Annotated in this window: 53 protein-coding genes (2 of these 53 running past the window's edge); 42 read left to right on the top strand and 11 right to left on the bottom strand. The window is 71.1% G+C overall.

The genetic code is table 11. The features are described 5' to 3' along the window. The 7 genes from BR70_RS0109620 to BR70_RS0109590 form a co-directional block, all read left to right on the top strand. Positions 1-297 carry the final stretch of an ATP-dependent DNA helicase RecG gene (locus BR70_RS0109620; RefSeq protein ID WP_051596764.1) on the top strand. Its footprint begins 1932 nt before the window's first position, so the window shows 297 of its 2229 coding nt (coding positions 1933-2229); its start codon lies beyond the left edge, outside the window; it ends in the stop codon at positions 295-297. 37 nt (positions 298-334) lie between these two features. After that, positions 335-820, top strand: a complete 486-nt coding sequence (gene coaD / locus BR70_RS0109615; protein WP_027465897.1) for a pantetheine-phosphate adenylyltransferase — start codon at positions 335-337, stop codon at positions 818-820. Positions 821-936: 116 nt separating this feature from the next. Beyond that, positions 937-1509: a YceD family protein gene (locus BR70_RS0109610; protein ID WP_027465896.1), complete on the top strand. Its 573-nt coding sequence runs from the start codon at positions 937-939 to the stop codon at positions 1507-1509. A gap of 55 nt (positions 1510-1564) precedes the next feature. Beyond that, the gene (gene rpmF, locus BR70_RS0109605) at positions 1565-1768 is read left to right on the top strand and encodes a 50S ribosomal protein L32 (RefSeq protein WP_017888273.1); all 204 of its coding nucleotides are present in this window, start codon (positions 1565-1567) and stop codon (positions 1766-1768) included. 13 nt (positions 1769-1781) lie between these two features. Continuing rightward, a complete protein-coding gene (gene rnc / locus BR70_RS0109600) occupies positions 1782-2507 on the top strand; it encodes a ribonuclease III (protein ID WP_173034235.1) in 726 nt (241 codons plus the stop codon). 4 nt (positions 2508-2511) lie between these two features. Continuing rightward, positions 2512-3483 carry a bifunctional DNA-formamidopyrimidine glycosylase/DNA-(apurinic or apyrimidinic site) lyase gene (gene mutM, locus BR70_RS0109595; protein WP_027465894.1) on the top strand — a complete coding sequence of 324 codons (972 nt, stop codon included), beginning with the start codon at positions 2512-2514 and terminating at the stop codon, positions 3481-3483. A 31-nt stretch (positions 3484-3514) separates the two neighbouring features. Beyond that, complete coding sequence (locus tag BR70_RS0109590) at positions 3515-7243, top strand: AAA family ATPase (protein WP_027465893.1); 3729 nt, start codon at positions 3515-3517, stop codon at positions 7241-7243. 97 nt (positions 7244-7340) lie between these two features. Here the strand turns inward: BR70_RS0109590 and BR70_RS23605 are convergent, their stop codons facing one another. Both BR70_RS23605 and ftsY read right to left on the bottom strand, forming a co-directional pair. Further along, a complete protein-coding gene (locus BR70_RS23605) occupies positions 7341-7499 on the bottom strand; it encodes a hypothetical protein (RefSeq protein ID WP_171907827.1) in 159 nt (52 codons plus the stop codon). A gap of 83 nt (positions 7500-7582) precedes the next feature. Beyond that, positions 7583-8452: a signal recognition particle-docking protein FtsY gene (gene ftsY, locus BR70_RS0109580; RefSeq protein ID WP_027465892.1), complete on the bottom strand. Its 870-nt coding sequence runs from the start codon at positions 8450-8452 to the stop codon at positions 7583-7585. A 217-nt stretch (positions 8453-8669) separates the two neighbouring features. Here ftsY and BR70_RS0109575 point away from each other — a divergent pair, with 217 nt between their 5' ends. Then, the gene (locus tag BR70_RS0109575; protein WP_027465891.1) at positions 8670-9695 is read left to right on the top strand and encodes a TerC family protein; all 1026 of its coding nucleotides are present in this window, start codon (positions 8670-8672) and stop codon (positions 9693-9695) included. Between the two features lie 184 nt (positions 9696-9879). Here the strand turns inward: BR70_RS0109575 and lipA are convergent, their stop codons facing one another. Further along, entirely contained in the window at positions 9880-10863 is a 984-nt protein-coding gene (gene lipA / locus BR70_RS0109570) for a lipoyl synthase (protein ID WP_027465890.1), read from the bottom strand. Then, on the bottom strand, positions 10860-11639 hold the full coding sequence (lipB, locus tag BR70_RS20325; protein WP_081827311.1) for a lipoyl(octanoyl) transferase LipB: 780 nt from the start codon (positions 11637-11639) through the stop codon (positions 10860-10862). Before lipB ends, lipA begins: the two co-directional genes overlap by 4 nt. Positions 11640-11723: 84 nt before the next feature. On the opposite strand from lipB, the gene BR70_RS22290 reads away from it, so the two are divergent. Continuing rightward, the gene (locus BR70_RS22290) at positions 11724-12407 is read left to right on the top strand and encodes a VOC family protein (protein ID WP_051596763.1); all 684 of its coding nucleotides are present in this window, start codon (positions 11724-11726) and stop codon (positions 12405-12407) included. A 44-nt stretch (positions 12408-12451) separates the two neighbouring features. Then, positions 12452-14002 carry a signal recognition particle protein gene (gene ffh, locus BR70_RS0109555; RefSeq protein ID WP_027465889.1) on the top strand — a complete coding sequence of 517 codons (1551 nt, stop codon included), beginning with the start codon at positions 12452-12454 and terminating at the stop codon, positions 14000-14002. Between the two features lie 84 nt (positions 14003-14086). On the opposite strand, the gene BR70_RS0109550 is transcribed toward ffh, so the two are convergent. Further along, positions 14087-15226 carry a glutamate--cysteine ligase gene (locus tag BR70_RS0109550; RefSeq protein ID WP_027465888.1) on the bottom strand — a complete coding sequence of 380 codons (1140 nt, stop codon included), beginning with the start codon at positions 15224-15226 and terminating at the stop codon, positions 14087-14089. Between the two features lie 119 nt (positions 15227-15345). Between BR70_RS0109550 and aroA the strand changes: the two genes are divergently transcribed. The 8 genes from aroA (at position 15346) to trmD (ending at position 24939) form a co-directional block, all read left to right on the top strand. Then, positions 15346-18591, top strand: coding sequence for a 3-phosphoshikimate 1-carboxyvinyltransferase (gene aroA, locus BR70_RS0109545; protein WP_027465887.1), 3246 nt, complete (start codon positions 15346-15348; stop codon positions 18589-18591). Next, positions 18588-19766 carry an acyl-CoA dehydrogenase family protein gene (locus BR70_RS0109540; RefSeq protein ID WP_051596762.1) on the top strand — a complete coding sequence of 393 codons (1179 nt, stop codon included), beginning with the start codon at positions 18588-18590 and terminating at the stop codon, positions 19764-19766. Before aroA ends, BR70_RS0109540 begins: the two co-directional genes overlap by 4 nt. 88 nt (positions 19767-19854) lie before the next feature. Next, complete coding sequence (locus tag BR70_RS20315) at positions 19855-20718, top strand: SDR family oxidoreductase (RefSeq protein ID WP_081827310.1); 864 nt, start codon at positions 19855-19857, stop codon at positions 20716-20718. 4 nt (positions 20719-20722) lie between these two features. Beyond that, positions 20723-22858: an oxidoreductase gene (locus tag BR70_RS0109530; RefSeq protein ID WP_081827309.1), complete on the top strand. Its 2136-nt coding sequence runs from the start codon at positions 20723-20725 to the stop codon at positions 22856-22858. A 164-nt stretch (positions 22859-23022) separates the two neighbouring features. Continuing rightward, complete coding sequence (rpsP, locus tag BR70_RS0109525; protein WP_027465884.1) at positions 23023-23436, top strand: 30S ribosomal protein S16; 414 nt, start codon at positions 23023-23025, stop codon at positions 23434-23436. Between the two features lie 3 nt (positions 23437-23439). Further along, entirely contained in the window at positions 23440-23676 is a 237-nt protein-coding gene (locus BR70_RS0109520) for an RNA-binding protein (RefSeq protein WP_017888258.1), read from the top strand. Positions 23677-23695: 19 nt separating this feature from the next. Further along, positions 23696-24241, top strand: coding sequence for a ribosome maturation factor RimM (rimM, locus tag BR70_RS0109515; RefSeq protein ID WP_171907871.1), 546 nt, complete (start codon positions 23696-23698; stop codon positions 24239-24241). A gap of 5 nt (positions 24242-24246) precedes the next feature. Then, a complete protein-coding gene (gene trmD / locus BR70_RS0109510; protein WP_027465882.1) occupies positions 24247-24939 on the top strand; it encodes a tRNA (guanosine(37)-N1)-methyltransferase TrmD in 693 nt (230 codons plus the stop codon). Between the two features lie 150 nt (positions 24940-25089). Here the strand turns inward: trmD and map are convergent, their stop codons facing one another. Beyond that, positions 25090-25881, bottom strand: coding sequence for a type I methionyl aminopeptidase (gene map / locus BR70_RS0109505; RefSeq protein ID WP_027465881.1), 792 nt, complete (start codon positions 25879-25881; stop codon positions 25090-25092). Between the two features lie 168 nt (positions 25882-26049). Between map and rplS the strand changes: the two genes are divergently transcribed. The 9 genes from rplS to BR70_RS0109460 all read left to right on the top strand — a co-directional run bounded on the left by rplS (position 26050) and on the right by BR70_RS0109460 (position 33068). Then, positions 26050-26406: a 50S ribosomal protein L19 gene (rplS, locus tag BR70_RS0109500; RefSeq protein ID WP_017888254.1), complete on the top strand. Its 357-nt coding sequence runs from the start codon at positions 26050-26052 to the stop codon at positions 26404-26406. Between the two features lie 122 nt (positions 26407-26528). Continuing rightward, on the top strand, positions 26529-27272 hold the full coding sequence (lepB, locus tag BR70_RS0109495; protein ID WP_027465880.1) for a signal peptidase I: 744 nt from the start codon (positions 26529-26531) through the stop codon (positions 27270-27272). Beyond that, on the top strand, positions 27269-27976 hold the full coding sequence (locus tag BR70_RS0109490; protein WP_027465879.1) for a ribonuclease HII: 708 nt from the start codon (positions 27269-27271) through the stop codon (positions 27974-27976). The genes lepB and BR70_RS0109490 overlap by 4 nt, the downstream gene beginning before the upstream one ends. A 45-nt stretch (positions 27977-28021) precedes the next feature. Beyond that, positions 28022-28345 (top strand): DUF2469 family protein, encoded by a 324-nt coding sequence (locus tag BR70_RS0109485; RefSeq protein ID WP_017888251.1) that lies wholly within the window; start codon positions 28022-28024, stop codon positions 28343-28345. Positions 28346-28462: 117 nt separating this feature from the next. After that, complete coding sequence (locus BR70_RS0109480) at positions 28463-28813, top strand: histone-like nucleoid-structuring protein Lsr2 (RefSeq protein ID WP_017888250.1); 351 nt, start codon at positions 28463-28465, stop codon at positions 28811-28813. 164 nt (positions 28814-28977) lie between these two features. Next, positions 28978-29355 carry a YraN family protein gene (locus BR70_RS0109475; RefSeq protein ID WP_035808666.1) on the top strand — a complete coding sequence of 126 codons (378 nt, stop codon included), beginning with the start codon at positions 28978-28980 and terminating at the stop codon, positions 29353-29355. Continuing rightward, positions 29352-30875 (top strand): YifB family Mg chelatase-like AAA ATPase, encoded by a 1524-nt coding sequence (locus tag BR70_RS0109470; protein WP_027465877.1) that lies wholly within the window; start codon positions 29352-29354, stop codon positions 30873-30875. Before BR70_RS0109475 ends, BR70_RS0109470 begins: the two co-directional genes overlap by 4 nt. Then, the gene (gene dprA, locus BR70_RS20310; protein ID WP_155896837.1) at positions 30872-32110 is read left to right on the top strand and encodes a DNA-processing protein DprA; all 1239 of its coding nucleotides are present in this window, start codon (positions 30872-30874) and stop codon (positions 32108-32110) included. Before BR70_RS0109470 ends, dprA begins: the two co-directional genes overlap by 4 nt. A 25-nt stretch (positions 32111-32135) precedes the next feature. Continuing rightward, positions 32136-33068, top strand: a complete 933-nt coding sequence (locus BR70_RS0109460; protein WP_035808355.1) for a tyrosine recombinase XerC — start codon at positions 32136-32138, stop codon at positions 33066-33068. A gap of 74 nt (positions 33069-33142) precedes the next feature. On the opposite strand, the gene BR70_RS20305 is transcribed toward BR70_RS0109460, so the two are convergent. Beyond that, positions 33143-33751, bottom strand: coding sequence for a murein hydrolase activator EnvC family protein (locus tag BR70_RS20305; RefSeq protein ID WP_051596760.1), 609 nt, complete (start codon positions 33749-33751; stop codon positions 33143-33145). Between the two features lie 318 nt (positions 33752-34069). Between BR70_RS20305 and BR70_RS0109450 the strand changes: the two genes are divergently transcribed. From BR70_RS0109450 to BR70_RS0109405, 10 genes are all read left to right on the top strand, one after another. Beyond that, positions 34070-35512 (top strand): sugar porter family MFS transporter, encoded by a 1443-nt coding sequence (locus tag BR70_RS0109450; RefSeq protein WP_051596806.1) that lies wholly within the window; start codon positions 34070-34072, stop codon positions 35510-35512. A 322-nt stretch (positions 35513-35834) separates the two neighbouring features. Further along, positions 35835-36752, top strand: coding sequence for a 30S ribosomal protein S2 (gene rpsB / locus BR70_RS0109445; RefSeq protein ID WP_027465874.1), 918 nt, complete (start codon positions 35835-35837; stop codon positions 36750-36752). 88 nt (positions 36753-36840) lie between these two features. Continuing rightward, positions 36841-37668, top strand: coding sequence for a translation elongation factor Ts (gene tsf / locus BR70_RS0109440; RefSeq protein ID WP_027465873.1), 828 nt, complete (start codon positions 36841-36843; stop codon positions 37666-37668). A gap of 127 nt (positions 37669-37795) precedes the next feature. Then, on the top strand, positions 37796-38515 hold the full coding sequence (pyrH, locus tag BR70_RS0109435) for a UMP kinase (protein ID WP_027465872.1): 720 nt from the start codon (positions 37796-37798) through the stop codon (positions 38513-38515). A 46-nt stretch (positions 38516-38561) separates the two neighbouring features. After that, positions 38562-39116 carry a ribosome recycling factor gene (gene frr / locus BR70_RS0109430; RefSeq protein WP_027465871.1) on the top strand — a complete coding sequence of 185 codons (555 nt, stop codon included), beginning with the start codon at positions 38562-38564 and terminating at the stop codon, positions 39114-39116. Positions 39117-39181: 65 nt separating this feature from the next. Next, the gene (locus tag BR70_RS0109425; RefSeq protein WP_027465870.1) at positions 39182-40126 is read left to right on the top strand and encodes a phosphatidate cytidylyltransferase; all 945 of its coding nucleotides are present in this window, start codon (positions 39182-39184) and stop codon (positions 40124-40126) included. Positions 40127-40203: 77 nt separating this feature from the next. Next, positions 40204-40752 (top strand): DivIVA domain-containing protein, encoded by a 549-nt coding sequence (locus BR70_RS0109420; protein WP_027465869.1) that lies wholly within the window; start codon positions 40204-40206, stop codon positions 40750-40752. 147 nt (positions 40753-40899) lie between these two features. Further along, the gene (locus tag BR70_RS23725) at positions 40900-41799 is read left to right on the top strand and encodes an aggregation-promoting factor C-terminal-like domain-containing protein (protein WP_231495678.1); all 900 of its coding nucleotides are present in this window, start codon (positions 40900-40902) and stop codon (positions 41797-41799) included. A gap of 12 nt (positions 41800-41811) precedes the next feature. Continuing rightward, positions 41812-42114, top strand: coding sequence for a hypothetical protein (locus tag BR70_RS0109410; protein ID WP_027465868.1), 303 nt, complete (start codon positions 41812-41814; stop codon positions 42112-42114). Next, positions 42111-42848 carry an alpha/beta hydrolase gene (locus tag BR70_RS0109405; protein WP_027465867.1) on the top strand — a complete coding sequence of 246 codons (738 nt, stop codon included), beginning with the start codon at positions 42111-42113 and terminating at the stop codon, positions 42846-42848. Before BR70_RS0109410 ends, BR70_RS0109405 begins: the two co-directional genes overlap by 4 nt. Positions 42849-42935: 87 nt before the next feature. Here the strand turns inward: BR70_RS0109405 and BR70_RS20295 are convergent, their stop codons facing one another. After that, a complete protein-coding gene (locus BR70_RS20295) occupies positions 42936-44777 on the bottom strand; it encodes a coiled-coil domain-containing protein (protein ID WP_051596759.1) in 1842 nt (613 codons plus the stop codon). Between the two features lie 182 nt (positions 44778-44959). On the opposite strand from BR70_RS20295, the gene BR70_RS0109395 reads away from it, so the two are divergent. Then, complete coding sequence (locus BR70_RS0109395) at positions 44960-46702, top strand: DUF8094 domain-containing protein (RefSeq protein ID WP_027465866.1); 1743 nt, start codon at positions 44960-44962, stop codon at positions 46700-46702. Continuing rightward, on the top strand, positions 46699-47709 hold the full coding sequence (locus BR70_RS0109390; RefSeq protein ID WP_027465865.1) for a tetratricopeptide repeat protein: 1011 nt from the start codon (positions 46699-46701) through the stop codon (positions 47707-47709). Before BR70_RS0109395 ends, BR70_RS0109390 begins: the two co-directional genes overlap by 4 nt. Before the next feature lie 268 nt (positions 47710-47977). Here BR70_RS0109390 and glgB read toward each other — a convergent pair whose 3' ends face one another. The 3 genes from glgB to BR70_RS0109375 all read right to left on the bottom strand — a co-directional run bounded on the left by glgB (position 47978) and on the right by BR70_RS0109375 (position 54810). Continuing rightward, positions 47978-50530: a 1,4-alpha-glucan branching protein GlgB gene (glgB, locus tag BR70_RS0109385; RefSeq protein ID WP_027465864.1), complete on the bottom strand. Its 2553-nt coding sequence runs from the start codon at positions 50528-50530 to the stop codon at positions 47978-47980. Continuing rightward, positions 50527-52527, bottom strand: a complete 2001-nt coding sequence (locus BR70_RS0109380) for an alpha-1,4-glucan--maltose-1-phosphate maltosyltransferase (protein WP_027465863.1) — start codon at positions 52525-52527, stop codon at positions 50527-50529. The genes glgB and BR70_RS0109380 overlap by 4 nt, the downstream gene beginning before the upstream one ends. Positions 52528-52701: 174 nt before the next feature. Then, the gene (locus tag BR70_RS0109375; RefSeq protein WP_027465862.1) at positions 52702-54810 is read right to left on the bottom strand and encodes a glycogen debranching protein; all 2109 of its coding nucleotides are present in this window, start codon (positions 54808-54810) and stop codon (positions 52702-52704) included. 59 nt (positions 54811-54869) lie between these two features. Here BR70_RS0109375 and BR70_RS0109370 point away from each other — a divergent pair, with 59 nt between their 5' ends. From BR70_RS0109370 to BR70_RS0109360, 3 genes are all read left to right on the top strand, one after another. After that, a complete protein-coding gene (locus BR70_RS0109370; RefSeq protein ID WP_027465861.1) occupies positions 54870-56051 on the top strand; it encodes a cysteine desulfurase family protein in 1182 nt (393 codons plus the stop codon). Between the two features lie 142 nt (positions 56052-56193). Then, positions 56194-56958, top strand: a complete 765-nt coding sequence (locus tag BR70_RS0109365; RefSeq protein ID WP_027465860.1) for a hypothetical protein — start codon at positions 56194-56196, stop codon at positions 56956-56958. Between the two features lie 261 nt (positions 56959-57219). Further along, positions 57220-57671 carry the 5' portion of a hypothetical protein gene (locus tag BR70_RS0109360; protein WP_155896836.1) on the top strand. The gene runs 46 nt beyond the window's last position, so 452 of the gene's 498 nt are visible here — the first part of the coding sequence; the start codon lies at positions 57220-57222; its stop codon lies off the right edge, out of view.

Below are 57671 nucleotides of genomic sequence, written 5' to 3'. Positions count from 1 at the left end.
ACCACCTCGCGCGAGCGCGTCGACGCGGTGGCCGCCTCGGACGACGGGTTCGAGCTCGCCCGGGTCGACCTCGAGCTCCGACGCGAGGGCGACGTCCTGGGCGAACGGCAGTCCGGTGGGCGGTCCTCGCTCAACCTGCTCCGGGTGGTCGAGCACGCCGACCTCATCGTCGACGCGCGCGAAGAGGCCGAGCGCGTGCTCGAACCCGATCCCGAGCTCGAGGGGTCCCCGGCCCTCCGTGACGCCCTCGCCCGGCGCCTCGACGAGTCCGACGCGGCGTTCCTCGGCAAGAACTGACCCCGGAGCACGACGGCCGCGCGGTATCGTCGCTGCCATGGCGCAGATCGCGGTGGTCCCCGGTTCCTTCGACCCCGTCACCCTCGGGCACCTCGACGTCATCGGCCGCGCGGCCGGGCTCTTCGACGAGGTGCACGTCCTCGTGGTGCACAACCCCGACAAGAAGCCGGCGATGTTCGAGGCGGTCGACCGGGTGCGGCTCATCCGCGACTCGCTGGTCGAGGTCGGAGCGCCGTCCACGGTCACGGTGGGCGAGTGGACGTCCGGCCTGCTGGTGGACTACTGCCGCCAGGTCGGGGCCAAGGTCCTGGTGAAGGGCGTGCGGTCCGGCGAGGACGTCGCCTACGAAACCCCGATGGCCATCATGAACCGCCACCTGGCCGACGTCGAGACGGTGTTCCTGCTGCCCGAGGCGTCGCGGGCGCACGTGTCGAGCTCGCTGATCCGGCAGGTGTCGTCGCTCGGCGGAGACGTCACGCCCTACGTGCCGAAGACGGTCGCCGACGCGCTCGCGGCCCGCTGAGCGCGCCTGCACAGCCCGGCCGGCACGCGCACGGCGCCCACCGCGTCCGGACACGCCTGTCGCCACCTCGACTCTCGGCCCCGATCGCGCTAGGCTTGTCGATCGTGTCTTCCCCCGTGAACAGCCCCTACGCCCTGCGCGTGCGCGACCTCGCGCACCGGCCGGGTGAGATGCGCGAGCACTCGCTCGACATCGAGGTGCCCGACGCGATGGGGGCCGGTCTGATCGGCGTCCGACAGGGATCCGAACTGCACATCGACGTCAAGCTCGAAGGCCTGCACGAGGGCGTCCTCGTGTCCGGACACGCTTCGGCCGACGCCACGGGGGAGTGCTCGCGCTGCCTCATCGACATCAGCGAACCGATCGAGGTCGATTTCGCCGAGCTGTTCGCGTATGATGCCTCGGAGGATTTCGACTTCTTCGTTCGCGATGACCACGTGGACACCGAACAGGTCGTTCGAGATGCGGTGGTGCTGTCGCTGCCGTTCCAGCCGGTCTGCCGACCGGACTGCCCAGGACTCGACCCGGTGACGGGCGAGCGTCTGGCCGACCTCGGCGAGCAGCCCGCTCGTCAGGTGCTGGATCCCCGCTGGGCAGCGCTCAGCGCGATCGAGCTCGACGACAGCACCGACGGTGACACCACCGCACCGAAGACCACCGAGGGCGAGGAGCGGGCCGAGACCGAGTAGGTCCCGACACCGCCAGCCCCCGTACCGACCACCGACCAACCGAAAGAGATTCACCATGGCCGTTCCCAAGCGCAAGCAGTCCCGTGCGAACACGCACGCCCGTCGTTCGCAGTGGAAGGCCACGCCGATCCAGCTCGTGAAGACGATCGAGAACGGTCAGGTCACCTACAGCCTCCCGCACCGCGCGAAGGTCGTCGAGGACTCGGCCGGCACGCCCCTGTACATGGAGTACAAGGGCCGCAAGGTCGCCGACGTCTGATCGGACCGAACGCATGACGACAACGTCCGGCGCTGCGGGGTCTCGCCCCGCGGGGCCGGACGTCGTTCGTCTGCAGGGCATCCTCGGGGCCGACATCGACCTCGAGTTGCTCCAGCTCGCCCTGACGCACCGCTCCTACGCCTACGAGCACGGGGGCATCAAGCACAACGAGCGCCTCGAGTTCCTCGGGGACTCGATCCTCGGCCAGGCCGTGACCGTGAAGCTCTACCGGTCGTTCCCCGACCTCGACGAGGGTGACCTCGCCAAGCGACGGGCGAGCCTGGTGTCGACCGTGGCGCTGGCCGAGATCGCCCGGATGATCGGGCTCGGCCGCTACCTGCGCCTCGGCAAGGGCGAGGAACAGACCGGCGGGCGCGACAAGTCGTCGATCCTGGCCGACACCGTCGAAGCCGTCATCGGCGCGACCTACCTGTCGGCCGGCCCCGACCCGGCCACCGAGCTCGTGCTCCGCCTGGTCGAACCGCTCATGATCGACCCGGACCGCTTCGGCGCCGCGATGGACCCGAAGACGAGCCTGCAGGAGCTCGCCTCGAGTCGTTCCCTCGGCAACCCGGCGTACCGCGTCACCGAGACCGGCCCGGACCACGACAAGACCTTCATGGCGACGGTCGTCCTGCAGGGCGAGGACATCGCCACCGGCACCGGGTCGAGCAAGAAGGCCGCCGAGATGGCCGCCGCGCTCGACGCCTGGACCCGGCTGTCCGGCCGAGCGGCCTGACCGCGTGCCCGAACTCCCCGAGGTCGAGGTCGTCCGCGCCGGCCTCGAACCCGCCGTCAGCGGCGCGCGGGTCCTGCACGTCGACGTGGTCGACGACCGTGCCCTCACCCGGCACGACGGCCCCGCCGAGGACTTCGCCGACCGACTGACCGGTCGCACGATCGCCGCTGCCGTCCGACGGGGCAAGTTCCTCTGGATGCCGCTGCAGCCCGAGCACGACGGGGACCGCCCCGAGGCACTCGTCGCCCACCTCGGCATGAGCGGGCAGATCCTGCTCGGCCGTGGTCGACCGGCGGCCAAGCACCGTCGGATCCTCATCGACGTACAGCCCTCGGGCACCGACCGCGCAGGTGTGGCGGAGCCCCCGGTGGAACTCGAGTTCGTCGACCAGCGCACGTTCGGCTCGATGGCGATCGACGCGATGGTGCCGACGATCGACGGTGCTCCAGCCGGGTTCGGCGGGCAGGTCGACGCGATCGACCCCGATGCCGTGTGGCGTCGGTGGGTGCCCGGGCAGGTGTCGCACATCGCCCGTGACCCGCTCGACCCCGCCTTCGACGACGACCGGTTCACCGCGATGGCACGGAAGCGTTCGAGCGGCATCAAGCGGGTGCTGCTCGACCAGGGCGTCGTGAGCGGCATCGGCAACATCTACGCCGACGAGTCGCTCTGGGCCGCGAAGCTGCACTACGACCGCGCCGCCGACCGCCTCACCCGTGCCGACCTGCGTCGGCTGCTCGACGAGGTCCGCGCCATCCTGCGCCGGGCGCTCGAGGACGGCGGCACGAGCTTCGACGCCCAGTACGTCAACGTCAACGGGCAGTCCGGGTACTTCTCGCAGCGCCTGAACGTCTACGGGCAGCAGGGGAAGCCGTGTCCACGCTGCGGTACGACGATCGTGCGCGAGGCCTTCATGAACCGGTCGAGCCACATCTGCCCCGTGTGCCAACCCCGTCCCCGCGCCCGCACGCGTTAGCCTGACGCCAACCAGAGCATCCGGAGACCGCATGTACTTGAAGAGCCTGACCATCAAGGGGTTCAAGTCCTTCGCGCAGCCGACGACGTTCGCGTTCGAGCCGGGCGTGACGTGCATCGTCGGCCCGAACGGCTCCGGCAAGTCGAACGTGGTGGACGCCCTGGCCTGGGTGATGGGGGAGCAGGGGGCGAAGACCCTGCGCGGCGGCAAGATGGAGGACGTCATCTTCGCCGGCACCTCGACCCGCGGTCCGCTCGGTCGTGCCCAGGTGCTGCTGACCATCGACAACAGCGACGGCCTGCTGCCGATCGAGTACTCCGAGGTGACGATCGCGCGCACGCTGTTCCGCAACGGTGGCAGCGAGTACGCCATCAACGGCGAGAACTGCCGGCTGCTCGACGTGCAGGAGCTGCTGAGCGACACCGGCCTCGGCCGTGAGATGCACGTGATCGTCGGGCAGGGGCAGCTCGACAAGGTGCTGCACGCCACCCCCGAGGACCGCCGCGGCTTCATCGAGGAGGCCGCGGGGATCCTGAAGCACCGTCGCCGCAAGGAGAAGACCCTCCGCAAGCTCGACGCGATGCAGACGAACCTGACCCGCCTGTCCGACCTGGCCGGTGAGATCCGGCGGCAGCTCAAGCCCCTCGGGCGGCAGGCCGAGGTGGCACGCAAGGCCCAGTCGGTGGCCGCGGTCTTCCGCGACGCCAAGGCCCGCATCCTCGCCGACGACGTGGTGCGCCTGCGCCGCGAGCTGCACGACCACCAGGAGGTCGAGGCGGGCCGCAAGTCCGAGCGCATCGTCCTGACCGAGCGGCTCGACCAGACCCGGGCGCGCCAGCAGCACGTCGAGCAGAGCATGGTCGGGGACGACGTCGACCGCGCCCGCACCGTCGTGCACCGGCTCGAGAGCGTGCAGGAGCGCCTCCGCGGCTTGTCGAGCCTGGCGAACCAGCGCCTGATGTTCCTCGCGCAGCAGGCCGACGCACCGCAGCAGGGCCCGACCGTCACCCAGGAGCAGGTCGCCGGGGTCCGAGCCGAGGCCGACCGCCTCGCCGCCCGCGCCGACGAGATGCAGGGCGGTTCGGCGACGACCGCCCGCGCGGTGCAGGACGCCCGCGCCTCGCTGGACGCCCTGGACGAACGCATCGCGGCCCAGGCTGCCCGCGTCTCGCAGCACGACCTCGAGGCGCAGCGGCTCGCCAGCGCCGTCGACGTCGCCCGGTCGAAGCGCGGTTCCGCCGTCGCCGACCGCGAGCGGCGGGAGCGGGCTCTGGCCGAGGCGGGGGAGCGTGCCGAGCGTGCCGCGGCGGCCCTCGCCGAACTCGGTGTCGACCCGTCCGAGGGGGTCGACGAGACCGCGCTCGCGCAGACCCTCGAGCAGGCGCGCGCCGAGCTCGAACGGGCCCAGACCACGCGCGACGAGCAGCGCGACCGGCTCCACGCCCTCGAACGCGAGCGGGACGCCCTCGACGCCCGGGTCACCGCGCTCGGCATGTCGATCGAGGTCCGCGACGGTTCGCAGGCACTGATCGACGCCGGTCGCGCGGGCATCGTCGGTCGCCTGGCCGACAGTCTGACGGTGTCGCCCGGGTTCGAGGCCGCGATCGCCACCGCGCTCGAGGGACTCGCCGACGCCGTCCTCGCCGACGACCGCGGTGCGGCACTCGACGCCGTCGACCACGCCCGCGCTGCCGACCTCGGCCGGATCGACGTCGTCGTCGCGGACGCCGCGTCCGTCCCAGCGGCCCTGCCCGAGACCCTGCCGGTCGGCGTCCGCCGTGCCACGGACCTGGTGCAGGGACCGCCGGCGCTCGCGTCGATCCTGCGGGACAGGCTGGTCGCGGAGACCGACGACCTCGACCTGGAGGCCGTGCTCACGGCCGCCCCGCACGCCACGGTGGTCACGCGGTCCGGCGACCTCGTCCGTGCGGTCCGCGTGACCGGCGGCGGGGAGCGCGTGACCTCGCGCATCGAGCTCGTCGCGGAGCGCGACGACGCCGTGACGCGACGCGACGCGATCGCGACCGACGCCGAGGACGCGGCCACGGGCCTCCAGGCCGCGCGCAGCGCCGTCGAGGACGCACGCCGCCGTGCGGACGAGGCCGACGCAACCTCCCGCGCCTACACGCGGGCGAAGGCCGAGTACGACCGCACGAGTGCGTCGACGCGGGCGAAGGCGGAGAACGCCGCGGCCGAGGTCGAGCGGCTGCGTGCCGCGCTGGCCGAGACCGACGGCGCCGTCGAGACCGCGGATGCGGTGCTGGCCGAGGCCGAGTCGGCGCACCGTGCCTTCACCGACCAGGAGCGCCCCGTGGTCGACGCGTCCGAGCGTCCCGCGCTGCAGGACGCGCTCGAGGCCGCACGTGCCGCCGAGGTCGAGCAGCGGATCCAGGTGGAGACCGTGCGCGAGCGTGTGCGCGCCGAACGCAACCGCGCCGACCAGCTCGACCGCCAGCTCGAGGCCGAGCGCGCCGCCGCCGAGGAGGCCGCGCGGCTCGCCGTCATCCGCCGTGGCCAGATCCGGACCGCCGAAGCCGTCCTCGCCGACCTGCCCGGGGTGCTCGGAGCGGTCGACCGCTCGCTGGCCGAAGCGCGGGTGCAGCTGGCGACGGAGGAAGCCGAGCGGTCGAAGCGCAACACCGAGCTGCAGACGATCCGCAACGAGGAGCGCGAGCTCCGGGACCGCCTGCAGACCATCACCGACGGCGTGCACTCGCTCGAGATGGAGATCTACGAGAAGAAGCTGCACGTGTCCGGCGTCCTCGACCGGGCGCAGAGCGAGCTCGGGCTGTCCGAGGCCGTGCTGGTGGCCGAGTACGGGCCGCACGTGCCGGTGCCCGTCGACGTGCTCGTGGACCCGCGGGTGCGCGCGCGGAAGCACCGCGAGGCGGAGCGCGCGGCTGCGGCCGCCGCCGCCGAGGCCGCGGGCGTGACCGAGCCGGAGGAAGCAGCGGCAGAAGCGGGTCCCGACACCGACGACTTGGCCCTCGTCGACGCGGAGTCCACCCTGCCCGGCGGCCCGGCGCTGCCCGAGTTCGACACGACCGACGAGATCGACCCCGCCGACGTCGAGACCGTGCCCTACGTCCGTGCCGAGCAGGAGCGCCGGCTCAAGGCCGCGGAGCGCGACCTCGGACAGCTCGGCAAGGTGAACCCGCTCGCGCTCGAGGAGTTCCAGGCGCTCGAGCAGCGGCACGCGTTCCTCGCCGAGCAGCTCGAGGACCTGCAGAAGACCCGGACGGACCTGCTGACGATCATCGACGAGCTCGACACGAAGATGCAGACGATCTTCGAGTCCGCGTTCAACGACACCAAGGAAGCGTTCGACGTCATCTTCCCGATCCTGTTCCCGGGCGGCTCGGGGTCCATCAACCTGACCGACCCGACCGACCTGCTCGGCACCGGGATCGACGTGCAGGTGAAGCCCGCCGGCAAGAAGATCGACCGCCTGACCCTGCTGTCCGGCGGCGAGCGGTCCCTGGCGGCGGTGGCGCTCCTCGTCGCGATCTTCACCGCGCGGCCCTCGCCGTTCTACATCATGGACGAGGTCGAGGCGGCACTCGACGACGCCAACCTGGGCCGCCTGCTGACCGTGTTCGAGCGTCTGCGCGAGTCGTCCCAGCTCATCGTCATCACGCACCAGAAGCGGACGATGGAGATCGCCGACGCCCTGTACGGGGTGTCGATGCGGCAGGACGGCGTCTCGGCGGTCGTCGGGCAGCGGGTGCAGAAGCGCGAGCCGGCGGACGCGGTCGCCTAGGCGTCCTGGTCGCGACCGGACGGCAGACAGGAGGCGCGGTGCCAGCTGGCACCGCGCCTCCTGTTTGTCAGGTGCGTCCGGACAGGACGCCGGGTCGCTACGCGCGACCGCGGATCGTCCGGAGCAGCCAGCCGATGACCGCCAGCAGGATGAGCACGATGCCCACCCAGAGCAGGAACTTCAGCGCACCGACGAAGATGCCGCTGAAGAGCAGGACGAGGCCGACGATGATCGCGATGATCAGCAGTGCGGGCATGAGGGTCTCCTATCCCTGGAACGAGACCGAGCAGATGCCCGGACCGTCAGGGACGCTACTCCTCGGCGTGCCGACGCGTTCGCTCAGCCGACGAGGTTCTGCACGAAGACGTGCGGCGTGAAGCCCGTCAGGTCGTTGATGCCCTCGCCCTGCCCGATGAGCTTGATCGGGATGCCGGTCTTCTCCTGCACGCTCAGCACGAAGCCGGCCTTGGCCGAGCCGTCGAGCTTGGTGATGACGAGGCCGGTCACGCCGGCACCCTCGATGAAGGCCTGGGCCTGTGCGAGGCCGTTCTGGCCCGTCGTCGCGTCGAGGACGAGCAGGACCTCGCTGATCTCGGTCTGCTTCTCGACCACGCGCTTGATCTTGGTGAGCTCGTCCATCAGGCCGGCCTTGGTGTGCAGACGCCCGGCGGTGTCGATGACGACGATCTCGGTCTGGTCGCGGATCGCCTTCTCGACGGTCTGGTACGCCACCGACGCCGGGTCCTGCCCGGGCTGCGACGGACGGACGACGTCGACCCCGGCGCGCTGGGCCCAGGTGGCGACCTGCTCGACCGCCGCGGCGCGGAACGTGTCCGCCGCCCCGACGAGCACCGTGCGGTCGTAGGTCTTCAGGAACTTGGCGAACTTGCCGATCGTCGTGGTCTTGCCGACGCCGTTCACCCCGACGACGAGCACCACGGCGGGCCGCGCGCTGAGCTTCAGAGTGGTGTCGAGCTTGGAGAGCCGTTCCTCGAGGACCTCGCGGAGCATGCGCTGCAGGTCGGCGGGGTCGGTCGTGCCGTAGCGGTCGACGCGGGCGTGCAGGTCCTCGATGATCTCCTCGGAGATGTCGGGCCCGAAGTCGGCGCCGATGAGGGCGGTCTCCAGGTCCTCCCACGTGGTCTCGTCGATCGTCTTGCGCTGGAAGAGGCCGCGCAGCCGTGAGGACAGTGACCAGGAACTCGCCATGCTCCCAGCTTAGAGCGCGGCACATGTCCGCTGTGCCCGGTATGATCGGGAACACGAAGGGGAGTATTCCCTCTCGGTGACCCCGTCAGTACGGTCCGGAACGATCCGGCCCCGGGGCGCCGGTCGTGCGACACCGGTTCCGGTGCCGTGCGACGGAAGAGACCTTCAGGCCTCGGCGTACCCGCACATCAGCGGCGCGCCCTACCTGAAGGAAACCGTGGACGTCCCACTCTTCGTCTGGCTCATCACGATCGCCGGCATCCTCGCGCTGCTGGTGTTCGACTTCTACTCGCACGTGCGCACGCCGCACGTGCCCCACATCCGCGAATCCGCGTTCTGGTCCGCCTTCTACATCGGCCTGGCGATCCTGTTCGGCATCGGGATCCTGGTGTTCGGCGGCGGGCAGGCCGGTGGTGAGTACTTCGCCGGCTGGCTGACCGAGAAGGCGTTGTCGGTCGACAACCTCTTCGTCTTCCTCATCATCATGTCGAGCTTCGCCGTGCCGAAGGAGTTCCAGCAGAAGGTCCTGCTGGTCGGCGTCGCGATCGCGCTCGTCGCCCGTGGCGTCTTCATCGCCCTCGGCGTCACGATCATCGAGAACTTCTCGTGGGTCTTCTACCTGTTCGGTGCGCTGCTGTTCTGGCTCGCCTGGTCGCAGGCCCGCAGCGGCAACGACCACGGCAGCGAGGGCGAATCCCGGCTCATCCGGATCCTCAAGCGCATCATCCCGACCTCGGACCACTACGACGGCGACCGCCTGACCACCCGTGTCGACGGCAAGCGGCTGTTCACCCCGATGCTGCTCGTCATGGTCGCCATCGGCCTGACCGACGTGCTCTTCGCGCTCGACTCGATCCCCGCGATCTTCGGGCTGACGCAGGACGCCTTCATCGTGTTCACGGCGAACGCGTTCTCGCTGCTCGGCCTCCGGCAGCTGTACTTCCTGATCGCCGGCCTGCTGGAGCGCCTCATCTACCTGGGCCAGGGCCTGGCCGTCATCCTGGCGTTCATCGGTGTGAAGCTCGTCTTCCACGCCATGCACGTCAACGAGCTGCCCTTCATCAACGGCGGCGAGCACATCGAGTGGGCGCCGGAGATCCCGATCTGGTTCTCGCTGGGCTTCATCGTGCTGACGATCGCGGTCGCCACGACCGCGTCGCTGGTGGTCTCGAAGCGCCGCCAGGAGCGCGGGCTCACCCCGACCGGCCAGCCGAAGGAGTCGGTCGAGGCCGACGCGAAGTAGCCGTCACCACCTGACGGACAGGAGGCGCGGTGCCAGCTGGCACCGCGCCTCCCGTCTGTCCGGGCGTCGTCCGGATGCGCCGAGTTTCGGCCTGAGCGACAGTTCACGTGCTCCGCAGCACGTGACGTGTCGCACAGCGCGAAACGCCGGCCGCGCCGCGTACGCCGCGCGAGCCGCGCGCGCGTCAGACGGCCTGGCGGCCAGGGGCCGCGTCGAGCAGGTGGGCCAGGTGCTCGGGGACCGAGCCGCCGCGGGCCAGCGTCGCCCGCGCCCACAGCCGGCCCGCCCGGTACGACGACCGGACCAGCGGTCCGGCGAGCACCCCGGCGAAGCCCATCTGTTCGGCGATCTCACGGAGCTCGACGAACTCCGCAGGGCTGACCCAGCGCGCGACCGGCAGGTGCCGGGGCGACGGGCGGAGGTACTGCGTCAGCGTGATGATGTCCGTACCCGCGTCGTACAGGCGCTGCAGGGCGTCCTCGATCTCGACGCGCTCCTCGCCCATGCCGAGGATCAGGTTCGACTTCGTGACCAGTCCGGCGTCGCGGCCCTGGGTGATGACGTCGAGGGACCGTTCGAACGTGAACGCCGGCCGGATCCGCTTGAAGATCCGCGGGACGGTCTCGACGTTGTGGGCGAAGACCTCGGGGCGGGCGTCGAACACCCGGCCGAGCTGGTCCGGTCGCCCGTTGAAGTCCGGCACCAGGATCTCGACGCCGGTGCCGGGGGAGTGCTCGTGGATCGCGCGGATGGTCTCGGCGTAGAGCCAGGAACCGCCGTCGGGCAGGTCGTCGCGTGCGACGCCGGTCACGGTCGCGTACCGCAGGCCCATCTCCGCCACGGAGTCCGCGACCCGGCGGGGCTCGTCGCGGTCGAGCGGTTCCGGCTTGCCGGTGTCGATCTGGCAGAAGTCGCAGCGACGGGTGCACTGCGAGCCGCCGATGAGGAAGGTGGCCTCGCGGTCCTCCCAGCACTCGAAGATGTTCGGGCAGCCGGCCTCCTGGCAGACGGTGTGCAGCTGCTTCTCGCGCACCAGGCTCGACAGCTCGCGGAACTCGGGGCCCTGCGTGGCACGGGTCTTGATCCACGCGGGCTTCGTCTCGATCGGGGTCTCGGCGTTCCGGGCCTCGACCCGGAGCATGCGGCGGCCTTCGGGGGCGAGGGTCATACGAGGGTCTCCTGTCGGGCGGGCGCGGTGCTGGTGCTCGTGCTCGTGCTCGTGCTGGTGCTCGTGCCGGTGCCGGTGCCGGTGCCGGTGCTGGTGCTGGGGGCCGTCGTGCTGATCCGGCGGCCGCTGTGCATGCCGTCGACGGCCTGTCGGACGCGGTCCGCGACCAGGGGTGCGAGGTCGTCGACGGTCACGTGGGCACGACCTGCGTGCGCCGCCGCGGCGCTCAGCGTCGTGACCCCGGCGTCCGCGATGCCGCACGGGACGATCGCGGCGTAGGCGTCGAGGGCGTTGTCGCAGTTGATCGCGATGCCGTGACTCGTCACGCCCTCGGCGACGTGCAGGCCGATCGCGCCGACCTTGGCGGCGGGGGAGCCGTCCGTGCCCGGCACCCAGGCGCCGCTGCGACCCGCGACCCGTTCGGCGTGCACGCCGACGGCAGCGGCGGCGTCGATGACGACCTGCTCCAGGTCGCGCACCCAGGCGACGACGTCGAGGGGTTCGGCGAGCCGGACGATCGGGTAGGCGACCAGCTGCCCCGGGCCGTGCCAGGTGATGCGTCCGCCACGGTCGGTGTCGACGACCGGGGCGCCGTTCGTCGGCAGGTCGGACGGTTCGGTGCGGCGTCCGGCGGTGTACACGGACGGGTGCTCGCACAGCACGAGGGCCCCGGGGGAACGGCCGGCGACGACGTCGGCGTGCAGGTCCCGCTGCAGGGCGAGGCCGTCCGAGTAGTCGAGCAGGCCGTGGTGGCGGACGATCTCGAGTTCCGGCATGCGGCGAGCGTACGACAGTTTCTGGACGGCGTCCAACAACCTGGTGCTTGACCTCAACAATGGTTGAGATGGTCCGATGAGGGCATGGACATCCGACAGGTACAGCTCGCCACCCGCTCGCTCGCCGACACCGCCCGGTTCTGGGAACGACTGGGGTGCTCGGTCGAGATCGTCGACGCCACGGTGCGCATCGTGGTGGGGTCGACGCTCCTCGTGTTCCGCGAACTGCCGGAGATGACCGGAGCCCTGCACCTGGCGATCACGATCCCCACGGGGACCTTCGACGCGGCCAAGGCCCGGATCGCCGGACTGACGACGGTGCTCGGTACCGACGACCAGGACGAGTTCGAGGGGCCGCCGAACTGGAACTCGCGGTCGGTCTACTTCGAGGGGCCCGACCAGCAGCTCCTCGAGCTCATCGAGCGGCGGGACCTGGAGTCGGGCGCCCGGGGTAGCGGCGTCGGCGACGGTACCGGCACCGACTCCGACGCCGGCGTCCCGCTCGTCTCCGTCAGCGAGGTCGGCGTCCCCGTCCCCGACGTCCTCGGCGCCGTCGAATCCCTGCGACGCGCCGGTCTCGAGCCGTACGCCAACCCGCCGGGGGAGTCCTTCGCGGCGGTCGGTGACGTGGACGGTCTCGTGATCCTGGTGTCGCCCGACCGGCGCTGGTTCCCGACCGGTGACCGGAGTCCGTCGAGCGCGCCGGTGGTCATCGACGTGGGGCTCGACGCACCGGTCGGACTGACCGAGGGTGTCCTCCTGCGGTGAACGGGCCGGTGCCGTCGGCGGGAGCCTTGTAGAATCGACGGATCATGGCGCAATTCGGTTCACTCTCCGATCGGCTGACCGAGACCTTCCGCAATCTGCGGAGCAAGGGTCGGCTGACTCCGTCCGACGTCGACGGCACCGTCCGCGAGATCCGGCGGGCGCTCCTCGACGCCGACGTCGCGCTCGAGGTCGTCAAGGCGTTCACCGCATCGGTGCGCGAGCGTGCCCTCTCCGACGAGGTCAACCGCGCGCTCAACCCGGCGCAGCAGGTCGTCCAGATCGTCAACGAGGAACTCGTCGGCATCCTGGGTGGGCAGCAGCGACGGCTCGAGTTCGCGAAGAAGCCGCCGACGGTCATCATGCTCGCGGGTCTGCAGGGCGCCGGAAAGACCACCCTCGCGGGCAAGCTCGGCAAGTGGCTCAAGAAGGACGGCCACACCCCGATGCTCGTCGCGGCGGACCTCCAGCGTCCGAACGCCGTGCAGCAGCTGCAGGTCGTCGGCGAGCAGGCCGGCGTGCACGTGTTCGCTCCCGAGCCCGGCAACGGTGTCGGCGACCCGGTCAAGGTCGCCAAGAACGCCATCAAGGCCGCCATCGACCAGCAGTACGACACCGTCATCGTCGACACCGCCGGTCGACTCGGTGTCGATGCCGAGCTGATGAAGCAGGCCGCGAACATCCGCAAGGCCGTCGACCCGGACGAGGTCCTGTTCGTCATCGACGCGATGATCGGTCAGGACGCCGTCAACACGGCCCGTGCGTTCCAGGAAGGCGTCGACTTCACCGGTGTCGTGCTCTCGAAGCTCGACGGTGACGCCCGCGGTGGTGCCGCCCTGTCGGTGGCCAGCGTGACCGGCCGTCCGATCATGTTCGCGTCGACGGGTGAGTCGCTCGACGACTTCGAGCCGTTCCACCCGGACCGCATGGCAAGCCGCATCCTCGACCTCGGCGACATCCTGTCCCTCATCGAGCAGGCGCAGGGCGCCTTCGACGAGGAAGAGGCGCGCAAGGTCGCGGACAAGATCGCGACCGACAACTTCACGCTGAACGACTTCCTGCAGCAGATGCAGCAGCTCCGCAAGGCCGGCTCCATCAAGGGCATGCTCGGCATGCTCCCGGGAGCCAAGGGCATGCGCGAGGCGCTCGACAACTTCGACGAGCGCGAGATCGTCCGCACCGAGGCGATCATCCAGTCGATGACGCCCCAGGAGCGCGAGCTCCCGAAGCTCCTCAACGGTTCGCGTCGTCTGCGCATCGCGCGCGGTGCCGGATCGACCGTCACCGAGGTCAACGCGCTGGTGAACCGCTTCGAGCAGGCCGCCAAGATGATGAAGACCGTCGCCCGCGGTGGCGTGCCGCAGATGCCGGGCATGGGTCCGATCCCGGGCATGCACGGCGGCAAGAAGCAGCAGCAGGGCGGCAAGAAGAAGTCGAAGGTGGGCAACCCTGCCAAGCGCGCGGCCTTGGCTGCCGGCGCGGCGGCTGCGCCGCAGCAGGCCCCGCAGGGGTCCGGCCTCGGCCTCGGGGGCGCCAAGGGCGGCAAGGCACCGACCGAGGAAGAGCTCGCGTCGCTGCAGAAGTTCCTGGGTCGCTGACGCGGGTCGCGATCGCGACTACCTGACGGACGGGAGGCCCGGTGCCAGCTGGCACCGGGCCTCCCGTCCGTCGTCCGGTCGCGGCTAGAGCGCGTCGCGGAACTCGGTGACCAGGTGGCGGACCACGGCGCGCAGGTCGCCGCCGTTCTCCTGCGCGACCTGCAGCTGCCGCTGGTACGAGGCGCCGCGCTCGATCATCGTGTCGAGGTGGTGCAGCTCGTCGAGGCAGCCGAGCCGTTCGGCGATCGGGTCGAGCCGCTGCACCAGGTCGTGCACCTCGTCGGTCACGAGCCGCTCGTCGCCGGCGACGTTCGTGATGATCTCGGCCTCCATGCCGTAGCGGGCCGCGCGCCACTTGTTCTCGCGGATGAACCACGGCTGCATGGTGGGCAGGGTCTCACCGGCGTCGAGCCGGTCCGAGCAGGCGGTGACCAGGCACTGCACGAGCGCGGTGACGGCGCCGACCTCGTGCAGGGTCGAGATGCCGTCGGAGACCCGGTTCTCGAGGGTGCCCCAGCCCGGCGACGGTCGGATGTCCCAGCGCAGGTCCTTCACGCCGTCGATGACGCCGGTGTGGGTGAGGTCGCCGACGACCTCTTCGAAGTTCGCCCAGGCGCCGAGCTGCGGCGGGAGCCCGCCGGTCGGGAGCTGCTGGAACATCAGGGCGCGGTTCGAGGCGTACCCGGTGTCGGTGCCGCCCCAGAACGGGCTCGACGCGGTGAAGGCCTGCAGGTGCGGGACGTAGGCGAGCATCGCGTTCATGATCGGGACCGCCTTGTCGCGGTCGTCGATGCCGACGTGCACGTGCACGCCCCAGATGAGCATCTGGCGTCCCCACCAGCGGGTGCGGTCGATCAGCGTCGTGTAGTGCTCGCTGTCCGGGGTGATCTCCTGCTGGTCCCACACCGCGAACGGGTGCGTGCCCGAGCACATCACCTGGGCGTCGAGCGGTTCGGCGGCGTCGATGACCTCGCCGATGATGCCGGACAGCTCGCTCGTCGCAGCCCCCACGCGGTCGTGGACGCTCGAGACGACCTCGACCGTGTTGGTCAGCAGCTCCTCGGTGACGCGGTCGTGGTCGCCGAGCCGCTCGTGCACGGCGGCGATGACGGCGGGGGCGCGGGGAGCGAGGTCGCCGGTCGCCCGGTCGACCAGGGGGAGTTCCCACTCGACGCCGATGGTCGACGGGCGGGACTCGGTGAAGCGGATGTCCATGCCGTCCATCCTGCCCGGGTCCTTGTCGGACACGCACAACGAAGCGTTGTCCCGATCGTGCGGATCGTCCTGCAACTAGTTCCACTCCGGGCGTACCGTTGAAATGTTCCTACAGGGAAGAGGTACGCATGCAGTTGGTGGTGCGCGGGACGAACGCCCCGCTCGTCGGAGAACTCGACATCCCGGTCTCGAAGTACCACGCGCACCGCGCGCTGGTGCTCGCGTCGCTGGCGAAGGGGACGAGTGTCGTCTCCGGGGTCAGCGCGACGCGACAGGTGGAGTGGACCGTGGGCACGCTCCGCGCGCTCGGCGTCGACGTCAAGCGTCGCGGGAACGCGTACCACGTGACCGGGCTGGGCGGCCGGTACCAGGCGACCGACGTCGTGGACCACGGCTCGCGCGGTGCCGATGGACTGCTCAACATGGGGTCCTCGGGCACCACGCTCTACTTCATGACCGGACTCGCCTCGCTGGCCGACCGTCCGATGACCCTGTCGGGCATGAAGTACTTCCAGCGCCGCCCGATCAAGGCGCTGCTCACCTCGCTGACGCAGATGGGGGTGGAGCTCGAGGCGACGAACGACTGTCCGCCCGTCACCGTGCAGCCGAGGCGTCCGCGCGGCGGCGACGTGACGATCGCCGGCACCCTGTCGCAGTGGGTCTCCGGGCTGCTGCTGGTGGCCCCGTTCGCCGAGCACGAGACCCGGATCCACATCACCGGCGGGCGGCTCAACGAGCAGCCCTACGTCGAGCTCACCGTGCGGATGATGCGGCAGTTCGGCCTGACGGTCGAGGTCTCCGACGACTGGCTCGAGTACCGGATCCCGGCGGGCCAGCAGGCCACCCCGCACGACTACGTCATCCCGCCCGACATCGGCTCCGCAGCGTTCGGCATCGCGGCGGCCGGCACCCGCGAGTCGAACGTGCTGCTGCGCGGCATGACGGCCACGACGACGGCCGAGACGGACCACCCGGAGAGCGAGTTCCTGGACCTCGCGACCGCGATGGGTGTTCCGATGCGGATCGACGAGGAGACCGGCTTCGTCCGGATCGAGCACGACGGGTCCCCGCTCCGCCCGCTGGACGTCGACTGCCGTCCGATCCCGGACCTGCTGCCCGTGCTGTCGACGATGGCCACCTTCGCCGAGGGCACGAGCCGACTGTGGAACGTGGCGCACATCCGGCTGAAGGAGTCCGACCGCGTGGCGGCGATGCTCCAGCTGAACCGGATGGGCGGCCGTGCCGAGCAGGGCGCGGACGAGCTGCGGGTCACCGGCGTCGGCGCGGCCGGGTTGCACGGTGCGCCGATGTCCTCGTTCAACGACCACCGTGTGCTGATGTCCCTCGCGGTCGCGGCGTCGAGTGCCGACGGGGTGTCGGGCCTGACCTACCCGCGTGCCTACCGGATCTCCTACCCGACGTTCCTCGAGGCGATGAACTCCGTCGGGCTCGACATGTCCGTCGGTGACCGGCTCGCAGCCCAGGTGGCGCGGGACGACCGGATCGACGCCGCCGAGGCCGACGGGGTCCGCACGCACCTCGGCACGCCCCTCGAGACGTCTGCGGCGCCCGAGCCGACCGACCAGCCGGTCGCGCAGCCCGCCGCCCCGCAGCCCGCCACCGCACAGCCCACCGCCCCGCAGCCCGCCGTCGCCGTGCCCGAGCTCGCCGGCGTCGACGCCGACCCGCTCGTCCTGAGCGAGCGGGTCCGCGCCCTGTCGCAGACCGACCCCGACGGCCTCGCCGTGATCGAGGTCGGCGGTGCGACCCCAGCGAACACCACGTGGAAGGAGCTGCAGGACGAGGCCGACCGGGTCTCCGCCCTGCTGCTCGAACTCGGCGTGCGCACGGGTGAATCCGTCGCGATGCAGCTGCCCAACTGGCGCGAGTTCGTGTCGATCACCCTCGGTGCGATCCAGATCGGCGCCGTCGCCACCCCGATCATGCCGGTGTTCGGTCCCCGCGAGACCACGATGACGCTGGCGCGATCGAAGGCCCGCGTGGTCTTCCTGCCGAACGTGTTCCGGAAGCGCCGCCCCGCACTCGAACTCCTCGACGTCATCGACGAGGCCACCGCGCAGGACCGTCGCCTGTCGCTCGAGCACGTCATCGTGCTCCGCGCCGAGGCCCGCGGGCAGGGGGACACCCCGACGAACCAGCCGCCGCTGCCCGCTGACGCCCTGGAGCGCGTCGTGGCGAGCGACTGGCACTGGCGCTACTTCGAGAACGCCCTCGCCGCCGTGCACGTCGACGTCGACGAGATCGCGTCGCACGCTCCCGGGCCGGACGACGTCTGCCAGCTGCTCTTCACCTCCGGCACCACGGGGGAGCCGAAGGGCGTGCAGCACCCGCACCGCACGCTCGGACTCGCGACCGCCATGCACGTGGCGCAGTCCGGGCTGACCAGCGCCGACCGCATCTACATCCCGTCGCCGCTCGCTCACCAGACCGGGTTCCTGTACGGCATGCTGCTGGCGTTCCGGCTCGGTGCCCCGCAGGTCATCCAGCCGGTGTGGGACGGCCGGGTCGCGCTCGAGCAGGCGTTCGGCGTCGCCCGGGCGTCCTTCGTGCAGTGCGCGACGCCGTTCCTGACCGACCTCGTCGACCTGGTCGAGGCCGGTGCACCGCAGCCGGAGTCGCTCCGGATCTTCGTGCCGACGGGCGCCGCGGTGCCCCGTGCACTGGCCCAGCGAGCGAGCACGGTGCTCGGCAGCGCCATCCTCGGCGCCTTCGGGACGAGCGAGACGTGTCTCGGGGCCCTGTCCAGCCCCAGCGACGACCCCGCCGACGCCTACGGCCACGACGGCCGGCCGCTGCCGGGCATCTCGATCCGCATCGTCGACGACGCGGGGATCGAGCTGCCCGCCGGGACCGAGGGCAACTTCGAGCTGCACTCGCCGACGATGTTCGCGGGCTACCTCGACCGCCCGGACCTGACCGACGACGTGTTCACGGCGGACGGCTGGTACCGCACGGGTGACCTGGCGAAGGTCGACGAGAAGGGCTTCCTGTCGATCACCGGGCGTGTGAAGGACGTCATCAACCGCGGCGGCGAGAAGATCCCCGTCGTCGAGATCGAGAACCTGCTGTACCAGCACCCCCTGGTCACGGACGTCGCGATCGTGGCGATGCCGGATGAGCGGCTCGGTGAGCGTGCGTGCGCCTGGGTCGTGAACGCCCGCGCGGACGAGCCGCTCGACTTCGCCGGGATGCAGCAGTACCTCGACACGGCCGGCGTGAGCAAGTACTACTGGCCTGAACGACTCGAGTACACCACCGAGCTGCCGCGCAACGCGGTCGGCAAGGTCCAGAAGAACATCCTGCGCGAGCAGGCGGCCGCGCTCGTCGCGACGAAGGAGAACGAGACACGATGACGATCGTCGAGCAGACGAGCACGGGCTTCGACGAAGCCGCCTTCCAGCAGCTCAAGGCCGAGGTCACCGAGTGGGTCCGCGGCCCCGGCGAGGCGTGGGCGGACGAGATCGAGCGCACGGGCCGGGTCGCCCCCGAGCTGTTCCAGGAGCTCAAGGAGAACGGGTGGCTCAGCCTCGCGGCCCCGGCGGAGCTCGGCGGACGGGCGATCCCCTTCTCGCGCTACCTCGAGATCATGGAGGTCGTCTCCCGCTCGCACGCCTCCATCCGCATGCTCGTGCACGTCATCAACGGCACCTGGCGCGCGATGGCCCCCTACGCGACGTCGGAGCAGATCGAGCAGGTCGTCAAGCCGTCCGTCGCGGGCGACACGCTCGTCGCGTTCACCCTGACCGAGGCCACCGCGGGCACCGGAGCGGACATCCGCACGACGGTCCGGCGCGAGGGCGACACCTACGTGATGAACGGCGAGAAGCACCTCATCACCTTCGGGGTCAAGGCCGACCACTGGCTCATCGCCGCTCGGATGGAGGGCACCACCGGCCAGGACGGCACGGTCGCGTTCCTGATGCCGAACAGCGGGCTGCCGGGTGCCGAGGTGATCGACGACTCCGACACCATGGGCATCCGCGGCACCGACCACGCGATCCTGCGGTTCACCGAGACCCCGATCCCGGCCAGCGCCCGCCTGGGCGAGGAAGGCCAGGGCCTCGAGGTCGCGCTCGGCGGCTTCCTGCTGCCGAGCCGGGTGTCCGTCGCGATGAGCGCCGTCGGTCTCGCCGAGCGGGCGAACGAGCTCGCCGTCGAGTACGCCAACAAGCGCGAGACGTTCGGCAAGCGGCTCTCCAGCCGGCAGGCGATCCAGTTCTACCTGGCCGAGAACTACGCCGACATCGCCGCCGCCCGCGCCCTGGTGCTCGAGGCCGCTCGCGCCTACGAAGAGGACCGCCCCGACGCCGGCACACTCTCCAGCGCCTCGAAGATGGTCGCCGTCGACATGCTCGCCCGGGTCACCGACAAGGCCCTGCAGGTGCACGGCGGGCAGGGCTACTGGAAGCGCAACGCCATCGAGCGCGTCTACCGCGACGCACGCGCGCAGCGCTTCGAAGAGGGCACCAACGAGATCCAGAAGCTGATCGTCGGCCGCGCCGTCGTGACCGGCCAGGCCGGGTTCTAGACCGCAACCCAGTACCGGACGGGAGGCGCGGTGCGGGCCCGCCCCGCGCCTCCCGTCCGTCTCCCACCACCGTCAGCAAAGGACTGCAGTGACCGACAGCACCAACGCACCCATCGCGCTCAGCTCGCCCATCGCACTGATCACCGGCGCTTCGCGCGGCATCGGCCGCCTGCTCGCGCAGAAGCTCGGCCAGCGCGGCGTCACCGTCGTGGTGACGTACAAGGGCAACGCCGACCTGGCCGAGGAGTCCCTGGCCGACGTCAGGGCGGCCGGCGGCGACGGCATCACGGCGCAGGTCGACATCGAGCAGCCGGAGTCGATCGACGCCCTGTTCGACCTGGTGCGCGACACCTACGGACGCCTCGACATGTTCGTCGCGAACGCCGCGGCCAGCGCGTTCAAGCCCGTCGCCGACCTCAAGCTGCACCACCTCGACCGCAGCTACGCCACGAACGCCCGCTCGTTCGTGCTCGGCGCCCAGCGCGCGGCGGAACTGATGGACCGGGGTGGCCGCATCGTCGTCGTGACGTCGTACGGATCGCTCCGGGCGTTCCCGACCTACGCCGCACTCGGTGCCGCCAAGGCCATGAGCGAGGCGTACATGAAGTACATGGCGGTGGAGTTCGGTCCGCGCCAGATCACGGTCAACGCGGTGAACGGCGGCCTCATCGACACCGACTCGCTCGAGTACTTCTACACGAAGGTCCCCGGCCAGGCGCCGATGGACACCGTGCTCGAGAAGCTCCCGCTGCAGCGTCCCGGGACGGCCGACGACATGGCCGACGCCGTCGACTTCCTGCTGTCGGACAAGGCCGGGTACATCACCGGGCAGGTGCTCTCGGTGGACGGCGGTCTGACGGTCATCGCCCCGCCCTACTGGTCGGACACGACATCGCCCCTCCGCGACGCGGTGCTGCCGGCCGACGTTCCGGGCGCGGACACCGCAGAATAGGCGCATGAGCAGCGTCGCTTCCGCCCCCGTCGTGCCGGAGTCCCTCCGGACCGTCGCGTCACCCTGGACCCTCGGCCCCCTGCACCTGGCGAACCGGGTGGTGATGGGGTCGATGCACACCGGGCTCGAGGTGCACGACGACGGCGGAGCCGGCATGGCCGCCTTCTACCGCGAACGTGCGGCCGGCGGGGCGGCGTGCATCATCACCGGCGGCATCGCCGTGAACGACGAGGCCCGCGGCGGTCCGGACTTCGCGGTGTTCGGCGTCGGGGGAGCCGACGAGCGGTTCCGGGTGGCGGTCGACGCCGTGCACGACGAGGGCGGGACGATCCTCGCGCAGCTGTTCCACGCCGGGCGGTACGCGCTCGCGTCGGGCATGGTCGACCGGCACGGCGACCCGCAGCGCGTCGTGGCGCCCTCGGCCCTGCCGTGGGCGGCCGCCCGCGGTGTGGTGCCGACCGAGCTGACGTCGGCCGAGGTCGAGCGGACCATCGAGGACTTCGCCACAGCGGCCCGCACCGCCCGCGCGATCGGGTTCGACGGCGTCGAGATCATGGCGTCCGAGGGGTACCTGATCAACCAGTTCCAGTCGCCGCTGACCAACCTGCGCGACGACGAGTGGGGCGGGGATGCGGAACGGCGTCGGCGCTTCGCGGTCGAGGTCGTCCGGGCCGTGCGCGCCGCGGTGCCCGAGCTCGCCGTGACGATCCGGCTGTCCGGCGCGGACCTGATGCCCGGCTCGTCGACCGACGACGAGGTCGACGCGCTCGTGCACGACCTGCTGCCGCTCGGGCTCGACGGCATCTCGGTCGGCATCGGCTGGCACGAGTCCCGCACCCCGACCGTGCAGGCCTCGGTGCCGCACGGGGCCTGGCTGGCGTACGCGGCACGGATCGCCGCGGTGGTGCGCTCGTCCGCCTACCCGGACGTCCGCGTGATCGCCTCGAACCGGATGACGGACCTGCGCGACGGTGAAGCCGTGCTCAGCGACAAACTGATCGACGCCGTCGCCCTCGCCCGGCCGTTCCTCGCCGACCCCGCCATCGTGTCGCGCTCGCTCGCGGGCGGGTTCGCCCTGGTGAACACCTGCATCGGCTGCAACCAGGCGTGCCTCGACCGCTCGATCATCGGCGCACCGGTGTCCTGCCTCGTGAACCCCCGTGCCGCCCGCGAGGTGGCCTTCCCCGCCCGGCCGACCGCGGACCCGAAGCGCGTCGACGTCGTCGGTGGCGGACCGGCCGGGCTCGCCGCCGCGGTGGACGCCGCCCGACGGGGCCACGACGTCACCGTCTGGGAGGCCTCCGACCGCCTCGGCGGCCAGTTCGGCCTCGCCGCACTCGTCCCGGGGAAGGAGGACTACGCCGCCACGGTGCGGTCTGCCCGTGCCGAGCTCGCGGAGCGGGGCGCCACGATCCACCTCGGACGCCCGGCCACGGCTCGGGACCTCGTCGACAGCGACGCCGTCGTGCTCGCGGCCGGGGTGGTCCCCCGGAGCGTCGACGTCCCCGGCCGCGACCTGCCGCACGTGCTGTCCTACGAGCAGGCCCTGCGGAACGGCGTACCCGAGGGCACCGTCGCGATCATCGGCGGCGGTGGCATCGGCGTGGACACCGCGGCGTTCCTGACCGAGTCACCCGACGAGGTCGTCCGGGCCGCCGAGTTCGCGGCCCGCTGGGACCTCGACGTGTCCGAGGAGCTCGTCGGCGACGTGCCGCAGCGGCTCCCCGCGGCACGGCGCACCACCCGACCGGGGTCGCAGGTGACGGTGCTCCGGCGTTCGGGCAAGTTCGGCCAGGGGATCGGCATCACCTCGCGGTGGGTCGCGCTCGGCCGGCTGCGGGACGCCGGGGTGCAGATGGTCGGCGGCGTGCAGGAGTACCTGCGCATCGAACCCGGGGTGCTCTGGATCCGCGACGAGCACGGGGACGAGGTCGGCGTGCCGGCGGACACCGTCGTGGTCTGCGCCGGGCAGGAGCGCGCGACCGACGCCGAGGGCGACGCGCCTGACGGACTCGCCACGGGCCTCCAGGCCGCCGGCGTGCCGTACGCCGTCGTCGGCGGCGCGCGCGACGCACGGAGCGTGGACGCGGTCCGGGCGACGTCCGAGGCCCTCGAAGCGGTGCGACGCCTCGCGCCGTAGCGAGTCGGCTCGCATCACGGCCGGGAATCTGCAAGAATGAACGGTCGAATCGCCGCAGCTCGACCCTCTATCCAGCTGTGAGCGATCTCTCTCGAGCTTTCGCCGTGTGTGCCCCCACGCCCGCGGTTCCAGTTCAACCACAACGAAAGCAAACAGGAGCAATTGTGGCTGTCAAGATCCGTCTGAAGCGTCTCGGTAAGATCCGTGCGCCCTACTACCGCATCGTCGTCGCCGACTCGCGCACCAAGCGCGATGGTCGTGTCCTCGAGGAGATCGGTCAGTACCACCCGACCGAGGAGCCCTCGGTCATCAAGATCGAGTCCGAGCGTGCGCTCTACTGGCTCGGCGTCGGCGCGCAGCCGACCGAGCAGGTCGCGGCCCTCCTCAAGCTGACCGGCGACTGGGCCAAGTTCAAGGGCGAGAAGGACACCGAGTCCAAGGTCAAGGTCGCCGAGCCGAAGCCGGCCTTCCAGGTCGACTCCTCGAAGAAGGCCGTGCTCAAGCCGAAGTCAGAGAAGACGGCTCCCGCCGCCAAGGCCGACGACGCCGAGACCGCCGACGAGACGACCGAGGCGTAGTCCTTGCTCGAATCCGCGCTGACGCACCTCGTCAAGGGGATCGTCGATCACCCTGACGACGTGCGCGTCGCCAGCTCCACCTCCCCACGCGGCGAGGTCCTCGAGGTGCGCGTGCACCCCGAGGACCTCGGCCGCGTGATCGGTCGCGCCGGGCGCACCGCCAAGGCGCTCCGCACCCTCGTCACGGCCCTGGCCGACGGCAAGCGCGTGCGGGTCGACGTGGTGGACACCGATTCCTAGGGAGACGACCCAGCTCCGGGTGGGTCGAATCACGAAGGCGCACGGGCTCAAGGGCGGCATCAAGCTCGAGCTCTACACCGACGACCCGGATCGTCGGTTCACCCCGGGCGCCACCTTCACGCTCCAGGTCCCCGACGACTCACCGTGGTCGGGCAAGACCCTCGAGCTGGACGAACTCCGCTGGTACAACGGTCACCCCGTCGCGTTCTTCGCCGGGATCGACGACCGCACCGCAGCCGAGTCCCTGGCGCGCATCATCCTCTGGGTCGAGCAGGACGCCGACGCCGAGACCGGTGAGGACGACGCCTGGTACGACCACCAGCTCGTCGGGCTCAAGGTCCTGCGTGACGGCGTCGAGGTCGGCACGGTCGCCCGTGTGGACCACATGCCCGCCCAGGACCTGCTCGCGATCGACACGCCGTCCCGCGGCGAGGTCCTCGTGCCGTTCGTCTCGGCCATCGTGCCGGCGGTCGACATCGCGGCCGGCACCGTCACGGTCACGCCGCCGCAGGGGCTGTTCGAGGACCCCGAGGACACCTCGCGCCCCGAGACGGTCACGGACTAGTCCCCGTGCGGATCGACATCGTCACGATCTTCCCGGAGTTCTTCTCCGTGCTCGACGTGTCCCTGCTCGGCAAGGCCCGCTCCGGCGGACTGCTCGACCTGCACGTGCACGACCTGCGGTCGTGGACCACCGACCGGCACCGCACCGTCGACGACACGCCGTACGGCGGTGGCGCCGGCATGGTGATGAAGCCGGAGCCGTGGGCGCAGGCGCTCGAGGCGCTCTTCCGGCCCGACGGTTCGTCGACCCTGGTGGTCCCGACGCCGGCCGGCACGCCCTTCACGCAGTCGATCGCGCGGTCACTCGCGTCGACGTCGGAGCACCTCGTGTTCGCCTGCGGGCGGTACGAGGGCATCGACGCCCGCGTCTTCGAGTGGGCGTCGTCGCGCGCCACCGTCGTCGAGCTCTCGCTCGGCGACTACGTGCTGAACGGCGGCGAGGTCGCCGCGATGGCGATGATCGAGGCCGTCGGCCGACTCGTCCCCGGCGTCGTCGGCAATCCCGAGTCGCTGGTCGAGGAGTCCCACGAGGACGGTCTGCTCGAGTACCCCTCGTACACCAAGCCCGCGTCGTGGCGCGGCCTCGACGTCCCCGACGTCCTGCTCAGCGGGCACCACGCCCGCGTCGGTGCCTGGCGGCACGAGCAGCAGCTGGAGCGGACGCGGCGCGTCCGTCCGGACCTGCTGCCGCCTGCCTGACCGGCTGGCGCGCTTGCCTGCTGGACGATTTTCGGGCTGAGCGACACTCCTCGCGGTTCGTTCGGCGTGGACTGTCGCTGGGCACGAAACCCGGCCCCGCCGGGTCTGCCTGGAGGCACGGGGGCGGGCCCGCACCGTGCCTCCAGTCCGTCAGACGGTCGGGTCGGCGCGCTGGGCGCGACGCAGGGTCAGGACCTCGGGCCCGGCCTCGGTGACCGCGACCGTGTGCTCGACGTGCGCGGCACGTGAGCCGTCGACGCTGCGCAGGGTCCAGCCGTCGTCGTCCTGGTAGAGCTCGTCGGTCGTCTGCATGAGCCACGGCTCGATCGCGACGACCAGTCCCGGCCGGAGCTTCAGGCCGCGACCCGGACGGCCGTCGTTCGGCACGTGCGGGTCCCCGTGCATGGTGCGACCGACGCCGTGCCCGCCGAACTGCAGGTTCACGTCGTGACCGGCCTCGTGTGCGACGTGACCGATGGCGTGCGAGACGTCGCCGAGCTTGTTGCCGGGAGCCGCCTGGGCGATGCCGGCGGCGAGTGCTCGCTCGACCGTGGCGATCAGGGCCTGGTCCTCGTCGCGCGGCGTGCCGACCTGGACGCTGACTGCGGAGTCCGCGACCCAGCCGTCCACGCTCGCGGCGAAGTCCAGGCTCACCAGGTCGCCGTCCTGCAGGGTGCGGTCGTGCGGCAGGCCGTGCAGGGCGGCGTCGTTCACCGAGGTGCAGAGGTTCTTGCCGAACGGCGACATGCCGAACGACGGGTGGTAGTCGACGTAGCAGCTCTCCGCGCCGCGTTCGGCGATCATCCTGGCCGCGACGCGGTCGAGGTCGAGCAGGTTGACGCCGACGTCGACGGTCTCGAGCAGCTCGTCGAGGACGTCGGCCACGAACCGGCCGGCGACGCGCAGTCCGTCCAGCTCGGCGGGGGTGCGGAGTTCGATCATGGGTCCATCCTCGTCGTTTTGTCTCCCGCGCTCTCTGTGGCAGTATTGAACGCTGTGCCCTGGCTGGACTCTGCCACGGGGGAGTCGCCGACACCGGGCACGCACCACCACTTTCCGAACCTTCGATCCGCGGCGACCCGTGCGCGTCCGCAGAGAGTGAAACCCACCATGAGCCAGCTCCTCGACAACGTCGACGCAGCATCGCTGCGTACCGACGTCCCGGACTTCCGTCCCGGCGACACCATCAAGGTGCACGTCAACATCATCGAAGGCACGCGCTCGCGTATCCAGGTCTTCCAGGGAGTCGTCATCGGCCGTCAGGGCCACGGCATCGGCGAGACCTTCAAGGTCCGCAAGGTGAGCTTCCAGGTCGGCGTCGAGCGCTGGTTCCCCGTGCACTCGCCGATCATCGACCACATCGAGATCGTCACCAAGGGTGATGTCCGTCGTGCGAAGCTCTACTACCTGCGCGAGCTCCGCGGCAAGGCGGCCCGCCGCAAGATCAAGGAGAAGCGCGACGCCTGATCGCCTTCACAGTGAACGTCCGCGAGCCGGACGACGCTGCGAGCCCCTCGTCCATGTACGGTTGTGCATCGACGGGGGGCTCTTCCCATTGCGGGGAGTCAGTGGTTCGAACGAGAGCGGAAATGACGGACACGACAGAGGATTCCGGGCGCAGGCCACGTGCCGAGAAGCAACGGAACGGTGTCCTCACATTCCTCCGCGACCTCGTCATCATCTTCATCGCGGCACTGCTCGTGTCGTTCCTGGTCAAGACGTTCCTGATCCGGTCGTTCTACATCCCGTCGGCGTCGATGGAGAACACGCTGCAGATCAACGACCGGGTGATCGTCAACGAGCTCGTCCCCGGCGCCGTGGCGCTGAAGCGGGGAGACGTCGTCGTGTTCAAGGACCCGGGCGGCTGGCTCACCGGATCCGAGGTGCCGAGCGTCACGCCGGACACCCAGCCCGCCAAGGCCATCGACTGGGCCCTGACCCAGGTCGGTCTCGGCACCGGTGACAGCGACGACCACCTGATCAAGCGCGTCATCGGTCTGCCCGGTGACAAGGTGTCCTGCTGCAACGACCTCGGGCAGATGTCGGTGAACGGTGTGCCGATCAAGGAGCCGTACCTGAAGCTCCCCGCCGGCGCCCCGGCCTCGGCGACCGACTTCTCGGTCACCGTGCCGAAGGGCACGATCTGGGTGATGGGCGACAACCGGAACGACTCGAAGGACTCCCGGTACAACGGCGACACCCCGTCGAAGGGCTTCGTCCCGATGTCCGACGTGACGGGCCGCGCGTTCGTCATCTCCTGGCCGGCGAGCCGCTGGACGTGGCTCGACGACCACCCCGAGGTGTTCGCCGGCGTGGAGGAGCGCGACGAGTGACCGCCGTCCGTCCGTCGCTCCGGCTCGAGAAACGTCTGCTCGCCGAGGGCCGCGTGACGGTCATCGGCATGGACGAGGTCGGCCGTGGCGCCATCGCCGGTCCGGTCGGCGTCGGTGTGGCCGCGGTGACGCTCGACATCGGTCGTGTGCCCCAGGGGCTCGCTGATTCCAAACTGCTCTCCGAAGCGCGCCGCACCGACCTGGTGCCCGTCGTGCAGCGTTGGGCACGCACGGCGGTCGGCATGGCATCGGCGGACTTCGTCGACCAGCAGGGCATCGTCCCGGCCCTCGGCGCAGCGGGTGCGCAGGCGCTCGGCTCCCTGGTCGCCGACGGGGTGTCGCTCGACGGCGCGGTGGTGGTGCTCGACGGTTCGTTCGACTGGTTGAGCCGCGCCCTGCCCGCGTCGCTCCGTCCGGCAGCCGATCCGCTCGAGGTCGTCGTCCGGGTCAAGGCCGACCGCGACTGTGCCTCGGTGGCCGCGGCGTCGGTGGTGGCGAAGGTCGCCCGTGACGCGCTCATGATCTCGGCGCACGACGAGGCTCCGCACTACGGGTGGGTGTCGAACAAGGGCTACGGGTCGACGGCGCACTACGACGCGATCCGGACGATCGGGGCGCACACGCTGCACCGGAAGTCCTGGTTGCACCAGGCTTCGAGCGTCGCGCTGGACGGCTTCGACCAACTCGACGCCGTCGCGGGTTGAGCCCGTCGCCCGCTCGGCCCTGGGTCGCCGTAGACTGTGGGCGCAATGGATGAGGACGAATTCGACGACTACGACCGCGAGGTCGAGCTGGCCCTGTACCGCGAGTACCGAGACGTGGTGTCGCAGTTCCGTTACGTGGTCGAGACGGAGCGCCGTTTCTACCTGGCGAACGAGGTCGAACTCGTGCGCCGTGACACGGAGCACGACTTCTACTTCGAACTGACGATGAACGACGTCTGGGTCTGGGACGTCTACCGTTCCGACCGGTTCGTCAAGGGTGTCCGGGTACTCACGTTCAAGGACGTGAATGTCGAGGAACTCACGACGCGGGAACTCGAACTGCCGAAGGAACTCGCACTCGACGAGTGATCGTCAATTTACTTTCTTCTGCTTCTTTCTGGGTGAATCGCCGCTGATCCGGACCGGCGGTGAATTGTTCGCGCTATTCTGATGGGGATTTAACCGCCCCACGAACAGGAGCACCCCATGGCACAGAAGGTCACCGTCCAGCTCGTCGACGACCTCGACGATTCCCCCATCACCACCGGTGAAGGCCGGACGGTCGAATTCGCGTTCGACGGCTCGTCGTACGAGATCGACCTGTCGAACGACAACGTCGACAAGTTCCGCGAGGCGATCTCTGATTACATCGCCGCAGCGCGCAAGGTCTCCGGTCGTCGCACCGGCGGCGGTTCCGCCCCGAAGTCCGCGCCGAAGCGTGGCAACTCGGAAGAGCTCGGCAAGATCCGCGAGTGGGCCAAGGAGAACGGGTACGAGGTCTCGTCCCGCGGCCGCATCTCGACGCAGGTGCAGGAAGCCTACGCAGCAGCGCACTGACGCTCGTCGCAGCAGGACCCGGGTGATCTCGATCGCCCGGGTCCTTCTTCTTTCCTCCACAGAGGGCAATTCGCCCGTGCTGATTCCACAGACTCTCCGACTCCGCCGATCGTGGCGTTCGTTCTGGAGATCGTTGTCGTGGAGGCAACGACATGGAACAAGACGTGCAACGTCCACCGGGGCGGTCGCTCCGGAACGGTCGACTCGGACGATTCGGTGAAGAACGAGCGGTGGTCTGGCTCGAGGCGCGGGGGTTCCGCGTGCTCGAGCGGAACTGGCGGTGTGCCCGCGGCGAGATCGACATCGTCGCGTGGGATTCCTGCACACTCGCGTTCATCGAGGTGAAGACCCGTTCCGGGGCCGCGACCGGTCACCCGTTCGAGGCGATCACCGCCGCGAAGCTCACCCGGATGCGACGACTCGTGCCCGAGTGGTTCGACGCGCATCCCGAGGTCTCGGCGCGCGCGGTCCGGGTGGACGTCGTCGCGGTCCACGTCGACGGTCCCCGCACCGTCGTCGAGCACCTGGCGGGTGTGCTGTGACGGGCATCGGTCGCGCTGCCGCGGTCGCGCTGCTCGGGGTCACCGGTCGCCGTATCGAGGTCGAAGCGCACCTGACCAGTCAGCTCCCGGCGTTCAGCATCATCGGTCTGCCGGACACCTCACTCGGAGAGGCACGGGAACGCGTGCGATCCGCGGCGGCGAACGCGGGGTGCCCGCTGCCCGCACGTCGGATCACCGTGAACCTGACCCCGGCGGCGATCCCGAAGCGCGGATCGGGGTTCGACCTCGCCATCGCGATGGCCGTGCTCGCCGGAGCCGGTCTCGCGCCGGACGTCTCGGAGCGCATCGTCTACATCGGCGAGCTCGGGCTCGACGGGCGGGTGCGTCCGGTCCCCGGGGTGATCCCGATGCTGGTCGCCGCGCGCGACGCCGGTGCGGACCGCGTGGTGCTGCCCGTCGGCAACCTGACCGAGGCCCGCGTGGTCGGCGGGGTGCGGATCAGCGGCGTGGACTCGTTGCGGGCGGCGGCGATCGACGCCGGGGCACTCCTGCCGGCGGTCGAGGTCGATCCGGTGCTGCCGGTCCCGGTCACGTCGGTGCCGCGTCCCGTGGCCGAGCTGTCGGACGTCGTGGGGAACCCGGTCGGCGTCCGAGCCCTCATCGCCGCGGCGGCCGGGGGACACCACGCACTGCTGCTCGGGCCACCGGGCGCGGGCAAGACCATGCTCGCCGAGCGGCTGCCCGGGTTGCTGCCCGACCTCGACGACGAGACCGCGCTCGAGGTCGCCGCGGTCCGGTCCGTCGCCGGGCTGGGTCCCGCCTCGTGGAGCACGAAGCCACCGTGGGAAGCCCCGCACCACTCCGCGTCGGCGGTCTCGCTCATCGGCGGCGGGTCGGGGGTCCTGCGCCCCGGAGCCGTGTCGCGCGCCACCGGGGGCATCCTGTTCCTCGACGAGGCGCCGGAGTTCCCGCGGGCCGTCCTCGACGCGCTCCGGCAGCCGCTCGAGTCCGGTCGGATCACGATCCACCGTGCGGCGGGAGCGGCCGAGTTCCCCGCACGCTGTCAGGTCGTCCTGGCGGCGAACCCCTGCCCGTGCGGCAACGCCGGTGGTGCGCACGGGCAGCCGTGCGAGTGCTCGGCGAGCACCGTGCGCCGGTACCTCGGTCGGATGTCGGGGCCACTGCTCGACCGGATGGACATCCGGGTGCTGGTGCCGCGGGTGAGGACGGGTCGGATGCGGGACGCGGACGGCAGCACCCCGACGACGGCGGTCGCCCGTGCGGCGGTAGCGGCAGCCCGCGCCCGGATGGCGGAGCGCCTGCACGGGACGGGATGGTCGCGCAACGCCGAGGTCACCGGGGCGTGGCTCCGGGCCGAGGGGCGCATCGAACCGGGGTCGACGGCAGACCTCGACCGGGCACTCGACCTCGGCACCCTGACCATGCGCGGCTGGGACCGCGTGATGCGACTGGCGTGGACGCTCGCCGACCTCGATGCGGTGGAGCGGCCCACGGGTGCGCACGTCCGCGGTGCCCTCGCGTTGCGGAGCGCGCTGTGATCCCGGCGGGCACGGAGCTCCTCGACACGGTGGCGCGCCTGCTCGGGCCGAGCGGTGCCGCGGTGGACCCGGTGCAGGCCGCGGCGCGGATCGCGTGGTCAGCCGTCGTCGAACCGGGGGACTCCGTCGCCGGCGAGCTCCTCGCCGGCCTCGGACCGGAGCGTGCGCTCGGTGCGGTGCTGCTCGCCGCGGACGAGGATTTCGATTCGCTGCTGGGATGCTGCGTCGACGCCGAGGTGCCGGGTGCGGAGGACCCAGCGGTGCTGCTCGGTGTGCTGCAGACCGCGGTGGAACGGTGGCGGCCCCGATTGGCCACTGTCGAGGTGGGCGACGTGCTCGCGGCGGCCGGTGCGGTCGGAGCCGGTCTGCTGGTCCCCGGGAGCGACGGGTGGCCGTCGGCGATGGACGACCTCGGGCCGCACGCCCCGGTGGTCCTCTGGGCGCGCAGCTCAGGGGCGCACCTCGGCGACGGGATGCCGGCGCTCGGGGTCGTGGGGTCCCGGGCGAACACGGTGGCCGGTGCCGAGGCCGCGGCGGAGATCACCTCGACGGCGGCGGACGCCGGGTGCCGCATCGTGAGCGGGGGCGCCTACGGCATCGACGCGGTGGCGCACCGTGTCGCCGTCGCCGCCGGGACGCCCACTGTGGCGGTCCTGGCCGGCGGCATCGACCAGCTCTACCCCGTGGGGAACGCGCAACTGCTCCACAACGTGGCCCGGCAGGGGGCGTTGCTCGCAGAGTCGGCACCGGGGACACGGCCGACGCGGTGGCGCTTCCTCGCCCGCAACCGGCTGATCGCCGCGCTGGCCGACGTCACGGTCGTGGTCGAAGCGGGCGCCCGGTCCGGGGCGCTCAACACCGCCCACCACGCCGCACAGCTCGGCCGGCCCGTGTTCGCGGTGCCGGGAGCGTTCGCGTCCTCGGCCTCGGTCGGTTGCCATCGGCTCATCGCACAGGGGCGGGCGCAGATCGTCGTCCACCCCGGGGATCCGGCAGCGGCGGCGAGGCCCGCGAACGGGACCAGCGGGGGAGCGGTGCCGGACGAACCGCTCCTGTCCGGCCGGCAGGACCCCGAGGTGCTCCGGGTGCTCGACGCGCTCGGCCGTCGCGCCCTGCCCGAGGCCGAGATCGCCCGCCGGGCCGGCATGTCGACGGCCGACGTCGCCGACGCGCTCGCGCTCGCACAGCTGCAGGGACTCGTCGTCGCCACCGGCGGCGGGTGGGGTCGGGCATGACGTCCGGTCGCCGTACGCTGGCGTCGTGGTTGCGCGGACGGACGGTCGACTCGTGGCGGCGGTGGACGCCTTCCTCGGGCACGCCCGGCACGCGCGTGGCCTCAGCGAGCAGACCCTCCGCGCGTACGCCAACGACCTCGAGCAGCTCGTGGCGTTCGCGGACGATCGCGGCATCGACCGCGTCGCAGACGTCGAGCTCGAGCTCCTGCGTGACTGGCTGTGGGACGCCGACCACCGGGGGCTCGCCCGGTCGACCATCGCCAGGCGGTCTTCGTCGGTGCGGGCGTTCACGCGTTGGGCGAGTGAGACCGGGGTGACGACGACCGACGCCGGGGTCCGGCTCCGCGCCCCGAAGGGTGGGGCACACCTGCCGCGCGTGGTTTCGGCCGACCAGGTGCGCGCCCTGCTCGACGGACTCGGTTCCCGGGCGGCGACGGACGACCCGACGGCGCTGCGGGACCTGGCCCTCGTCGAGCTCCTGTACGCGGCGGCCATCCGGGTCAGCGAACTCGTCGGGATCGACGTGACCGACGTCGATCGTGGACGCTTGACCGTGCGGGTGCTCGGCAAGGGCGGCAAGGAACGCGTGGTGCCGTTCGGGGTTCCGGCGCGGGACGCACTCGAGGCGTGGCTCGAGCGCGGACGGCCCACCCTCGCCGCACGGGCGGAGGGGCCTGCAGGCACGGCGCTGTTCCTCGGCGACCGTGGTGCCCGACTCGGCGTCCGCAGTGCCTACCGCGTGGTGGCCCGGTTGCTCGGTGACCTGCCGGGCGAGGGTCCGAGCGGTCCGCACACCTTCCGGCACACCGCGGCGACGCACCTGCTCGACGGCGGAGCGGACCTGCGCGCGGTGCAGGAACTCCTCGGTCACGCCAGCCTCGGGACGACGCAGATCTACACGCACGTGTCGTCGGCTCGGCTGCGTGAGGTCTACCGGACGGCACACCCGCGCGCCTGACCCTGCGCCGACGTGCGTCCCGTCCGGTTCCGGTCGGTTCCCGGTCGGTTCCCGGTCGGTCCAGGTCGTTCGGCTCACCCGGGCCAGGCCGACTCGGGCAGCAGCACCGGCCACTCGGCCGGTGGCAGGTACGCCATCGGATCGACGTAGCGACCGTCGACACGAGCACCGAGGTGCAGGCACGGCGCGGACTCCGGACAGTGCCCGACCGAGACGCGGCCGACCGGCGCGCCCTGCACGACCTCGTCCCCGGCGGCGACCAGGGGTGTCACCGAGTCGAGCGTGCTGACCAGCCCGTCGCCGTGGTCGATCGTCACGACGGTGCGGCCGCCGACCGCCCCGGCGAACGCCACGGTGCCGTCGTCCACCGCCGAGGCAGGGCTGCCGAGGGCGGCCGGGACGTCGAGGCCCCGGTGGCCGGCGGCGTAGTCCGAGGACGGTGCCTCCCATGCGCGCTCGACCACCCGGGATCCGGTGGGCCAGACCCAGCGAGCCTCGACCCGGCGCGGCTCGGTCACAGTGTCCACCGACGCCCCGGCACCCACCGACTCCCCGGAGCCCACCGTCGCCCCGCCTCCCGTCGACGGCGCGGCACCGAACACCACGGTCCCGCTCAGCACCGTCCCGCTCAGCAGCGCAACGCACACCACGGACAGCAGGACGGGACGTGCGCTCGATCGCATGTCCCCAGCCTGGGCAGTGGAACCCAGCCCAGGGGCGGACCGGGGCGATCTGTGGAGGGGGAGTCGCGCCTCCAGGCCGGGGGAGGAACGTGCGGCCGACGGAAGCGACAGAATCGACGTCGTACGACGGCGACAGTGTCGTCCAGCGTCGGCGCGCAGGGCCCGCCCGTCCCGATCACGCCCCGGTTATGACCAGATCCCGAGCGAGGAGTACAGTCGGGGCCGCTCCGGAACACGCAACGCCGCTCGGACGGCGAACCAGCCGACCGCCGGGGCACCGTGCTGCACACCGGCACGGCGGCAGAACCCAGGAGCATCGTGTCCACCACGACCACCGGGCACGGCGAAGACCGTGCGTTCAAGGGGAAGGTCACCCTGTTCGCCATCGCGGCGGCGGTCGGTGGCTTCCTGTTCGGCTTCGACTCGTCCGTCATCAACGGCGCCGTCGACGCGATCAAGGGCGAGTTCAACCTCTCCGACGCGGCCAGCGGCTTCGCCGTCGCCTCGGCCCTGATCGGCTGTGCGTTCGGCGCCTACTTCGCCGGCCGCCTCGCCGACCGCTACGGCCGCACCCGGATCATGTTCTGGGCCGCCGTGCTGTTCTTCGTCTCGTCGATCGGTTCGGCGTTCGCGTTCGCGACGTGGGACCTCGTGATCTGGCGTCTCGTCGGCGGTCTCGGCATCGGTACCGCCTCGGTCATCGCACCGGCGTACATCTCCGAGGTCTCCCCGAAGGCGATCCGCGGGCGGCTGGCCTCGTTCCAGCAGCTGGCGATCACGCTCGGTATCTTCGCCGCGCTCCTGTCCGACCAGCTCTTCGCCGTCACCGCGGGCAGCGCCTCGGCCGAGGTCTGGGGTCTCGCGGCCTGGCGCTGGATGTTCCTGGTCGGGGTGATCCCCTCGGTCGTCTACGGCGTCCTGGCGATCACGCTGCCGGAGTCCCCGCGCTACCTGCTCACCAAGGGTCGTGCTGACGACGCGCGCGTGGTGATGGGCAAGATCGTCCCGCGCGACACCGTGAACACGAGCCTGGAGGAGATCCAGGACGGCATCGAGAAGGAAGCCAACGAGAAGAAGGGCTCCATCCGGGGCAACCGCTTCGGGCTCCAGCCGATCGTCTGGGTGGGCATCATCCTGGCCGTGCTGCAGCAGTTCGTCGGCATCAACGTGATCTTCTACTACTCGACGACGCTCTGGCAGGCCGTCGGCTTCAAGGAGGAAGACTCGTTCCTCATCTCCACGATCACCTCGGTGGTCAACGTCGCCGTCACCTTCATCGCGATCTTCCTGGTCGACAAGGTCGGCCGCAAGCCGCTGCTCGTCGCCGGTTCGGCGGGCATGTTCGTCTCGCTCACCATGGTCGCCATCGCGTTCTCGCAGGCGACGATCGTCGACGGCAGCCCGAGCCTCCCCGGCTCGTGGGGCGTCATCGCGCTGATCTTCGCGAACCTCTTCGTGGTGTCCTTCGGCGCCACGTGGGGTCCGCTCATGTGGGTGCTGCTCGGCGAGATGTTCCCGAACCGCATCCGTGCCACCGCGCTGGGCATCGGCTCGGCCGCCAACTGGATCGCGAACTTCATCGTCACGATCTCGTTCCCGGTGCTGTCCGGCTTCAACCTGACGGTCACCTACGGCATCTACGCGCTGTTCGCGTTGCTGTCGCTGTTCTTCGTCATCGCCAAGATCCCGGAGACCAAGGGCCGCTCGCTCGAGGAGATGGGCATCTCCGCCGACGGCGACACGGTGGACGCCAAGGCCTGATCGGCCGGTCGCGCACCGCGTCCGTTCCGCACGGATCGCCGGACAGGAGGCCCGGATCACGTCAGCCGCGAGGCGCGCGTGATCCGGGCCTCCCTTCTGTTAGCATCTATCCAGCAGCGTGCTGATGCGCGCTGACTTCGCGTGTCCACCAAGCCCTCACGGGCTCGGTACCCGACCACCGGTCCCGCTCTCACGAGCGGGCGGTCGCGTGCCAGGACACCAGGGACCACGACCGACGGTCGTGATCGACACAACCGCAACAGGTCCGCAGCGACGTGCGAGAGCACGGCTGCGCGCCGAGAACACAGAAGGAGGACGGCACATGGCCGTCGTCACCATCCGCCAGCTGCTCGACAGCGGCGTCCACTTCGGACACCAGACCCGTCGGTGGAACCCGAAGGTGAAGCGCTTCATCCTCGCCGAGCGCTCGGGCATCCACATCATCGACCTGCAGCAGTCGCTGGCCTTCATCGACCGCGCGTACGACTTCGTCAAGGAGACGGTCGCGCACGGTGGCACGATCCTCTTCGTGGGCACCAAGAAGCAGGCCCAGGGCTCCATCGCCGAGCAGGCGACCCGCGTCGGCCAGCCGTACGTCAACCAGCGTTGGCTCGGCGGTCTGCTCACGAACTTCCAGACGGTCTCCAAGCGCCTTGCGCGCATGAAGGAGCTCGAGGAGATCGACTTCGACGACACGACGAAGGGCTTCACCAAGAAGGAGCTCCTCATCAAGAAGCGCGAGCTGGACAAGCTCCACAAGACCCTCGGTGGTATCCGCAACCTCACGCGGACCCCGAGCGCGCTCTGGATCGTCGACACCAAGAAGGAGCACCTCGCCGTCGACGAGGCGCAGAAGCTCGGTATCCCGATCATCGGCATCCTCGACACCAACTGCGACCCCGACGAGATCACGTACCCGATCCCGGGCAACGACGACGCGATCCGCTCCGTCGGTCTCCTGACCCGCATCGTCGCCGACGCCGCGGCCGAGGGCCTGAAGACCCGCCACAACGGTGGCGACGAGGACGAGGCCAGCGAGCCCCTCGCCGAGTGGGAGCAGGAGCTCCTCGGTGGCGAGACCGCCGCCACGACCGAGGCGCCCGCCGCCCCCGTCGAGGAGAACGACGCTGACGCGCAGGTCGCCGCGAAGGAGATCGGCGAGCCGATCGCCGACGAGGCGAAGAACGCGGAGCCGACGGCCGAGGCCGAGGCAGCCGCGGAGACCACCCCCGCCGAGTGAGTCGCCGGGGCGCCGGACCCCACCGGGTCCGGCGCCCCGACTGCACTCCACTCTCCACACACGTACAGTCCAGAAAGGACTCCAGTCAATGGCAAACTTCACCGCTGCTGACGTGAAGAAGCTCCGCGAGGACCTCGGCGCCGGCATGATGGACGCGAAGAACGCGCTCGTCGAGGCCGACGGCGACTACGACAAGGCCGTCGAGCTGCTCCGCATCAAGGGTGCCAAGGCCGTCGCCAAGCGCGACGACCGTGCCACCTCCGAAGGTGTCGTCGTCGCGACCTCCGAGAACGGCGCCGCCACGGTCGTCGAGCTCGCGAGCGAGACCGACTTCGTCGCGAAGAACGAGAAGTTCACCACCCTCGCCGACAAGGTGCTGGGCGCTGTCGCCGCTGCCGGTGCCGCCGACGTCGCTGCCGCCAACGCCGCACCGCTGGACGGCAAGACCGTCCTCGAGGTCGTCAACGAGTCGGCCGCCGCGCTGGGCGAGAAGCTCGAGGTCCGCACGGTCCGCCGTGTCGAGGGCTCGGCCTTCGAGATCTACCTGCACAAGACCAGCCAGGACCTGCCGCCGCAGATCGCCGTCGTCATCGCGTACGAGGGTGACAACGCCGCGGAGGCACGTTCGATCGCGCAGCACGTCGCGTTCGCGAACCCGACGTACCTGACGCGCGACGAGGTCCCGGCCGAGGCCATCGAGAAGGAGCGTGCGACCGTCGAGGCGATCACGCGCGAAGAGGGCAAGCCCGAGGCTGCGCTCCCGAAGATCGTCGAGGGCCGGGTGAACGCCTACATCAAGCAGGTGTCGCTCCTCGACCAGGACTACGCGAAGGACAACAAGATCTCCGTCGCGAAGGCCGCCGAGAACGCCGGCATCACGATCCAGGGCTTCGCCCGCGTCAAGGTCGGCGCGTAACGAACCCGTGACGGGGTCAGGAACCAACCAGGTTCCTGGCCCCGTTTTTCGCGCGCATGGGCACGGCACACGCGCGACACATCCGCGAGTACATTTCCACGAGACCACGACGAAGGGTGCGGACCAGATGACCGACGAGAAGACCGGACGACGCCGCGTTCTGCTGAAGCTGTCGGGAGAGGCGTTCGGCGCCGGCTCCCTCGGAGTGAACCCCGACGTGATCGGCACCATCGCCAAGGAGATCGCCGTCGCCGCGCGTGAGGTCGAGATCGCGATCGTCGTCGGCGGGGGCAACTTCTTCCGCGGTGCCGAGCTCTCGCAGCGCGGCATGGACCGCGGCCGCGCCGACTACATGGGCATGCTCGGCACGGTGATGAACGCTCTCGCGCTGCAGGACTTCCTCGAGCAGGCGGGAGCTGCCACGCGCGTGCAGTCCGCCATCGCGATGACCCAGGTCGCCGAGCCGTACATCCCGCGGCGCGCCGAGCGGCACCTCGAGAAGGGCCGGGTCGTCATCTTCGGCGCCGGTGCCGGACTGCCGTACTTCTCGACCGACACGGTCGCGGCGCAGCGTGCGCTCGAGATCAAGGCGGACGAGGTCCTCGTCGCCAAGAACGGCGTCGACGGCGTGTACACCGCCGACCCGAAGAAGGACGCCTCGGCCGAGAAGCTGCACCACGTGACCTACCAGGACGCGCTGCTGAAGGGCCTCAAGGTCGTCGACGCCACCGCGTTCTCGCTCTGCATGGACAACGGCATGCCGATGCACGTCTTCGGCATGGAGGGCGAGGGCAACGTTCAGGCCGCGATCCGTGGCGAGCGCATCGGCACCGTCGTCAGCAACTGACCCCCGCGCTGACTAGACTCGACGCCAGTACCGAAGGAGTAACACCGTGATCAGTGATGTCCTGACCGAAGCCACCGAGAAGATGGCGAAGGCTGTCGAGGTCGCCAAGGACGACTTCTCGACCGTCCGCACCGGCCGCATCAACGCGGCGCTCTTCCAGAAGATCCCGGTCGAGTACTACGGCACGCCGACGCCGCTCGCGCAGCTCGCGTCGCTGCAGACGCCCGAGGCCCGCACGCTCATCGTGACGCCGTACGACAAGACGGCGCTCAAGGAGATCGAGCGCGCGATCGCGACCTTCCCGAACCTCGGCGCCAGCCCGACGAACGACGGGGACATCGTCCGCGTGACGATCCCGGAGCTCACCAAGGACCGCCGCAAGGAGTTCGTCAAGCTCGTGCGGACGAAGGGCGAAGACCACAAGGTCGTCGTCCGGAACATCCGCCGCAAGGCCAAGGACGACCTCGACGCACTCAAGGGTGAGATCTCCGACGACGAGATCTCGCGCGGCGACAAGGACCTCGAGGCCCTGACGAAGAAGCACGTCGACCAGATCGACGAGTCGCTGAAGAAGAAGGAAGCCGAACTCCTCGAGGTCTGATGCGTCGCTCCGACCAGGGCGATGACCGCCCCACAGCAGAGCACGGGCCCGCGTCGAGCGGGCCCGTGAAGAAGGGGCTCCGTCAGGACTTCGATGCGCGTGCACGAGCGGCGCGCACCGACTTCGAGGCGCAGCTCCGTCAGCGCAAGGCCGACTTCGGCGCGCGCAACGAGGCGCTGACCGCGCGGACCGGGCGCAACCTGCCGGCCGCGATCGGCATCGCGCTCGCGTTCGCCGTCGTGATGCTCGGCACGCTGCTCCTCTGGCCGCCGTCGTTCATGGTGGTCGCGGCGTTCCTGCTGGGCGTCGGCGTCTACGAGCTCACGAGCGCGATGCGGTTCGCCGGGCGCGACGTCCCGCGGATCCCGAGTGTCGCCGTCGCGATCGCGATCGTGCCGGCGGCGTTCCTGGTGGGGCAGGTCGCGGCGCTGTTCACCCTGCTCGGCGGCATCGTCCTGATCAGCGTCTGGCGCCTGGTCGAGGTCGCCGTCGCGCGGCAGAAGCCCCCGGCCGGCAACGTCGCCCGTGACCTCACCAACGGGTTGTTCGTCCAGGCTTACATCTCCCTGCTCGGCGCCTGCGTCGTGCTGCTGTCCGCCCAGCCGGACGGCAACCTCTGGGTGATCGGGTTCATCCTCGTCGTCGTCGCGGTCGACACCGGCGCGTACGCCACCGGGCTGAACCTCGGCAAGCACCCGATGGCACCGCGCATCAGCCCCAAGAAGACGTGGGAGGGCTTCGCCGGGTCCGTGGCGGCGAGCATCGTCGTCGGCGTCCTGGTGGCCCTGTTCATGCTCGGGCTGCCCTGGTGGACGGGCGTCCTGCTCGGTGTGCTCATCTCCGGTTCGGCCACGCTCGGCGACCTGACCGAGTCGATGATCAAGCGCGACCTCGGCATCAAGGACATCTCGTCGTTCCTGCCCGGACACGGCGGCCTGCTCGACCGCATCGACAGCATCCTGCCGTCCGCCGCGGTCGCCTACGTGCTGTACCTGATCGTCAACCACTGACCGCGCTCGTGTCGGGCTGAACGCCGCACTCAGCGCGTCCAGGTTGTGCCACGGGTCCGGACTGGCAGAATGACGCCGTGGCCACCACCTTCCCGACCGCAGCCCGTTCCGCCCTCGGTTACGACGTCGACGAAGTCGAGCGTTTCCTCGAGGACGCCCGGCGCGCGTACTCCGCAGACGACAGCGCCCCCGGCATCGAGGCCGCGAAGATCCGCGCCACGGCCTTCTCGATGCGCAAGGGCGGGTACTCCACGTCGCACGTCGACGCTGCGCTCGAACGGCTCGAGGACGCCTTCGCGGCCCGTGAGCGTGAGCGGGAGATGAGCGAGGTCGGCAAGAAGGCCTGGTACGCCGAAGCGCGGACGAAGGCATCCGACGTCGTGGCGCGGCTCGAGCGGCCCGACGGCCAGCGGTTCAGCCGGGTCAACGTGCTCGGCACCGGCTACCACCCGAAGGACGTCGACGCGTTCGCCGCCCGGCTCGCCGGGTACTTCCGCGAGGGAAAGCCGCTCAGTCTCACCGAGGTCCGTTCGATCGTCTTCCGCCCGAAGCACGGCGGGTACCGCGAGGCGCAGGTCGACGCGCTGCTCGACGCCGTCGTCGAAGTGATGCTCGCTGTCCGGTGACGACGCGCTGTCCCCAGGTGCTTCGCTTTCCGTGATCGTTCCGTTACCCTGGTCCTACTCATGGGCAGGCACACGGCAGACTCAAGCTCCGACCGCGATACCCGCGAGCACCTCAGCCTCCAGGCTTCCGGTGAGCGCCGCGCGGCAATGCAGCGAACCCGTACGACGGAGACGTCGGCGTTCGGGGTGACCCCGCAGGCAGCGCCCGCGACGACGGGTCCGGTCGCCACGCCGAAGTCGGTGGCGGCGAACCGCGTGTCCGACGAGCGCGTGGCGTCCTTCGCGCACGACGCCCTCGTCGACACTGACGAGCGTCCCGCGAAGCAGCGCACCGCGACGGTGCAGCGCCGTGCGACGCCGAAGCTCGTCAAGCCCGCCGCTTCGTCGGTGAACGCCGTGGCCCGCAAGCGCGCGACGGCCCCGATGATGTCCTTCGTCGGTGTGTTCCTGTTCGTCGGCGGCTCGCTGTTCAACCCTCTGCAGGCCGACGTGGCACAGGCCGCGGTCGACACACCGGTGCTCGTGAAGACCCCGCCGGCGCCGCAGCAGTACACCGCGCACGGCACCTACGCCGTGGCCGCCGCCGACCGTGACGGCTACGACGTCACCGTCCCGGCCCCGAAGGTCGTCAAGCCCGTCGTCGAAGAGGACGAGGCCGACGCCGAGACCACCGACGACACCGCGGCCACCGAGACCCAGCCGGTCTCGGCCGCCAACACGCTCGCCGCCACCGCCGCGACGCCCGACCCGGGCAGCGCGCAGGCGATCGCCCTGCAGCAGGTCACGGCTCGTGGCTGGGGGACCGACCAGTACAACTGCCTGGTCTCGCTGTGGAACAAGGAGTCCGGCTGGCGCGTGAACGCCTACAACCCCAGCGGTGCGTACGGCATCCCGCAGGCCCTCCCCGGCAGCAAGATGGCCACGGCGGGCGCCGACTGGCAGACCAACCCGGCGACGCAGATCACCTGGGGTCTCAACTACATCGCCGGCGTCTACGGCACCCCCTGTGGTGCCTGGGGGCACAGCCAGGCCAACAACTGGTACTGATCGGCTGCTCGGGTGCCGCGCAGCAACCGACCGCGGCGTCCCCGTGGTCGCGACGTCGAGCCTGACGAGGAGAACACCCTCGACCGGCTGATGAGCTCGTGGAAGCGCACCGAGGTCCGTCACGGTCGCGAGTACCAGGTGCAGCCGATCTCGGCCGCGTCGGCGCAGAAGGAGTACATCTGCCCGGGGTGCGGCGGAACCGTCGTGCCCGGCACCGCCCACGTGGTCGTCTGGCGGGCGGACGGCGTGCTCGGTGACGCCGCCGACCTGGCGTCACGCCGGCACTGGCACAACCACTGCTGGAGCATCGCATGACCGATGACGACACCGAGATCCGATCCGCCACCGAGCTGCCGGCCCGGCGCACCGAGGTCGAGCTCGTCACCGACGACCACCTGACGCTCGTCGGTGAACTCGCCGAGCCTGCCGACACCGCGGCCCGCGGAACCATCGTCACGCTCCACCCGCTGCCGACCGCGCACGGGTTCATGGACTCACACGTGCTCAAGAAGGCTGCCGCGCGGTTGCCCGCCCTCGCCGACATCGCGGTGCTGCGGTTCAACTTCCGGTCCGTCACGTCGCCGCGCGGGACCTCCGAGGGCGTCTTCGGCGAGGGTGTGTCCGAGGGCTTCGACCTGCGAGCCGCCGTCGCCGAGGTCGTCGAACGCGGCCTGCCGACGCCGTGGCTGGTGGGGTGGTCCTTCGGCACCGAGGTGATCCTCAAGCACGCGCTCGAACACGTCGAGGCCGGCACGGTCGCCGGGGTCGTCCTGCTGTCCCCGCCGCTGCACCGTACCTCGGACGAGGAACTCGCCCGCTGGGCTGCCGTCGGGGTCCCGGTCGTGGCGCTCGTCCCGGAGCACGACGACTTCCTGCAGCCCGAGGCCGCGGCGGCACGGTTCGCACTCGCCCCGAACGTCCGGGTCGTGCCGGTCGCGGGCGCGAAGCACCTGTGGGTGGGGGAGCGGTACGTGCGGATCGTCCTCGACGCGATCGCCGACCTCGTCGTCCCGGGCCGCGCGCCGCTGCCGACCCACTGGCCGGTCTGACGACTCCCGGAAGACGCCCTGCGGCCCGCCATCTGCACCAGGTGGCACTGCCTGGAGGCGCGGGGCGCGCCTCCAGGCCGTGGACCGTCAGCGGTCGGTCGCGTCCACGTCGTCGTCAGCGTCCGCATCGGACGCTGCGGCGGGTGCCGTGCCGAGCAGGCCGGTGGCGTTGGTGAGGACCCCGCGGAGGTTCTCGAGGTACCCCGCGACGGCTTCGCGTTCGGTCCGGATGGCCGCCAGGCGGTCCTCGGCCTCGGCGATGACGCCGGCGGTGCGCTCCTCGGCGTCCGCGACCATCCGGTGCACCCGGTCCTGCGCGTCGGCGACGATGGTGCGCGCGTGCTCCTGGGCCTCGGCCGTGCTGGTGCGCTCGAGGTCGTCGGCCTCCTGCTGCAGGCGCTCGGCGCGTTCACGGGCCTCGGTCGCACGACGCGTGGCCTCGGCGAGCTGCAGGTTCGCCTCGTCCAGGTACTTCTGCGTCTCGGTCACCGTCTCGTGGTGCTTCCGCAGGTAGTCCTGCTCGGCGTCATCACGTCGGGAGGCGAGCTCCGACTCGAGCGTCGTGCGGGCTTCGTCGCGCTCCCGGGCGATCTCGGCGCGGACCTCGTCGCGCTCCTTCACCAGGGCGGCGCGGGCGGTGTCGATCTCCTGCCGCAGGGCGGTGCGCTCGGCCTCGAGCACCCCGAGCTCGGCGGTGCGGCGGTCGGCGATCTCGGTGTCGACCTCGGCGTGCTCACGCTCGCGTCGGGCGGCGATGGCGTTCTCGTGCTCACGGACAGCACGCTCGGCTGCCGCATCGGCCTCCGCGCGCTCCTGCGCGATCCGGGCGTCGTGCTCCTCGAGCTCACGGGCGATCCGGTCGGCGGTCTCCTGCACCAGGCGCGCGTTCTCGACGCGGGTCTGCTCCTCGTCGACGCGGAGCTGCGCACGGGCCGCCTCGGTCTCCTGCTCCAGTGCGGTGCGGGCGGCGGCGAGTTCGCGGTCCCACTGGGCGCGGGCGGCGGCGAGTTCCTCGTCGAGCTCGCGGCGGCGGTCCGCGACCTCGGTGTCGAGCTCGGCGCGGCGACGCGTGACCTCGGACTCGAGTTCGGCGCGACCGGTCTCGAGGGCCAGCGCGTGTGCCTGCTGCTCCTCGTCACGCTCACGGTGCCAGGCGGCACGACCCTCGGTGACCTCGCGCTCGAGGGCCTCGCGTCGGGTCGTCTCCTCGCGGTCGAGGTCCTCGGTGCGACGGGTGTGGTCGGCCTCGAAGACCGAACGGCGGTGCTCGGTCTCGCGGTCGAGCTCGGCGGCGGCGGTGCGGGCCTCGGCGGACTCCCGCTGGGCGATCTCGCGCAGCTCGGCGACCTCGTGCTCGACCTGGGCGCGCAGGGCGTTCGTCTCGCGGATGGCGATGGAGCGGACCTCGGCGGCCTCGGTCACGGCGGCACCGCGGATCGCGGCAGCTTCGTTGCGGGCGTCCTGCGTGAGCAGACCGGCCTCGGCGCGGGCGCGCTCGACGGTGTCGGCTGCCTCGGCGCGGGCTCGGGTGAGCTCGTTGGTGGCGCGGGTGCGGGCGTCCTCGAGGGTGTCGCGCGCTTCTTCCTGTGCTTCGCGGACGGTGCGCTCGGCTTCGGCGCGGCTCGAGGCACGGAGCCGCTGGGCGTCGATGTCCGCCTGGCTGATGAGCCGGGTCGACTGCTCTTCGGCCACGCGCAGGGTGGACTCGAGGCGAGTGCCGAGTCCGCTGTACGTGGGGGTGCCGGCTTCGTCGAGCTCGCCCTGCAGCTCGGAGACCCGGGCCTGCAGGAGACGGATCTCCTTCGCGGCGTCGGCGCGGTCGTTGTTCGACTTGATGAGCTCGCGTCGCAGGTCGTTCAGCGAACGCTCCACCTCGTCGCGGCGGTACCCGCGCAGCTCGGTTCCGAACTCGGCCTCGTCGTTCGCCACGTGTCGCTCCTGGGGTCGGCAGCGGGCCAGGTTCGGCCCGCGGTCGATTGTAGTGGGGGCCGGAGCGGGGCGTCTGAGTCCGGCGACAGCGCGGATTGATGCACTGTCCAGCGTTGCTCGCTATCCTGAGTCGCTGATTCGCGCGCCGACATCCCCACCCCGGCGCGGTAGGGAGAGAGTTCGTGCGATTCGTCCTGGCGATCGTCAGTTTCGTCATCGGTCTGCTGCTCGTGGCGCTGGCGGTGGGACAGCGGACCGTGTTCGCGCCGCCGTCCTCGCTCGTGGCCGAGAGCTCGACGACCAGTTCCGCCCCGGTGACGGTGATCCCGGGGACGACCCTCAACGCCAACCCCGGCTACCAGCGCATCAACGTGTCCGGCTCCGGCAAGGTCTTCGCCGCCTACGGCAAGACCGCCGACGTCGACGCCTGGATCGGTGAGGCCGAGCACACCACGCTCCGCTTCGACGCCGAGAAGGGATCCCTGGTCGGGTCGACCACTGGCAGCGAGACCAGCGTTCCCTCGCCCAAGGGCAGTGACCTCTGGTACCAGGAGTACGACGGTGCCGGGCAGTTCACCGTGCGTCTGCCGCAGGACGTCTCGGTGCTCGTCGTCAGCGACGGCAAGGCCGCGGCCCCGAGCGACGTGTCCGTCACCTGGCCGCAGGACACCGCGACCCCGGCGGTCGGTCCGCTGCTGGTGGCCGGTGGCGTGTTCGTCGTCGGAGGCCTCGTGCTGCTCGTCCTCGCGTTCCTGCACCAGCGCCGCGGCCGCGGCCCCCGTCGTCGCAGTGGGGGCAGCCGGCCGCCGCGGGTGCGCGCCTCGCGCCGGGCTGCCGCAGCCGGCGCGCAGGTGCCGCGTCCTGGTCGCCGTGGCTCGCGCGCCTTCGTCGGTGTCCCGGTGCTGCTCGTCGGTGCCCTGACCCTGGCCGGCTGTTCCTCGGACTACTGGCCGCAGGGTGGCGACCCGTCGCTCGCCACCGCGACGCCGACGGCCACTGCCACCGGGGCGGCGGACACGACCGAGCCGACGGCTGCGACCAAGCAGCAGATCACCCGCGTCGTGCAGCGCACCGCCGCAGTGGCGAAGCAGGCCGACGAAACCCGTGACAGCAGGCTCGCCGGGACCCGTTTCACGGGTGCCGCGCTCGAACTGCGCGAGGCGAACTACGCGATCCGCGCGAAGGACGCGGACGTCAAGGCGCCCCCGGCGATCTCGGCCGCGCAGGTGTGCGTCGCGCTGCCGCAGCAGACCGACAGCTGGCCGCGCACGGTCTTCACGATCGTCGCCGAGGACTGCGACGCCAAGTCGGCGCCGCAGGCCCTGACCCTGGTGCAGGACAGCGCCCGTGATCCGTACAAGGTGGCGTACGACGTCTCGCTCGAGGCCGACGCGAAGATCCCGAGCCTCGCGCCGACGACGATCGGTGCCGCACTGCTCGCGCCGGAGTCGAAGCTCCTGACGATCCAGCCCGACCAGGTCGCGACCGCGTACGGCGACATCCTGTCGAAGGACACCGCCAGCGAGTACGCCGACCTGTTCGCGACCGAGGGCGATGCGCTCCGCACCACCATCGGCAAGGCGTACAAGGACAAGAAGGCCAAGGCCCTGCCGGACACGGCGAAGATCGAGTACTCGTCCGAGGTCCCGGCCGACTCCGCCGTCGCCATCGCGACCGACGACGCCGGTGCCCTGGTCTCCGCCGACCTGGACGAGGTCGAGAAGGTGACCCCGACCGCCTCCGGCGCCGAGGTGAACACCGAGGGTGCCGTCAAGGCACTGTCCGGCGTGGACACGAGCAAGAAGGGCATCAGCGCGACCTACAGCGTCCAGCTGCTCTTCTACGTGCCGCCGGTCGCCTCGGATGGCAAAGTGGTCCTGCTCGGGTTCACACAGGGCCTGACCGCAGCGAGTGAGGTGCAATGAGCAACATCCCCCCGACCCCGTCCGGGCTCCGCGGAGCCGTGGACCTGTCGTCCCTCGTCGACCGCGCACAGCGGCCGCCCCAGCCGTCCGGTGCTCCGGCCCCGGCGGGTTCCCCTGGCGGTGCCGTGCCCGGCACCGAAGCCGGCACCGTGAACGGCGCTGACCTGACCGTCCCGTCGCTCGTCATCGACGTCACCGACGCGACGTTCCAGGACGTCCTGCAGCTGTCGACCGTCGTCCCGGTCATCGTGGACATCTGGGCCGAGTGGTGCGGGCCGTGCAAGCAGCTCTCGCCGATCCTCGAGCAGCTCACCGCGGAGTACGACGGCCGCGTGGTGCTCGCCAAGGTGGACGCCGACACGAACCCGCAGCTCGTGCAGGCGTTCCAGGCGCAGTCGATCCCGACCGTGGCCGCCGTGATCGGTGGGCGCCCGCTCGGGCTCTTCGTCGGGGCACTGCCCGAGGCGCAGGTCCGCGACGTCTACGAGCAGGTGCTCCAGGCGGCCGAGCAGAACGGCGTGACCGGTCGCGTCACCGTCGACGGCGCAGCGGCCCCCACCGACGCCGAGCAGGGCGAGCCGGAGCCGGAGCCGCTCCCGCCGCACCACCAGGCGGCGTACGACGCGATCGAGCGGGGCGACTTCGCCACCGCCATCGAGGAGTACAAGACCGCGATCCTGCAGGACCCGCACGACCAGATGGCCGTCGCCGGACTCGCGCAGGTGTCGCTGCTCGACCGGCTCAACGGCCGGACGGCCGACGAGATCCGGGCGGCAGCAGCCGCCGGTCCGCAGGACGTCCAGGCACAGCTGGCGGTCGCCGACCTCGACATCTCGGGTGGGCACGTCGACGATGCCTTCGGTCGTCTGCTCGACCTCGTGCCGACGGTGTTCGGCGACGACCGCGAGGCCCTGCGTGTCCGGCTCGTCGAGTACTTCGAGCTCATCGGCAGCGAGGACCCGCGCGTCGTCGCGGCGCGTCGCCGCCTGGCGAACGCCCTGTACTAGGCCCGCAGGGTCGGCGCTGCGAAGAAGACGCCGTCGTCACACCGAGACGCCGCCGGATCCGGCGGCGTCTCGGTGTTTCCGGGGTGTCTCAAGGACACGACGGCGTCTCGAGCACACGACGGCGTCTTGAGCAGACGACGGCGTCTCGAGGACACGACGGCGTCTCGCGCATCGCGGTGGACCCGGCAACGGACAGACGGGAGGCCCGGTGCCAGCTGGCACCGGGCCTCCCGTCTGTCGGTCGGTCGCGTCGCGGACGCTGGCCGGGCTACTGGGCCAGCTTCAGCCAGACGGCGCCGAGGGGCGGGACCACGAGGTGCGCCGAGGCCGGGCGGCCCGCCCACGGGGTGTCCTCTGCCGTGACGACGCCGAGGTTGCCGACCCCGGAGCCGCCGTACTCGGCCGCGTCGGTGTTGAGCACCTCGTGCCACTCGCCCGCGGTCGGCAGGCCGAAGCGGCGCTCCACCGGCACACCGGAGAAGTTCACGAACACCGCGACCCGGTCGTCGCCGTCCTTCCGCAGGAACCCGAGGGTCGAGTGCGGTGCGTCGCCGCCCTCGAGCCACTCGAAGCCGTCGGCCGTCGAGTCGTGCGTCCAGAGCGCCGGGGAGTCCTTGTACACGCGGTTGAGCTCCGCGACGAGGTCCTGCACACCGCGGTGGCCGGGCTGGTCCAGGAGCCACCAGTCGAGGCCCTTCGCCTCGGACCACTCGGCAGGCTGCGCGAACTCCTGGCCCATGAAGAGCAGCTGCTTGCCGGGGTGCGCCCACATGAACGCCAGGTAGGCACGCACGTTGGCGAGCTTCTGCCACTCGTCACCGGGCATCTTGCCGTACAGGGAGCCCTTGCCGTGCACGACCTCGTCGTGGCTGATCGGCAGCGTGAACTGCTCGCTGAACGCGTAGACGAACGAGAACGTGATCTCGTCGTGGTGGTAGCTGCGGTACGCGGGGTCGCGCTGCACGTACTCGAGCGAGTCGTGCATCCAGCCCATGTTCCACTTCTGCCCGAAGCCGAGCCCGCCGGCGCTCGTCGGCTGGGTCACGCCCGGCCACGAGGTGCTCTCCTCCGCGATCATCACGATGCCGGGGTAGCGCTTGTACGCCGTCGCGTTCGTCTCCTGCAGGAACGAGATCGCGTCGAGGTTCTCGCGGCCGCCGTGGATGTTCGGCAGCCAGTCGGTGCGGGAGTAGTCGAGGTACAGCATCGAGGCCACCGCGTCGACCCGCAGGCCGTCGATGTGGAACTCCTCGAACCAGTACAGCGCGTTCGCGACCAGGAAGTTGCGCACCTGCGGCTGTCCGAAGTCGAACACGTAGGTGCCCCAGTCCAGCTGCTCGCCGCGGCGGGGGTCCGGGTGCTCGAACAGCGCGTAGCCGTCGAAGCGCCCGAGGGCCCACTCGTCCTTCGGGAAGTGCCCGGGGACCCAGTCCATGATCACGCCGATGCCCGCGGAGTGCAGGCGGTCGATCAGGTAGCGCAGGTCGTCGGGCGAACCGAAGCGCGCGGTCGGCGCGTAGTACCCGGTGACCTGGTAGCCCCACGAGCCGCCGAAGGGGTGCTCGGCGAGCGGCAGGAACTCCACGTGGGTGAAGCCGGTGTACTCCATGTGCCCGATGAGCTGGTCGGCGACCTCGCGGTACGACAGGCCGGGGCGCCACGAGCCGAGGTGCACCTCGTACACGCTCATCGGGGCGTCGTGCGTGGTGGTCTGCGCGCGGCGCTCCATCCAGGCGGCGTCGCCCTCGGACCACGTGTACGTGGACTCGGTGACGACCGAGGCCGTCGCCGGGGCGATCTCGGCTTCGCGGGCGAACGGGTCGGCCCGCTCCACCCAGCCGGAGTCGGTGAGGATCTGGAACTTGTAGCGCTGGCCGACGACGGCGCCGGGCCAGAAGAGCTCCCAGACGCCGAGGTCGCTCAGACGGCGCATCGCGGTGGTGCGGCCTTCCCAGCCCTCGAAGTCGCCGATCACGCGGACGGCGGTCGCCCGGGGTGCCCAGACGGCGAACGCGACGCCGTCGACGCCGTCGACGGTGCGGGCGTGCGCGCCGAGGTGGTGCCAGAGCTGCTCGTCACGGCCCTCACCGAACAGGTGCAGGTCGAGCTCGCCGAGCGTCGGGGCGAACCGGTACGCGTCGTCGGTGGTCCAGGTGGCGTCGTCCTCGTCCGTGGACTCGTCGTAGTCGTACTCCGACTCGACGCGGTAGCGACCGAGGGTTTCGGCGGTGGCGCCGGCCCAGAGCCCGTCACCCTCGTGCGTGAGTTCGATGTCGTCGCCGTCGGGGCGGACGATCCGCACCGCACGGGCCAGGTGCCGGACGACGCGGACGCTCGTGCCGCCGTCGACCGGGTGCGGGCCGAGCACGTCGTGCGGCTGGGACCAGCGGCCCTCGGCCACCTGCAGACGCAGCCAGTCCTCGATCGGAGCCGGACGCGGATCCGTGGCCGTACCGGTGGCGGCGGGAGCCGAGGCAGCAGCCTGCGCCGAGGCAGCAGCGGTGGGGGCGGCCGGAGCCTCGACGGAGGCCGGGCGGACCACGGGGGCGGCGCCCCCCGTCGGTGCCGTCGGGGCGTCGGACGCGGAGGCGGCCGCGACGGGCGGTTGCCGCGGGTGCGACGGGTCGGCGGGGTGCCCGGCGAGCGTCGCGGACTCCGCCACCCCGCGGTCAGGTGCCTCGCGCTGCACCGGCGGGGCGCCGGGCAGGTCTTCGTCGGGCGCGGAGACCTTCGGTTCGTACCGCGGCACGGCCGGCGGCGGAGGCGGCACCGGCGGGACGGCCGGTCCGCGCTTCGTGGGGTCGGTCGGTTCGGGGGTCATCGGTGGGGTCCTTCCACGACGAGCAGGTGCACGGGCTCCTGGAACGCATCCAGGCGGACGTAGTTCGACGCGCCCCAGGTCCAGCGCTGACCGGTCACGACGTCACGGACGTCGAACAGGCCCTCGGTCGGCAGACCGAGTGCGGCGAGGTCCAGGTGCACGGTGGTCTCACGGGCGGAGTGCGGGTCGACGTTGGCGACCACGATCACGGTGTCGGGGCGTCCTGACCGGATGTACTCGCCCGACAGGTGCTTCGAGTAGACGACGATCGCCGGGTCCTCGGCGGCGTGCACGTGCAGGTTCCGCAGCTGTCGGAGCGCAGGGTGCGCCGCACGGAACCGGTTGAGCATCGTCACGTACGGGGCCAGCGACGCCCCCTCGGCCTCGGCCAGGGCGAAGTCACGCGGCTTGTACTCGTACTTCTCGTTGTCGATGTTCTCTTCGGAGCCGGGTCGGGCGACGTCCTCGAAGAGCTCGTACCCGGCGTACATGCCCCACGTCGGCGCACCGGTGGCGGCGAGCGCCGCACGGACCTTGTAGCCGGCACGGCCGCCGAACTGCAGGTACTCGGTGAGGATGTCGGGGGTGTTCACGAAGAGGTTCGGGCGCAGGTAGTCGCTCGTCTCGTGCGAGAGCTCCGTGAAGTAGTCCTCGATCTCGTCCTTGGTGTTGCGCCAGGTGAAGTACGAGTACGACTGCTGGAACCCGGCTTCGGCGAGCGCGCGCATCATCGCCGGGCGGGTGAACGCCTCGGCGAGGAACACGGTGTCGGGGTGCTCGTCGCGGATCTCACGGATGACGCGTTCCCAGAACCAGAGCGGCTTGGTGTGCGGGTTGTCGACGCGGAAGATCCGGATGCCGAAGGCGATCCAGTGGCGCAGGACACGCTCGACCTCGGTGACCAGGCCCTCGGGGTCGGTGTCGAACTGGATCGGGTAGATGTCCTGGTAGCGCTTCGGCGGGTTCTCGGCGGTCGCGATGGAGCCGTCGGCGCGCTGCGTGAACCACTCGGGGTGCTGGGTGACCCAGGGGTGGTCGGGGGAGCACTGCAGCGCGAAGTCGAGCGCGACTTCCATGCCGGTGTTCTTCGCCGTCTCGACGAAGTCGCGGAAGTCGTCCTCGGTGCCGAGGTCGGGGTGGATCGCGTCGTGCCCGCCCTCGGGGGAGCCGATCGCCCACGGGCTGCCGGGGTCGTTCGGCCCGGGCGTGAGCGTGTTGTTCGGCCCCTTGCGGGCGGTGGTGCCGATGGGGTGGATCGGCGGCAGGTAGATGACGTCGAAGCCCATCCGGGCGACGGCGGGCAGGCGGCGGGCCGCGGTGCGGAAGTCGCCGCTCTTCCAGGAGCCGTCGGGGTTCTTCTTCGCGCCTTCCGAGCGGGGGAAGAACTCGTACCAGGCGCCGACGCCGGCGCGGGTGCGTTCGACGTCGAGCAGCTGGGTGGCGGAGTGGGTGCGGAGCGAGGTGAGCGGGGCTTCCTCGACTTCGGCCACGATGCGCGGGTCGTCGACGGCGGCCAGGCGTTCGGCCGGGTCGAGGTCGGTGTCACGGACGCGTGCGGCGGCACGGGTGGCGGCGGGGGAGTCGGTTTCCTCGGCCAGCCGGTCGAGCAGCACGGCACCGTCGAGCAGGGTCGCCTCGGTGTCGACGCCGGCCGCGATCTTCAGGCGTGCGCCGTGGAGCCAGCTCGCCCAGTCGTCGGAGTACGACTCGACGTGCCAGGTCCAGACGCCGACGTGGTCGACCTGCACGGTGGCTTCGTAGCGGTCGGTGCCGGGGGCACCGAGGGTCATGGGGACGGTGCGTGTTCCACCGTCTGGGCGTTCGAGGACGAGGTCGGCGCCGATGATGCCGTGTCCTTCTCGGAAGACGGTTGCACCGAACGTGATCACCTCGCCGTCGAATGCCTTGCCGGGGAAGCCGTTCGGCGTCCTCGGGGCGAGCTCGGTGATCGGGATGCGCCCGATCTTCGGGCGGCGGGGTCGGTCTGCGGTGGCCACGGAAGCGACGCTACCCGGCGGGCGGCTCCGCGTTCCCCGGAATCGGCCCGCTGTGGAGGGCCGGGCGCGCCGTGGAGCCTGTTGAGGACCGTACGCAAGGCCCGGGGCGGGGCCGCCACGGGCCTCCCGTCCGTCGGTCGGTCGCGACGCCGGGCCGCACCCGACTGCTCGGCGCTACGCCACCTCGAACAGGTGGATGCCGGGGCCGTAAGCGGTGAAGACCTGCCCGGCAGGTCGGAGCCGCTCGTGGTCGCGGTGCTTCTCGCTCGACCAGGCCAGGCGGTACCCGAGGACGTCCTCGCGCACCGGCAGGGTCAGGTCGCGGGTGCGGCCGCTGCCGTGCACGACCACCAGGACGCGGTCGAAGGGCTCGTGTTCGGGCGTCGACTCGACGAAGTACTGCAGGGCGCGGTGCACCGGCTGGTCCCAGCCCTCGATCGTCATCGGGTGTCCGTCCGGCCCGTACCAGGACATCCGCGAGGCCCCGGGGGTCTCCTGCCCCTCGACGCCGAAGCGGGTGGGGCGGAGCGACGGGTGCGCCTGCCGGAACCGGGCCAGCGCGGCGACGGCCTCGGTCATCGTCTCGGCGTCCTCGTCGTCGGACCAGTCCACCGGGGTCAGGTCGTCGGACACCACGTAGGCGTTGTTGTTGCCGTGCTGCGTGCGGCTCCGCTCGTCGCCGGCGGTGAGCATCGGCACCCCGGCGGACAGCATCAGGGTCGCCACCAGGTTGCGCATCGACCGACCCCGCGCGGCGCGGACCCCGCGGTCGGCGGTGTCACCCTCGATGCCGTGGTTGAACGAGCGGTTGTCGTTCGAGCCGTCGCGGTTGTCCTCGCCGTTGGCCTCGTTGTGCTTGCCGTCGTACGACACCAGGTCGAGCAGGGTGAAGCCGTCGTGCGCGGTGACGAAGTTGACGCTCGCCAGCGGGCCGCGGTCGGCGCCGAAGACGTGACGCGAGCCGGTCAGGGCTCCGGCGAGCGCGCCGATCCCGGTCTGCGGCAGGCCGGTGCGGCGCTCCTCGGCGATGTCGGTGAGCCAGAACTGGCGGACCGTGTTGCGGAACCCGTCGTTCCACTCGCTCGTGCGCTGGCCGGCCGCGCCGAACTCCCCGGTCTTCCAGCCGTCCGGGCCGACGTCCCACGGCTCGGCGATCACCAGGGTGTCCTGCAGGTCGGGGTGGTTCCGGATGCGTTCGAGCAGCGGGTGCGACGGGTCGAACCGGTGCTCGCCGTCGCGGGCCAGGGCGGCCATCAGGTCGAAGCGGAACCCGTCGACCTGCACCTCGCGCGCCCAGTACACCAGGCTGTCGACGATGAGGTCCGCCGTCGCCTCGACCGAGGTGTCGAGCGTGTTCCCGCACCCGGTGGTGTCGTAGTAGGTGTCCCGGCGGGGCGGGTCGGTCTGCGCCCAGCGGTAGCGGTTCGCACCGTCGATGCCACGCAGGCTCGTCGTCGGACCACCCAGTCCTTCTTCTGCGGTGTGGTTGTAGACGACGTCCAGGACGACCTGGATGCCGGCCTCGTGCAGCAGCCGGACCATGCCCTTGAACTCGCGCAGGACGGCGTCGGCGCCCTCCCGCTGCGCCGGCGCCGAGGCGTGCGCTGCGTGCGGGGCGAAGAACCCGAGCGTGTTGTAGCCCCAGGCGTTCTGGCGGCCGGCGTCGCGGAGCCACCGCTCGGTGTCGAACGCCTGCACGGGCAGCAGCTCGAGCGTGGTGACGCCGATGCGGTGCAGGTGCGCGATCGTGCTCTCGTGGGCGACCCCCGCGTACGTGCCGCGCAGGTGCTCCGGAAGATGCGGGTTCGCGGCCGTGAGGGTGCGGACGTTCGCCTCGTAGACGACGGCGCGGTCGAGGGGGACCTGCGGCTTCACGACGCCGCCCCAGTCGAAGGCGTCGTCGACGACGACGCTGGTCCAGCGGGGGCCGGACGCTTCGTCGTCGCCGGTCGGCAGGATGCCCCGCGCGTACGGGTCGAGCAGTGGACGCGTCGGGTCGAACTCGTGCCGCGGCCCGACCGGCCCGTCGACGAGCAGGTGGTAGCGGTCGCCGGGCACGATCCCGGGCACCTCGCCGGTCCACACGTCGGTGTCCGGCACGCGCTCGAGCGGGTGCCGGGTCGGCCGCCCGTCGGCGCGGTCTTCCCCGCCCGCGCCGACGGCGCTTCCCGCGCTCGCCACGACCAGGACGACGCTCGTCGCCGTCGCGGAGTGCAGGGTGAACCGGGGGACGGTCCCGCCCAGGGAGAACCCCGGCGTGAGGTCGATCGCTGTCTCGTGCACGCGACAAGGGTACGAGGACCGGCGCGTATCCTGGACACTGCTCGATCCAGGGGGTGCATTTGTCGGTCTACCTCGACCACGCCGCGACGACGCCGATCCTGCCGGAGGCGCTCGCCGCCTTCACCGATGCCCTGGGCACCGTCGGCAACCCGTCGTCCATCCACAGCGCCGGTCAGCGCGCCAAGATGCTGCTCGAGGACGGCCGCGCCGCCGTCGCCCGCTCGCTCGACGCCGACCCGGTGGAGGTCGTGTTCACCTCCGGCGGCACCGAGAGCATCAACCTCGCCGTGAAGGGCCTGTTCTGGGCTCGCCAGCGCGACCGCCAGCGGCCCCGCATCGTCGTCCCGGGTGGCGAGCACCACGCCACCGTCGACACCCTGACCTGGCTGGAGACCCACGAGGGCGCCGTCATCGACGTGGTCCCGTTGGACGCGCAGGGTCGCGTCGACCTCGCCGGACTGGAGGCGCGGCTCGCCGACGCCTCGGACGTCGCCCTGGTCACGTTCCTGTGGGCGAACAACGAGGTGGGCACCATCCAGCCCGTGTCACGGATCGTCGAGCTCGCGCACGCCGCCAGCGTGCCCGTGCACAGCGACGCGGTCGCCGCCTACGGGCAGGTGCCGGTGTCGTTCGCCGGGTCCGGCCTCGACGCCCTCAGCGTCTCCGCGCACAAGGTCGGCGGGCCCGTCGGCATCGGTGCGCTCGTGCTCGGACGGAAGGCAACCGTCGAGCCTCTCATCCACGGTGGTGGGCAGCAGCGGCAGGTGCGCAGCGGCACGCAGGACGCCCCGGCGGCTGCGGCATTCGGCGTGGCGGCCGGCGCGGTCGTCGCCGAGCCGATGCCGCACCCGTCGCTCGTCGCCCTGCGGGACCGGCTGATCGCCGGGGTGCATGCGGCCGTGCCGTCGGCGGTGCTGATGGGGGACCCCGTCGACCGGCTGCCGGGCAACGCGCACTTCACGTTCCCCGGGTGCGAGGGCGACTCGCTCCTGTTCCTGCTCGACGCCGCCGGGGTCGCGGTCTCGACCGGGTCGGCGTGCCAGGCCGGCGTGCCCGAGGCGTCGCACGTGCTGCTCGCGATGGGGTTGTCGGAGCAGGACGCCCGTGGTGCGCTCCGGATCACGCTCGGCCACACCACGACCGATGCCGACGTCGACGCGTTCCTGGCGGCGCTGCCGGATGCGGTCGCACGGGCCGGTGCCGCGGGGATGGCGTCGAGGGAGCCGCTGCTCGGGCGGTAGTGGGTGACTCCGGCGCAGTCGATTCGGCTTGCGCCTGGGTGGGACTCCGGCGATCTCGGTTGCGACGCTGACGCTGGTCCCCTTCCAGGGCATACTGCTGCTCGTGGTACTGGGGCCGGACGATGTACACGACGCAGAGGACGTGCGTCGTCCAGCGCGCGTCCGACCGCCGCGGGACGACAACTGGTACCGCTCGACAGAGTGGAACGACGAGATCGCTGCGGCGTTCGAAGCGAAGCTCGCACGTGCGAGATCGTCCAGGCTCGAGTACATCCGCGTCCAGGGGGTGACCCTCGCCCTGCAGGGCGACGCAGACGAGGGCGTCCGCGAGGTCGGTCGGGGGCTGCTCGTCCGGTTCATGGCGGAGATCGAGGCCGTCGGCGGGTCGCAGGCGCGCGTGAACGACGGCGGGGAGGTACTCGCGATGTCACTGGCGTTGTCGGGACGTCTGCGTGACGCCGCTGACGAGTACTGGAGGGTCCTCCGGCGCATCGCCGAGTGCGGCTCCGACTCGTTCACCACCGGCATGTCGGAGGTCCTCCTGGCCGAGGTGCTCCTGCAGCTCGGCGATCCCTCGTCGCTCGCCGAGGCGGACGCACTGCTCGCCGGCGCCGAGGCCTCGATCCGGAGGACGGCGTTCTTCCGAGACCGCGTCGTCCGGTACCTGACAGCTCGGGCCCGCGTTGCGAGCCGGCTCGGAGACCCGGAGTCGGCGTCCGGGCACGCCCACGCCGCACTGACCGTCCTCGGGATCGAGGGCAACCCGTTCCCTCGGCACCCGGGTGTCGGGGTGCCGACCGTTGATGCGGACCTGCGAGCGGAGCTGACGCGCTTGGCGCAGGGGCTCCGGCCCGTGGCGGCTCGGCGACGGCCCTTCCGCTTTCCGTTCCGCAAGGGACGACCGTGACGGCGTGCATCCCGGAACTTCGAACGCCGCACACCCGGGGGGACGGCCACCACGCACGACGTCGAGGGCGGCCCCTGATGGCGAATCCGTTCCGCCGATCTCCGTCCGGCACCGTGACCCCGGCGCCACCTGCACCGCCGTTCACGAGTACGACCTCCTCGTCGCCGAGTGCATCGGGACGACTCGCGAGGCCGTGATGACTGAGCTCGTGACCACTCCGAAACCGCAGGGCAGCGCCGACCTGCGGTGGGAGCGCTGACCGTGGCCACGAGCGGCGGTGAGCATCACCCTCGGAACGGCACCCGGCGGGACAGCCGCTGGGCCGTCCCGATCCGTCGGGTCTTCCCCTGGTGGTACCTCGGCGGTGCGGTGGCGACGCTGGCGATCCTGATCCTGGTCGATCCCGACGGCAGCCAGGCCACGGTGGCGTTCTGGGGGCCGACGATCGGGATCGCGATCCAGGACCGCGAGCGAGCTGCGCGTGCTCGACTGGACCGCGGCCTCCCGGTCGACCGACGGTCGCTCCTGTCGCCTCCGTGGCTCGAACCGACGTGCGCGGTGTTGCTCACCGGCGTGGCCGTGGGACTCGGCATGCTCATCAACGCGCTCTTCGGGCACGGCACGTGCGTCACGACGTGGGTCGGAGCGGGGGTGTTCCTCGGGAGCGCCGCGACCTTGGTCGGTCTCCTGCTGGTCCTGAGGAACCGACGCCG

It is taken from the genome of Curtobacterium sp. UNCCL17 (assembly GCF_000686685.1).
Classification (GTDB): Bacteria; Actinomycetota; Actinomycetes; order Actinomycetales; family Microbacteriaceae; genus Curtobacterium; species Curtobacterium flaccumfaciens.
The sequence above is the reverse complement of the archived record's forward strand: the minus strand, read 5'-3'. Positions and strand labels throughout refer to the sequence as shown.

Bases quoted from the DNA above. Each gene is read 5' to 3' on its own strand.
- coaD (WP_027465897.1), top strand. From the start codon at position 335: ATGGCGCAGATCGCGGTGGTCCCCGGTTCCTTCGACCCCGTCACCCTC.
- rpmF (WP_017888273.1), top strand. From the start codon at position 1,565: ATGGCCGTTCCCAAGCGCAAGCAGTCCCGTGCGAACACGCACGCCCGT.
- rnc (WP_173034235.1), top strand. From the start codon at position 1,782: ATGACGACAACGTCCGGCGCTGCGGGGTCTCGCCCCGCGGGGCCGGAC.
- BR70_RS0109590 (WP_027465893.1), top strand. From the start codon at position 3,515: ATGTACTTGAAGAGCCTGACCATCAAGGGGTTCAAGTCCTTCGCGCAG.
- BR70_RS23605 (WP_171907827.1), bottom strand. From the start codon at position 7,499: ATGCCCGCACTGCTGATCATCGCGATCATCGTCGGCCTCGTCCTGCTC.
- ftsY (WP_027465892.1), bottom strand. From the start codon at position 8,452: ATGGCGAGTTCCTGGTCACTGTCCTCACGGCTGCGCGGCCTCTTCCAG.
- lipA (WP_027465890.1), bottom strand. From the start codon at position 10,863: ATGACCCTCGCCCCCGAAGGCCGCCGCATGCTCCGGGTCGAGGCCCGG.
- lipB (WP_081827311.1), bottom strand. From the start codon at position 11,639: ATGCCGGAACTCGAGATCGTCCGCCACCACGGCCTGCTCGACTACTCG.
- BR70_RS22290 (WP_051596763.1), top strand. From the start codon at position 11,724: ATGGACATCCGACAGGTACAGCTCGCCACCCGCTCGCTCGCCGACACC.
- ffh (WP_027465889.1), top strand. From the start codon at position 12,452: ATGGCGCAATTCGGTTCACTCTCCGATCGGCTGACCGAGACCTTCCGC.
- BR70_RS0109550 (WP_027465888.1), bottom strand. From the start codon at position 15,226: ATGGACGGCATGGACATCCGCTTCACCGAGTCCCGCCCGTCGACCATC.
- aroA (WP_027465887.1), top strand. From the start codon at position 15,346: ATGCAGTTGGTGGTGCGCGGGACGAACGCCCCGCTCGTCGGAGAACTC.
- BR70_RS0109540 (WP_051596762.1), top strand. From the start codon at position 18,588: ATGACGATCGTCGAGCAGACGAGCACGGGCTTCGACGAAGCCGCCTTC.
- BR70_RS0109530 (WP_081827309.1), top strand. From the start codon at position 20,723: ATGAGCAGCGTCGCTTCCGCCCCCGTCGTGCCGGAGTCCCTCCGGACC.
- map (WP_027465881.1), bottom strand. From the start codon at position 25,881: ATGATCGAACTCCGCACCCCCGCCGAGCTGGACGGACTGCGCGTCGCC.
- rplS (WP_017888254.1), top strand. From the start codon at position 26,050: ATGAGCCAGCTCCTCGACAACGTCGACGCAGCATCGCTGCGTACCGAC.
- lepB (WP_027465880.1), top strand. From the start codon at position 26,529: ATGACGGACACGACAGAGGATTCCGGGCGCAGGCCACGTGCCGAGAAG.
- BR70_RS0109485 (WP_017888251.1), top strand. From the start codon at position 28,022: ATGGATGAGGACGAATTCGACGACTACGACCGCGAGGTCGAGCTGGCC.
- BR70_RS0109480 (WP_017888250.1), top strand. From the start codon at position 28,463: ATGGCACAGAAGGTCACCGTCCAGCTCGTCGACGACCTCGACGATTCC.
- BR70_RS20305 (WP_051596760.1), bottom strand. From the start codon at position 33,751: ATGCGATCGAGCGCACGTCCCGTCCTGCTGTCCGTGGTGTGCGTTGCG.
- rpsB (WP_027465874.1), top strand. From the start codon at position 35,835: ATGGCCGTCGTCACCATCCGCCAGCTGCTCGACAGCGGCGTCCACTTC.
- tsf (WP_027465873.1), top strand. From the start codon at position 36,841: ATGGCAAACTTCACCGCTGCTGACGTGAAGAAGCTCCGCGAGGACCTC.
- pyrH (WP_027465872.1), top strand. From the start codon at position 37,796: ATGACCGACGAGAAGACCGGACGACGCCGCGTTCTGCTGAAGCTGTCG.
- BR70_RS23725 (WP_231495678.1), top strand. From the start codon at position 40,900: ATGCAGCGAACCCGTACGACGGAGACGTCGGCGTTCGGGGTGACCCCG.
- BR70_RS0109405 (WP_027465867.1), top strand. From the start codon at position 42,111: ATGACCGATGACGACACCGAGATCCGATCCGCCACCGAGCTGCCGGCC.
- BR70_RS0109390 (WP_027465865.1), top strand. From the start codon at position 46,699: ATGAGCAACATCCCCCCGACCCCGTCCGGGCTCCGCGGAGCCGTGGAC.
- glgB (WP_027465864.1), bottom strand. From the start codon at position 50,530: ATGACCCCCGAACCGACCGACCCCACGAAGCGCGGACCGGCCGTCCCG.